The sequence below is a fragment of the Streptomyces sp. NPDC001970 genome (genome assembly GCF_053594115.1).
Genome location: NZ_JBSFDW010000030.1, coordinates 61,498 through 119,168, shown reverse-complemented (window position 1 = coordinate 119,168; position 57,671 = coordinate 61,498). Strand labels below are relative to the sequence as shown.

Sequence of the window (57,671 nt, the reverse complement as noted above, 5' to 3'; positions counted from 1 at the left end):
GCCCGTCCACCTCCTGGCCGTCGCCGCGGCACCGCCCGCGAAGGTCGCCGAGGCGGCCCTGCTCTGCGGGGTCCCGCTGAGGATCGCCCCGGCCGGCGGCTCGGCCAGCTATGTGGCGCTCGCGCCCGACGAGTCCCCCGGCAGGCGGGCCACGCTGATCGGCGGGGACCGGCTCACCGCGGCCGCCGACACGTTCACCACCGGCGAGAAGTGGCCCGCCCTCGTGCTGCGCCGGATCGGCGACCGCGCCGGCTTCACCCTGCTCCACAAGGGCAAGGAGGTCGTCACGCACGAGTGGGACCCGGCCGCGCCCGTCGGCGACCACGCCACCGCAGCCGCGACGGCCACCGCACTCGCCCGGATCTTCGAGGTCGAGGACACGCGGCCCCTGACCGGGCTGCTGCGCTCCTCCGACTCCCCCGCCCGCCGCCAGGCGGATCTCGTCGCCGCCCTCGGCCTCCCGCCGCTCCCGGACGGCTTCGGCGACCGCCCCGACGTGCTGGCGGACGTCCCCGGCACCCGGCTGCTCGAGCGCCGCGGGCTCCTCGCGGGCATGCGGGACACGATGGCCGACGACCCGGACCGGCTGCTGACCTCCGCGCCCGGCAGCGGCCCGGCCCCGCGCCCGAAGCGCTGGTGGCTGCTGCGCACCCTGGCCTTCGTCGTCTTCGGCGCGGCCGCGGTGTGGGCCTGGTGGTCGCCCGGGATCGGCGTCCTGCGCGCCGTCCTGGTCTCCCTGGTGACGCTGTACTTCGGCGCGCAGCTCGCCGGGGCCCGCAAGGAGCGGCAGCGCCACCGAGGCCCGGGCCGGGGCGGCGTATGCTCGCCGGGCGAAGCCAGACACCGGAAGGCAGAGAAGTGAACTACAGGGTCCAGCCCACCGCCCAGGTCGACGAGACCGCCCAGATCGGCGCCGGCAGCAGTGTGTGGGAGCTCGCCCAGATCCGCGAGGGCGCCCGTCTCGGCGAGGGCTGCGTGGTGGGCCGCGGTGCCTACGTCGGTACGGGTGTGCAGATCGGCGACAACTGCAAGCTGCAGAACTACGCGCTCGTCTACGAGCCGGCGGAGCTCGGTGACGGTGTCTTCATCGGTCCCGCCGTGGTCCTCACCAACGACCTCAACCCGCGCTCCGTGGACCCCGAGGGCAAGCAGAAGCGGGGCGGCGACTGGGAGGCCGTCGGTGTGAAGATCGCCGACGGTGCCTCGATCGGCGCGCGCTCGGTGTGTGTCGCCCCCGTCCGTATCGGCCGGTGGGCGATGGTCGCCGCGGGTGCCGTCGTGACGCGTGACGTACCCGACTTCGCCCTGGTCGTCGGCGTTCCGGCACGGCAGATCGGCTGGGTCGGCCGCGCGGGCGTGCGCCTGACCGAGCGCGAGGGCGAGCCGGGGGTGTGGGAGTGCCCGCAGACCGGTGCGCTGTTCGACGAGAAGGACGGGGTCCTGGCCGAGCGCGTCGCCTAGGGGCCGCCCCGGCTGATACGACAACGGCCCCGCACCACCCACGGGTGGTGCGGGGCCGCATGCTTGGGCGAAGCGCCGTCAGTCCTCGTGGAGGAGCAGCTTGTCGAACTCGACGCTCACGACCGACCAGTCCCACGTCGACAGCGACAGCTTCGCCGCACCGGCCGTGGCCTCGCGCCAGCGCTCCTCGGAGCCGGTCCACTCGAGGATCCGCTCGGCCGCCTCCGTGGGCGTCGTGACGATCCAGTCGGCCGGGTACAGCGTCCGGGCGCCGTTCTCCTTGCCCGCGAAGAAGGGCCAGTCGCGGACCACCGGGAGCGCCCCGCTGACCGCGCCCTCGACCAGGGCGCAGTGGAAGCTCTCCCGGACCGAGCTGCTGAGGATGACACCGATCCCGGTGAGCGCGCCCGGCACGTCCTCGGTGCGCCCGTACAGCTCGACCGCGCCCTCGGCCTCCAGCTCCTCGAGGTCCTCGCGCAGGAGGTCGTCGTAGCGGCGGGCGGCGGCGCTGGCCTTGGGGTCGAGGCCGTCGCCGACGATGACCATCCGGTAGCGGCTGTCGTGCCTGCGCAGCTCCCGCAGGACGTCGAGCGCCCAGCGGGGGTCCTTGGCGACGGCGCTGACGCCCACGAGGCCGAGCGTGAACCGGGCGTCCGCCTCGGCCTTCGGGAGCTGGTAGCGCTCCAGGTCCATCGCGTTGGCGATGACGTGCAGCTTCGGACCGCCGGGCTCACCCAGGTCGGGGAGTATGTCGACGGCCAGGTCGCGCAGGTGGTCACCGACGAACACCAGGTCGTCGATGCGGGAGCGGTCGACGAGGTGCGGCCAGAAGGTCCACGCCTCGTAGCTGTGCAGCCGTACGACGATCCGGGTCGTGCCCGGGTCGACCAGCGTGAACAGCGCCGCGGCGTTGGTGGCCCAGTCGACGAAGACGGTGTCGGCCCAGTCCAGGTGGGGCCGCAGCGCGTCCTCGACCTTGTTGCCGAAGCCACGCTGGCCGCCGAGCAGGTACTCCATCATCCGCTGGCCGCCCTTGGCGAGCGGGCGCAGCTCGTCGTCCGCCTTGAGGTCGAGGAAGCGGATCTCGACGCCGGGGTGATCGGCGTACCGATCCATGATCGGCTTCAGGAAGTTCGCGTTGGAGTACGTGGTGACCAGCAGCCGCAGCGGACGGTCCGCGGGCAGCCCGGTCGCGGCGGGCAGCTCGCGGCCGCGGGGCGCCGAGAGCGCGGCGAAGGCCTTGCTGGCGCGGAACGGCGCCATGTAGCCGTCGGTGTCGGAGCTGAGCGGCGACGACAGGTCGTCGAAGTGCAGGGCCCGGTGGAAGGCCAGCGTGAGCGCCGAGGACAGGGCGTGCGCGGCCTGCTTGGCGTCGTGGTTCGCGAAGCGCTGGTCGGCCAGGGTGAGCAGGGCCTTGATGGCCTGGGCGCGGGCCTTCGGGTCGTCGTGGCCGCGGGCGATGTCCTTGCGGGCGGCCTCGGCGAGCAGCTCCGCCTTGAGCGCGCCGTCGGCGATCCGGGCGGCGGCGGAGTTCAGCACCATCGAGGCGCCGGCCTTGCGGCCGCCCTTGGACATGCTGTGGCTGACCCGGTGCGCCAGTTCGGCACGGGGGGAGTCGGGGACGCGGGGGGCGGACACGATGGCCCGCCAGGCCTTCGCGCCGACCGAGGTGCGCAGCACGCGCGGCGATGTCGCCTTCCGGTACACGCCGTTGGCGCCGCGGCGGGCCGTGCGCGTGACGGTGCGGGCTGCCACGGCGGGCGAGGGAAGGCTTCGGTAGACGCCCTGCAGCGCGTAGTGCCCGGGGCGCTCGCGGCGGTCGGCGACCGCCTTGAGGGCCGGGACGATGCCGAAGACCGCGTCGGCGCGGCGGTTGCGCTGGGAGAGCCGCCAGACCGTGTAGACCGCAGGCTGGTCGAGCGCGACGAGCACGTCCGCCCTGCGGGCCCGGGAGCGCACCCAGCGGTCCCGCTGGACGAACTTCCAGGTGCGGCTGAGCGCGGAGCCCTTCTCGGTGCCCTTGAGGAACTTCTCGCCGTGCACCGCGCCGGCTTCGGGCAGCGAGTGCAGGCCCGCGAGGTCGAGGCCGGCGTCGATGTCCGCGATGTCGAACAGCCCGGCGAGCCGGACGGTGGCGCCTGCCTCGCGGAACTTGTCCAGGGATGCCTTCAGGACCGCGGGCTGTGGCACGGTGCCCGCGATCAGGAGAACGTCGATCATGCGGGGAGGCCCTCCACGTCATTGGTCCGCACGGAAGGGGACGCCTGTCCTGATGTCACCAGTTCCGTCAGCTTGCGGACTGCAGGGCCCATCTGGGCCGCTCGTGCGTACTGAGCGGCGTGCGCCTTCGCCGCGGCCCGCTGCTCGTCCGTCGCCTCGAACGCGATGCGCGCGGCGGTGGAGTAGAGGTCGGCGAGCTTCTCGGGGTCGAAGCCGCAGGCGCCGGTCCACAGGGGGTGCCCGGTCATCACGGTCGTGGCGTCGTGCTCGACCTTGTGCGCGGACATCACGGGCAGGCCGGTGGCCATGTACTCGTACACCTTGCCCGAGGTCATGTACTTGCCACCCATGATCATCAGGAGGAGTACGTCCCAGGAGGCGAAGATCTCCGGCACCTCGGCCTTGGGGGCGGGGCCGCCGAAGGAGACGGCGTCGCCGGCGGACTGCCGGATCAGCTCCATGTGGGCGTTGGCCTCGCGGTGCGCGCCGGAGCCGATCTGGCCGCGGATCTCCAGGCTGGAGCGGGCCACGAGCGGGTCCCGCTCGCGGGCGATGCGCCAGCCGTCGAGCACGGACCTGAGGATCCTGGGCGGCGAGGTCACCACGCCGAGGTGGCCGAAGACCAGGCCCTTGTCCGGATCCGGGGTGCGGGTCGCTGCGGGGACGCTGGCCTCGTCGTACCCGTTGCGCACGACGTGGATCTTGTCGGCGAGGTCGGGGTAGCGCTCCCGGTACCAGTCGGCGATCGGGTCGTTGACCAGCCAGTGCGACACGGCGTGGGTGAGGACCTTGCGCTCCCACTTGCCGGACACCGAGTCGTGGGTGAAGGCCTCGCCGCCGTCGATGACGTCGACGGACCAGCCGTCGCGGAAGTCGATGGCGTACGGCACGCGCGCGGTCTCCCACAGCTTGAGCGCGGCGGCCATGTTCACGTACGGCACGCAGGTGGCGAGCACCAGGTCGGCCTTCTTCTCCCGGTGCAGCCGCTGGACGGCCTTCTCCAGGTCGTAGCGCCAGCCGCCGTAGATCGGCTCCGGGAAGGCCCTCATGCCCGCCTGGCGGTAGTCCTGCACCCACTTGCCGGGGTTCAGCGCACGGGACTCGGGGAACTTCCGGAGGTCCGTCTCGAGGTCCTCTCGCACGAGCGGCAGCTCGACGACGCGGACGCGCGGGTCGACGCGCTCGGAGAGGGTGTGGTCGAGACCGAAGTCACGCTCCCAGGACTCCTGCTGGATGGTCACCACGGTGACGTCCCAGCCCTGGGCGATGAACTGGTTTGCCGTCTCGGTCATCCGGTAGGCACAGCTTTTCGCGGCCGGCGGGAAGCCGATCGCAAGGTAGATCACATGCCTGCGTCCGCCGTCGTTCCGACGGACCTCTGTGCGCTGGGTAGCAGGGGTGGGAGACACCCCAGAACGCTAGCATGACGCAACCCTCAGCCCGGCTTTGGCCAGGGCCGCGGCGGCCCTGTCGGCCCCGCCCGGACACGCCTGCGGGCGCCCCCGGAGAGCCGGGGACGCCCACAGGTGTGAGGTGTTTCTCAGCCGCCGATGACGACGCGGCGGACGCCCTCCCAGCGGGCCGGGTCGGTGGTGCGGCGGCCGTCCACGAGGACGGTCACGTCCGGCAGGTCGGAGGCGGCCAGCTCGCGGTACTCGGCGTGGTCGGCCTGGAGGACCGCGGCGGTGACCTTCTCGCCCTGGTGCGGGGTGAGGCCGTGCGCGGCCAGCTCCTCGGCCGTGTACATCGGGTCCGAGACGAACGCCACAGCGCCGCGCGCCTTCAGCGACTCGACGACCCCGTAGACGCCGGAGAAGGCGGTCTCCTTGACGCCACCGCGGTAGGCGGCGCCCAGCACCAGCACGTTCACGTCCTGCAGGTCGCCGTAGGCGGCGGCCAGCAGGTCGACGGCGTACTCCGGCATGGCGGCGTTGGCCTCGCGGGCCGAGCGCACGACGGTCGCCTCCGGGTCGTTCCACAGGTACATCCGCGGGTAGATCGGGATGCAGTGGCCGCCGACGGCGATGCCGGGCTGGTGGATGTGGCTGTACGGCTGCGAGTTGCAGGCCTCGATGACCTTCTTGACGTCGATGCCGTTCTTGTCGGCGAAGCGCGCGAACTGGTTCGCCAGGCCGATGTTGACATCGCGGTACGTGGTCTCGGCGAGCTTGGCGAGCTCGGAGGCCTCGGCGGTGCCCAGGTCCCACACGCCGTTGGGCTGCGGCAGGTCGGTGCGCTCGTCGAAGTCGAGGACCTGCTCGTAGAACTCCACACCGCGCTGCGTCGAGGCCTCGTCGATGCCACCGACGAGCTTCGGGTAGCGGCGCAGGTCGGCGAAGACACGGCCGGTGAGGACGCGCTCCGGCGAGAAGACCAGGTGGAAGTCCTCGCCGGCGGTCAGGCCGGAGCCCTGCTCCAGCATCGGCGCCCAGCGGGTGCGGGTGGTACCGACCGGCAGAGTCGTCTCGTACGAGACGAGGGTGCCGGGCTTGAGGCCCTTGACGATGGCCTGGGTGGCGGCGTCCATCCAGCCGAAGTCCGGGGTGCCCTCGGCGTCCACGAACAGCGGGACGACGACCACGACGGCCTCGGACTGCGCGACGGCCGTGGCGGTGTCGGTGGTGGCGGACAGCAGCCCGGCGTCGACGGCCTGCTTCAGCTTGACGTCCAGGTCGTGCTCGCCGGGGAAGGGCTCGGTGCCGGCGTTGACCAGCTCGACGACCTTCTCGTTGACGTCGGCGCCGATGACCTTGTGGCCCTTGGCGGCGAACTGCACGGCGAGCGGAAGCCCGATCTTGCCGAGCGCGACTACACAGATATTCATCGGGTCAGTTTCCTCTTCACACGGGACATCAAGTGGCGCAGCCGGCCGCCCTCGCCGGACGAGGACTCCCAGAGCGGAGCGGTGGTGATCACCAGCCGTCCCTTGGCGTTCGCGTTGGCGGAGACACGGTACGGGACCGCCTCGCGCCAGCGCCGTGCCAGGGGCAGCGGCAGGCCCAGGGTCTTCACCGGGACCTCGTACGTCGAGCCTGCCACGTCCAGATAGGCGCGGACGCCGAGCTTGGCCCGCACGGGCTTGACCGGGATCCGGGCACTCAGCACCGTCCCCATGCCGTCGGCGGTCGCGGTACGGCTCAACTCCCCGGCCGAGGAAGGGAGTTCGGTGCCGACGGGCAGCCGGCGGGCACCCGGCTTGTCGGCACTCTTCGGCATGGCCTTGGCGGCCAGCCTGATGACGGCGGAGTCCGTCTCTCCGGCGACCGGGACGCGGACCGCGAGGGCCAGCGACAGGTCCTGGCCGGACTGCTGCCACTCGGCGGAGACCAGTCCGGTGCCGTCGGCGAGCTGCTTGGGCACGGACTCGCCGATGACCTCGAAGAGCCGGTCGGGCAGGCCCAGGGCGGGGTCGCGGAAGCCGGGGTAGCGGACATACGCGCGGCCGTCCTCCAGCAGCATCGGGGGCGCTCCTCCCCCTACGCCCTGCGGCCGTGGGGGGACCCCCACGGCCTCGTCACTGATGGCACGGACGAGCTCGCCGACGGCGCCGCGCTGGGCCAGCGCGATCCGTACCCGCCGCTTGACGTCCATCGAGTCGCGCAGCGGCTCGGTGAAGTACTCGTCGGCGAGGGCCGCGATCCCGGCGCAGACCTCGACCTGGGTCTGCCGGTCGAGGGCCGGGAAGTCGTCCTGGACCAGCTTGGCGAGCTCCCAGGTGAAGTGGCGCTTGAACACCGCGTCTCGCTGCGGGCCCGCCTCGATGAGACCGGCCGTGAACTTCATGATCTCGGCGGTGCAGCGCAGCCGTGCCAGATGGTTGGCGCGGTACGTGATGTTGCTCGCGTCACCGCGCTTCACCGCGTAGTAGTACGTGTAGTCGGCGAGGACCGAGATCTTCTTCGCCCGGACGCACGCCTCGATGGTGAACGGCTGGTCGCTGCCGACCGGCAGGTCCTCGGGGAAGCGCAGCCTGTGCCGCTCCACGAGCTCCCGCCGGAACAGCTTCGTGTTGGCCAGCGTGAACGGCAGCGCCGAGTCGTACAGGCTGATGTCCGGGTCGCTCTGCCGGTAGAGCGCCTGGTGGACGTAGCGGCCGTTCGTGCCGACCATCTTGCCGACGACGACGTCGGAGCCGTGTTCGTCGGCGCAGGCCACCATCCGCTCCAGCGCCTCCTCGCCGAGGTAGTCGTCGGAGCCGATGAAGTACACGTAACGGCCGGTGGCCAGTTCCAGGGCCCGGTTGCTGGGTGCGGCCGGGCCGCCGGAATTGGCCTGGTGGAGCACCTTCACGGTGCCGGGGTAGCGCTCGGCGAAGCGGTCGAGCTCCCGGCCGCTGTCGTCGGTCGAGCCGTCGTCGACGGCCACGACCTCCAGCCGGTCCACCCCGATGCTCTGCCCCACCAGCGAGTTCAGGCAGTCGGTGAGGTACGGCATCGTGTTGTAGACGGCGACGACGACGGTGACGTCAGGGGTTCTGGTCATCCCCCGCCCCCTGCAGAAGTCTCGTGTAGACGCCGTCGAGAACCTTGGCCTGGGCCTCCCAGGTCCAGCCTTCGAGCAGGCCTTCCTTCTCGTACGCCTTGGTGTACTTCTTCGGGTCGGCGAGCACGGCCTCTACCGCGCGGACGTAGTCGTCGGTGTCCTGTGCGGTGAACACCTCGCCCTGACCGGTCTCGCGGGTGACCTCCGCCATCGTCTTCACATCGCTCACCACGAGCGGCAGGCCCGCGTGCGAGTACTCGAAGAACTTGGTGATCAGCGCGATCTCGTGGTTCGGCCAGTGGTGGATCGGGATGACGCCGACATCGGCGCCCGACAGGAACGGCACGACCTGCCAGTGCGGCACGTACGGCACGGCGTGGACGCGGTCGCCCACACCGAGCTCTTCGGCGCGCTTCAGCAGTCCGCGGACGTACGCGGCCTGCGGGTCCCCGCAGACGAACACCGCGTGGGCGTCCGGGATCTGCGGAAGGCCCTCGACCATGATGCCGAGGCCGCGCTGGGCGGCGGCCAGGCCGCTGTAGACGAGAAGCGGGACGTCGGGACCGATGCCGCACAGCTCACGGATGTCCGGCACCGGCTCGTCGACGACCTTCTGGGTGGCCTCTGCGTCCGGTGCGTTGAGGACGACGGCCGGGCGCTCGGCCAGTCCGTGCGTCTTCTGCAGCAGGTCGGCGAGTCCGCCGGAGACGGTCATGACCGCATCCGCGTACTTGGCGTGCTCACGCTCGTACCCCACCATCGCGGGGAGCTTGCGCTGGTTCGCCCAGGAGCGCACGCCGGGCAGGAACTCGTGGGCGTCCCAGACCAGCTCGGTCTTCCGGCCCGCGGCGCGGGCGCGCAGCGTGGCGCGCGCGCCGACGCCGAGCATCCGGAAGTCGTTGGCGTGGATCAGGTCGGGCTTCAGCGCGTCGATCACGGGGCCGAAGTTCAGCTCGAAGTCCCACACGCCCGGGTCGAGACGCCGCCAGGCCCGGTCGCCCATGGTGGTGAGCCAGAACCGGGTGGTGAGCTTGTCGAGCGGCGCGGAGCGGGTCCGCCTGATCTTCGCGAGCCTCTTGGTCTCGCGGCCGCGCAGCGTCACCCACTTGGAGGTGGCCCTGGAGGCGGCCTTGGGGACCGTCAGCCAGCCCTTGGTGAGCGTGGCGCCGAGCCCGGCACTGCCCGTCGCCTTCAGCTCGTCGGTGCGCACCCGCAGATCCGCGCGCCAGGCCTTGACCTGCTGCACCCGGAAGGCGTGGATCCGGTCCGAGGAGTACGCGAGCGGCCGCCGCAGCGGCGCACCCCGCAGGTCCTTCGGCTTGACGGACAGCTTGGCGTTCATCCGGATCAACCGGACCTCGGCGTCACCGAGCTTCCAGGTGTCCTCGCCCTTGCCCGAGTACTTGCCGAGCAGGATCACGTCCCAGCCGGCCGCGGCGGCGGACGCCGCGGCCTTCTGGACCCGAGAGTCACCGTGGACGCTGTTGTCGACGAGCATCACGATCCGCCCGCGGGTACCGCGGCCGGGCCATGCGGTGTGGTCGGCGGTCATGAGCTCGCGCGGTCCCCGCTCTCGAGCTTCACCGTGAGGCCGGTGTTGGCGGAGTCGATGACGGCCGCGGCGACCTCGACGGTGCGCAGACCCTGGCGCAGCGTGCAGATGTCCTGCGACTTGCCGAGAACGGCGTCGCGGAACAGCTCGTGCTCGACGAGGAGCGGCTCGCGCTTCGGGATGGCGTACCGGATCATGTCGCCCTCGGCGACACCGCGGAACGCGCTCAGCGCCTCCCACTCCGTGGTCACGGCCGCGTTCGAGTAGAACGTCAGGTCGGCGGTGAGGGTGTCGGCGATGAAGCAGCCGCGCTCGCCGGTGACGGAGGTGAAGCGCTCCTTGAGCGGGCTCAGCCAGTTGACGAGGTGGCTGACCATCGTGCCGTCGCTGAGCTTGCCGACGGCGGAGACCATGTCCTCGTGCGGGCGGCCGGACTTGGAGACCGTGTGCGCAGCGATCGAGGTGTACTCGCGGCCGGTGACCCAGGCCGTGAGGTCGATGTCGTGGGTGGCGAGGTCCTTGACCACGCCGACATCGGCGATGCGGTGCGGGAAGGGGCCCTGGCGGCGGGTGACGACCTGGTAGACGTCACCGAGCTCGCCCGATTCCAGCCGTGCGCGCAGGGAGCGCAGCGCCGGGTTGCAGCGCTCGATGTGGCCGACGCCGGCGACCAGGCCGCGCGACTCGAAGGCCTCGACGAGACGGCGGGCACCGTCGACGGTGTCCGCGACCGGCTTCTCGACGAGCGCGCCGACCCCGGCCTCGGCCAGCTTGAGGCCGACTTCCTCGTGCAGACCGGTGGGGGTGGCCACGACGGCGTAGTCGATGCCGAGGGCGATCAGCTCCTCGACGGTGGACAGCACGGGGGCGCCCTGCGCCCAGCCGTTCTTGTCCCCCATCGGGTCGACGACGGCGACCAGCTCGACACCGTCGAGACCGGCCAGGACGCGCGCGTGGTGGCGTCCCATGGAGCCGAGGCCGATCAGCCCGGCTCGCAGTGCAGCGGCAGTCACAGATTCTCTCCCAGCGCGTTCACAGCGGTGACGATGCGCTCAAGGTCGTTCTCGGACAGCGAGGGGTGGACGGGGAGCGAGACGACCTCGGCGGCCGCACGCTCGGTCTCGGGCAGGTCCCAGTTGCGGCCGGCCTTCTGGTCCGGCTCCCAGTACGGCCTCAGCCGGTGGATCGGGGTCGGGTAGTAGACGGCGTTGCCGACGCCCGCCTCGGTGAGCCCGGCCATGACGGCGTCGCGGTCACCGCGGACCCGGACCGTGTACTGGTGGTAGATGTGGCGGGCACCCTCGGCGACGACCGGCGTCACGATGTTCGGCGTCGTGATGTTCTCCGAGAGGTACGCGGCGTTCGCGATGCGCTGCTCGGTCCAGCCGCCCAGCTTCGACAGCTGGACACGGCCGACGGCCGCGGCGACGTCCGTCATGCGCATGTTGGCGCCGACGATCTCGTTCGCGTACCGCTGCTCCATGCCCTGGTTGCGCAGCAGGCGGAGGGTCCGGGCGATCTCGGCGTCGGCCGTCGAGATCATGCCGCCCTCGAGGCTGTGCATGTTCTTGGTCGGGTAGAAGCTGAACGTGCCGCCGGAGCCGAAGGCGCCGACCGGGGTTCCGTTGAGCGCGGCCGCGTGCGCCTGGCAGGCGTCCTCGACGACGGCCAGCTTGTGCTTGTCGGCGATGGCCATGATCTTGTCCATCGCGGCCGGGTGGCCGTACAGGTGCACCGGCATGATCGCGGCGGTGCGCGGGGTGATGGCGGCCTCGACGGCGGCCGGGTCGAGACAGTACGTGTCCGCCTCGATGTCGGCGAAGACGACGTCGGCGCCGACCAGACGCACGGCGTTGGCCGAGGCGGCGAACGAGAACGACGGGACGATCACCTCGTCACCCGGACCGATACCCAAAGCCATCAGAAGGAGGTGCAGCGCGGAGGTACCGGAGTTGACCGCCACACAGTGTCGGCCCTCCACGAGCTCCGAGAAGCCCTCCTCGAACGCGGCCACCTCGGGGCCCTGCACGACCCGGCCGCTGCGCAGAACGCGTACGGCGGCTTCGATCTCTTCTTCACCGATGACCGGGCGGGCAGCGGGGATGGGCTGCTCGTTGCTGCTCGGCATTGGACGTCCTCCTTGAACACCGCAAGAGCTCTATGTGGCAGAGGTCAGGGGCTGCGGGGCGTCCTGTGGGCCGCGCGTACCCCTCCGGCGCAAAGGCCGACGCCCTACCGAGGAATTGCTGGGACCGGTCTGTCCCGTTAACCGGGCCGGTCACCGACCGTAGTCTCCGGGCGGGGCCCCGACACGGCAGCGACCGCCGTCACATTATCAGGAATTTCGTAGTCAATTTCTGGGGCGTTAACGGGGCCAGGCATCGATTGCGCTACAAACGCCGCGTCCCGTCCCTCAATCATGAGGGACGGGACGCGAACGTTCAGACACCGGCCACCGATTGTTCAGCTCTCGACGGCCGGGGGCGCGGCCGCCGTCACGGAGGGCAGCGTCTGCTGCTCCGCGGCGGCGGTCTTCTTGGCGGCCGCCTTGGTGGCCTTCTTGGCGGTCGTCTTCTTCGCCGCGGTCTTCTTGGCCGCCGTCTTCTTGGTGGCGGCCTTCTTCGCCGTGGCCTTCTTGGCGGTCGTGCGGGTCGCCTTCTTGACCGGCGCCCCCGCGACGTCCGCCGCGGCGTCCGCGGCCGTCTCCGATGCCTGCGGCGCGGTGGCGACCACGACGACCGCGGCCTCGTCCGCGCCCGACGGCGAACCGGCCGGGGCGGTGACCTTGCGGGTCACCCGCCGGCGGGCGCGCGGCGGAGCGGCGACGGCCGCCTCCCCCTCGGCGGACGGGGCCTCGGCCACGGGGGCCTCGGGCTCGGGCGCCTGCACCTCGGCAACGAGCGCCGGCGCCTCGGCCACGATCTCGACGGGGGCCTCGGTCCCTTTCGGCGAGCCGGCCGGGGCCGTCACCTTGCGGGTGGCACGGCGGCGGGTACGGCCTGTGGGGGCCGGCTCCTCCTCGACCGGGCGGACGGGCTCGGCGGCGGGGGCCTCGACGGCCTCCTGCACCGGCTCCGGCTGCGTCGGCTCGGCCTCCTTCGGCGCGCCCGCCGGAGCGGTCGCCTTGCGGGTCGCCCGGCGGCGGCCACGGCCCCGGGTCGCCGCCGCCTCGGCCTCGGCGGCGCTGCCGTACAGCTCCTCGTCCGGGGCGAAGGCGGGCTCGGGCAGCGCGACCGGCGCCGCGACCTCCGCCGCGACCTCGGCCTCGGTCTCGATCTCCTCGTCTGCGGGAGGAGCCTCGCCACCCGGCGCCTCGAGAACGACCTCGTGCTCGTGGACGTGCTCGGCGCCGCCGCGGCCGCGCTTCCTCGCACGCTTGCCGCCGCCCCCGCCACCGGCGGTGGTCGGCTGCTCCATGTGCACGATCACGCCGCGGCCGTTGCAGTGGACGCAGGTCTCCGAGAACGACTCCAGCAGACCCTGGCCGACCCGCTTACGGGTCATCTGGACCAGGCCCAGCGACGTGACCTCGGCGACCTGGTGCTTCGTACGGTCGCGGCCCAGGCACTCCAGCAGGCGCCGCAGCACCAGGTCCCGGTTGGACTCCAGCACCATGTCGATGAAGTCGATGACGACGATGCCGCCCAGGTCGCGCAGCCGCAGCTGACGCACGATCTCCTCGGCCGCCTCCAGGTTGTTCCTGGTGACGGTCTCCTCGAGGTTGCCGCCCTGGCCGGTGAACTTGCCGGTGTTGACGTCGACGACGACCATCGCCTCGGTCTTGTCGATCACCAGCGAGCCGCCGGACGGCAGCCAGACCTTGCGGTCCAGTGCCTTCATCAGCTGCTCGTCGATCCGGTACGTCGCGAAGACGTCGACCTCGGAGGTCCAGCGGTTCAGCCGGTCCGTGAGGTCGGGTGCGACATGCACGACGTAGCCGTGGATGGTCTCCCACGCCTCGTCACCGCTGACGATGACCTTGGAGAAGTCCTCGTTGAAGATGTCGCGGACGACACGGACGGTCATGTCCGGCTCGCCGTAGAGAAGGGTCGGAGCGTTGCCGTTCTTCGCCTTCTTCTGGATCTCCTCCCACTGCGCCTGAAGCCGCTCGACATCGCGGGCCAGCTCATCCTCGCTGGCGCCCTCCGCGGCGGTACGGACGATGACGCCGGCGTCCTCGGGAACGATCTTCTTGAGGATGGTCTTCAGCCGGGCGCGCTCGGTGTCGGGCAGCTTGCGGCTGATGCCGGTCATCGAGCCCTCGGGCACATAGACCAGGTAGCGGCCGGGCAGGGAGACCTGGCTGGTGAGCCGGGCGCCCTTGTGACCGATCGGGTCCTTGGTGACCTGGACGAGGACGGACTGGCCGGACTTGAGCGCGGACTCGATACGGCGCGGGCCGTTGGCGAGCCCGAGCGCCTCGAAGTTGACCTCACCCGCGTACAGGACGGCGTTGCGGCCCTTGCCGATGTCGACGAAGGCGGCCTCCATGGACGGCAGGACGTTCTGCACCTTGCCCAGGTAGACGTTGCCGACGTACGAGCTCGACTGCTCCTTGTTGACGTAGTGCTCGACGAGCACGTTGTCCTCGAGAACGCCGATCTGGGTGCGGTCGCCGTTCTGGCGGACGACCATCACGCGCTCGACGGCCTCGCGGCGCGCCAGGAACTCCGCCTCGGTGATGATCGGGACGCGGCGGCGGCCCTGCTCGCGGCCCTCGCGGCGGCGCTGCTTCTTCGCCTCGAGACGGGTCGAGCCCTTGATGGACTGCACCTCGTCGGACGGCTCGGCCTTGGCACGGGGCTCACGGATCTTGACGACCGTGCGCTCCGGCTCGTCGGTGCCCGGCTCGACCTCGGCCGGCTCACCGCTGCGACGACGACGGCGACGACGACGACGGCTGCTGCTGGTGCCGGCGGCGGACGGCGTGAGGCCCTCGGACTCGTCCTCGTCCTCGTCCTCGGTCTCCTCCTCCGCCTCTTCCTCGGCCTGCTCGGCCTCGTCGGCGGCCTCGGGGCCCTCTGCCTCCACGGCCTCGCCACGGCGCCGGCGCCGGCCACCGCGGCGGCGGCGGCGCGAAGGCCGGTCCTCGTACTCGTCGGCCTCCTCGGGCTCCTCGGCCTCCTCGGCCTCAGCCTCGGCCTCGGCCTCAGCCTCGGCCTCCGGCTCCTCGACGGCCTCGGTCTCGGGCTCCTCGGCGACCTCGGCGACCTCGACGGACTCGCCACGGCGGCGACGGCGACGGCGCGAGGCGGTCTCGGCGACCGGGGCGGGCTCGACGGCCTCTTCCTCCTCGGCCACCTCGGCGGCCTCGGCGGCGGCCGCGGCAGCGGCGGTCTCCGGCGTCTGGAACATCGGCTCGGTGAACACCGGGGCCTGGAACACGGCCACGGCGGGCCGCGCGGCACGGCGCCCGCGCGCGGGCTCCTCGGCCTTCTCCGGCTCGGGGGTGGCGGTGAACTTCGGCGCGGCGGCACGACGCTGCGTACGTCCGCGCGAAGCGGCCCGCTCGGCCGCCTCGACCTCGGCCTCGTCGGCGGCGATCTGCGCGACGGTGTCCGCGGGCAGGCCCTCGCCTCCGGCCGCGGCCTCGTCCTCCTGGACGGCCGCGCCGACCCGGCGGGTGGCACGGCGACGCGTGCGGCCGCTCGGAGCCTCCTCGGCTTCCTCGGCCCCGGGCTCGGTCTCTACGGCCTCAGGCACAGCGCCTTCCGCCGTCTCCGGCGCACCGGCCGGGGCGGTCGCCCGGCGGCCGGCACGCCGGCGCGTGCGGCCACGCGGGGCTTCCTCGGCCCCGGGCTCGGTCTCGGTCTCCACGGCCTCGGGGGCAGCGGCTTCCGCCGCCTCCGGCGCACCGGCCGGGGCGGTCGCCCGGCGGCGGGTGCGGCGCGCGGGCGCCTTCGCGGCGCCCTCGGTCTCCGCGGCGTTCTCGCTCACGGCACCTTCCTCAATGTCTTCGACGGCGCCGGCGGCCACGGCCGCCTCCACCGGGGCGGGCGAGCCAGCGGGGGCGGCCGTCCTGCGCGTGGCCCGACGGCGGGTACGCGGCTCGGGCGCCTCGGCGGCGGGCTCGGCGGCGGCAGGCGCCGCAGTGGGCTCGGCAACGATCTCGGCGGCGGCAGGCGCGGTCGCCTCGCGCGTCGCACGGCGCCGCGTACGCGGCGCGGTCGCCTCAGCAGCGGGCTCGGCAGCGGCAGGTGCCTCCGCGGCAGGTTCCGACGCGGCCGTGGGCTCGACGACGGCCTCGGCAGCCGCGGGCGCGTCGGCCGGAGCGGTCGCCTTACGGGTCGCACGGCGACGCGTGCCGGCAGGCGCCGGGGCGGTCTCCTCGGCAGCGGCGGCCTCGGATGCGGCGGCGGCCTCGAGGGCGCCGGTCGCAGCGGCGGTTTCGGCAACGGCCTCGCCGGTGGCGGGCGCACCCTCGGGCGCGGTCGCCTTGCGCGTGGCCCTACGGCGCGTACGCGGCTCCGCCGCCTCGGCGGCGGGCTCGGCGGCGGGCGCCTCCGTGGACGGTGCAGGTATGGGTGCCGAGACGGACGCGGTCACGTCCGTCACCGTCTGCACCGCGGCTGCCGTCGGCGGACCCGCCGGGCGGGACGCCGCACGGCGACGGCGGCGCGGGGGCAGCGTGTCGCTGGGTGTGGAGTTCTCGTTGTCCTGGGTGTTGTCGTCCCCGGTCACGCCGGGGTCGTTCGGCTCGAGCATGCGGGCGGTTCTCCCGTCACGCTCCCGGGCGCCGCGTCTGGTTCCGGTCCGGCGGCACGTCCGCGTGATGAGCGCGAAAGCCGCTGTCCGGGGCGCGGGCGCCGCACGGGAGCTGTATGTCTGGCTCGCCGGTTCCGTACGCGATGTACGCACGGCCTGGCGAAAGTCTCCTGGTCTGTGCGCTGCCCGACCCAGGTGGCTCCCGAGTACGAGGGCGGCGCTACGACGACTGCCCTTGCGCGGGACCGGCACCTTCCGGCGCCGTCGTCGGAGCCCCAGCGGAGCTAGGGGGAGGCGAGCCCGGCGGCCATGGGTGGGGCGGCCGTGACTGCCTCGCGATCGGGCGCGAGCGGGTCGGTCACCGTGCCGGACTCCTCGTCGAAGAGCCCCTGCGCCAGCCTGGTCACCGCTGCGGGGACCGGCGGCGCCAGGTCGGCCACAGCTCGGAGACCGGACAGGACGTCGTCGGGTCGCACGGCAGGTGTCACGTGCCGCACAACCAGCCGCAGTATCGCACAGGGCCCCTCTCCGGGCCTATCAGGCTGTGGAGAGTCCACCTGCAGCCCGGCCACGGCAGCGCGTGCGTCGAAGGTCCGCATGCCGTTCTTCGTCCGGCGCTGGACCTCCACGGTCTCGGCCGCGAGGAAGGCATCGACGGCCTTCTGCGCGTCCTCGACCGTGACGCCGTCGAGCCGCAGCTCCCACACGGACGCGGTCAGCCGGTCCGCCAGACCCGACGTGCGCGCCTCGACCGCGTCCGTGATGTCGAGCCCGTCCGGCAGCGACTCGTCGAGCAGGACCCGCAGCCTCTCGGGGTCCCTGACCTCGGTGAGCGCGATCTCCAGGTACTCGGCCTCGGAGCCCGTGCCGGTGGGCGCGGCGTTCGCGTACGACACCTTCGGGTGCGGAGTGAAGCCCGCCGAGTACGCCATCGGCACCTCGGCGCGGCGCAGCGCACGCTCGAAGGCGCGCTGGAAGTCGCGGTGGCTCGTGAACCGGAGGCGGCCGCGCTTGGTGTAGCGCAGTCGGATGCGCTGCACCGCGGGTGCGGGCGGCGGGCCTTCGGGCTGTCGCTTGCCCAGTGGATCTTCTCCTCGGTGCGGGGCGGGCGCGTTCGTGCGCCGCCCTGTGTGGCCTGCGGTTCCCCCCGGAGGACGTCCCGCCCGGCTCACGCCCGCTTGTGCAGGGAGATCCCGGGTCCGGGCGCCACGCCGGGGACAGTCGGTATGTGTTGTGTCCCCTCCAGGTTACGCGCCCGGGCCGGTACCGGTTCCACGGCCCGCGGCTCGCGCGGCCCGCCGACGAGCGCGCGCCAGGCGTCCCGGCGCGCCTGCCGCACGGTCTCCCGGGCCGAGGCGAGCGCACCTCGGACGGCCCGTCCGGCCTCGACGGACGCCTGCCTGACCGGGGCCCAGACCTGGTCGCGGACGAAGTGCCCCACCGGGGTGCAGACGGTGCGGTAGAACCAGCTCGCCGGTCGCCCGAGCAGATTCCACGCCAGCCACTTCAGTGCGCGCCCGACGGCACGGGACACGTAGCCGGCGACACGCCAGGCGACCACGAACGCGTCGCCGATCTCCCGCCCGACGACGGCGAGGGCGCGGCCGACGGGCGTCAGGAGCCGGCGGTACACGAAGACGGCGGGCGCGACGACCAGCACGCCGATCAGCCGGACGACGGCGGTCCACAGGCCGCGGCCGGCCGGGGCGAGGACGTGCGCGCACAGCCAGATCACGCCGTGGCCCAACGGGGTCAGCACCCAGTGGTACAGCGCGGTCCACGGTCGGACGAGGACCGCCCACAGGAGCCACCCGATGCCGTGGCCGAGCGGAGTCAGCAGACGGGCGTACACCCAGGCCAGTCCGTGACCGACCGGAGTCAGGACGGCCCGGTACAGCCAGGACAGCGGAGCCACGACGCCGAGGGCGACGACCGGCACGATCACGTACCGCCACAGTCCCAGCCACGGCCGGTAGAAGACGGCCCTGGCCAGCCACCATGCCCCCATGGCGACCGCTGCGGCGATCCAGGCGGTCCCTCGGCCCAACGGGGCGAGCACCGTCTCGTACAGCCATTCCAGCGCGCGGCCGGCCGGGTGCAGCAGCACCCGGTACAGCGCCCGGCCGCACACGACGAGAGCGTCCCAGACCATGCGTACGGGCACGACGACGAGAAGCACCACGATCCGTACGGGGATCCTGATGGCCTCCGCCAGACAGCCCTCGGGCGAAGGCGACTGCTCCCGCTTCTCCAGGTCCATGATCGGGGAGACGCGACGGCCCGGCGCGGGGTTCCCCCCGGGCCGGGCCGTCGCAGGAGTGTTACGTGACGACCGTCACTTCACGACCGTCAGCGGAAGCAGCTTCTTGCCCGTGGGCCCGATCTGGATGTCCAGATCGAGCTGAGGGCAGACACCGCAGTCGAAGCACGGCGTCCAGCGGCAGTCCTCGACCTCGGTCTCGTCGAGCGCGTCCTGCCAGTCCTCCCAGAGCCACTCCTTGTCGAGGCCGGAGTCCAGGTGGTCCCAGGGCAGGACCTCCTCGTACGTACGCTCACGGGTCGTGTACCAGTCGACGTCCACGCCGACCTCGGGCAGCGTCTTCTCCGCGCACGCCATCCACCGGTCGTACGAGAAGTGCTCACGCCAGCCGTCGAAGCGGCCGCCGTCCTCGTAGACGGCGCGGATGACGGCGCCGATGCGGCGGTCACCGCGGGAGAGCAGGCCCTCGACGATGCCGGGCTTGCCGTCGTGGTAGCGGAAGCCGATGGAGCGGCCGTACTTCTTGTCGCCGCGGATCTTGTCGCGGAGCTTCTCGAGACGGGCGTCGGTGCCCTCGGCGGAGAGCTGCGGGGCCCACTGGAAGGGAGTGTGCGGCTTGGGCACGAAGCCGCCGATCGACACCGTGCAGCGGATGTCGTTCGAGCCGGAGACCTCGCGGCCCTTCTGGATCACCTTGGTCGCCATGTCGGCGATCTGCAGCACGTCGTCGTCGGTCTCGGTCGGCAGGCCGCACATGAAGTACAGCTTCACCTGACGCCAGCCGTTGCCGTATGCGGTGGCGACGGTCCGGATCAGGTCCTCCTCCGAGACCATCTTGTTGATGACCTTGCGGATGCGCTCGGATCCGCCCTCGGGGGCGAAGGTGAGACCGGAGCGGCGGCCGTTGCGGGTCAGCTCGTTCGCCAGGTCGATGTTGAACGCGTCGACGCGGGTGGACGGGAGGGACAGGCCGATCTTGTCCTCCTCGTACCGGTCGGCGAGACCCTTGGCGATGTCGCCGATCTCGCTGTGGTCCGCTGAGGACAGCGACAGCAGGCCGACCTCCTCGAAGCCGGTCGCCTTGAGGCCCTTGTCGACCATCTCGCCGATGCCGGTGATGCTGCGCTCCCGCACGGGGCGCGTGATCATGCCGGCCTGGCAGAAGCGGCAGCCGCGGGTGCAGCCGCGGAAGATCTCGACGGACATGCGCTCGTGGACGGTCTCGGCGAGCGGGACGAGGGGCTGCTTGGGGTAGGGCCACTCGTCGAGGTCCATGACGGTGTGCTTGGACACGCGCCACGGCACACCGGACTTGTTCGGTACGACGCGGCCGATGCGGCCGTCGGGCAGGTACTCGACGTCGTAGAAGCGCGGAACGTACACGCCGCCGGTCTTCGCGAGGCGGAAGAGCAGCTCCTCGCGGCCGCCGGGGCGGTCCTCGGCCTTCCAGGCGCGGATGATCTCGGTGATCTCCAGGACGGCCTGCTCGCCGTCACCGATGACCGCGCAGTCGATGAAGTCCGCGATCGGCTCGGGGTTGAAGGCCGCGTGGCCGCCGGCGAGGACGACCGGGTCGTCGACGGTGCGGTCCTTGGCCTCCAGCGGGATGCCGGCGAGGTCGAGGGCCGTGAGCATGTTGGTGTACCCGAGCTCCGTGGAGAAGCTCAGGCCCAGCACGTCGAAGGCCTTGACGGGGCGGTGGCTGTCCACGGTGAACTGCGGCACGCCGTGCTCGCGCATCAGCTCCTCGAGGTCCGGCCACACGCTGTACGTGCGCTCGGCGAGGACGCCCTCGCGCTCGTTCAGTACCTCGTAGAGGATCATGACGCCCTGGTTGGGCAGTCCGACCTCGTACGCGTCCGGGTACATGAGCGCCCAGCGCACGTCGCAGCTCTCCCACGGCTTGACCGTGGAGTTCAGTTCACCACCGACGTACTGGATGGGCTTCTGCACATGCGGGAGCAGAGCTTCGAGCTGTGGGAAGACCGACTCGGCAGACATCAGGAAACCTTCGTGGGCTGGCAAAGGGCGATTCTCAAGCGTAACCCGATCGAGAGGTGCCCTTTGCCCGCCCCTGAGGCACGGAAGCACCTGGGTCAGCTCGCCAGTGCCACGCGCAGCCGGGGCCGGGACGCCTTGTGCCATACGGCGGGGAGCTCGCGCTCCCGTTCGGCGGCCGAGGCCTCTTCGTGGCCGTGGAGAAGTCCCCAGGTGAACGTCGATTCGCCGGCGGCGTGGGCCTGGATCGCGAGGTCGCGGAGGGTGTCGCGGGCGACGACGCTGTCCTGGTGGTCACCGAGGACGGTCTGGACCGCCTTCATACGCGTGGCGAACTTCCTGGCCGGCTTGCCGAGTGCGGGCGTGGCGGCCTCCGCGGCGTAGCGGGCGCGCTTGGCCGCCTTGCGCGCCTCGTGCATGGCGAGGTCGCGGTCCTGGCCGGCGGGGAGGCAGAGGGCGTGTGCGACCCGGTCGGCCAGGCGGCCGTAGTCCTTGATCACGGCCTTGGGGAGGGCGTCGGTGGGCTTCGCGGTGGCCGCTTCGAGGAGGGGCGGCTCGTCGAGGAGCGCGTCGAGGGCGTCCAGGAGGGCGAGGTACCGCTGGGTGTCGAGTACGGCGACGGAACGGCGCCGCGAGTCCGCGCGGTGCGCGTTCCCCCAGATCCGCAGCCGCCCCCGGACGGGGCCGAGCAGCAGCGTCCTCGGCAGCGCGTCGATCCGGTCGCGGAACCGTTCGGCGAGCACTTCCTGGTCGCGGGCGGCGCCCAGCTCTCCGGCGAGCCACTGGAGTTCGTCGCCGAGCGGGTCGGTCACCTCCCGGTCGACGATCTTCCGGTACGTCTTGAAAGCGCTGCGCATCCGGCGTGTGGCGACCCGCATCTGGTGCACGGCGTCGGGGAGGTCCCGCCGCACGGCGGGGTCGAGCGCGACGATGGCGTCCCGCTGCTCCCGTAGATAGGCGAGGACGAACTCTCCGGCGTCCTTGGGGCCGAGCCGCGCCCCGCGGTCCCTGACGGCCTTGGCGGCCTTCGGGGCCTTCGGGGCCTTGGTCTTCTTGCCGGGGCGCGCCGAGGCGTCGGCCTCGCCCGGCGCGGCGGCGGCCCCGGCGGCGGTCTCGGCTTCGGCGGAGCCGGGCGCGGTCTCCTCCAGCGCCCGCGCCAGCTTCGACGTCGCCGGTGACGGGAGGACACCCGCCGTACGGAGCCGCTTCTCGACCGCGTCCAGCAGCGTGGGGTCGGCGTCGTCGGCCAGTTCGACCTCGATCTCGGCCCAGGACGTCGCGCCGCCGCCCTCCGTGAGGCGTTCCGCGCGCACGGAGTCGACGGACAGCTCGGCGAGGAGTTCGCCCTGGTCGTCGGCCAGGTGGCGGACGTCCCTCGATGAGCGCAGCCGGACGACGGGAACGAGTTCGACGTCGCGCGTACGCGAGCGGACGAGGCCCGCGAGCGCGCCCGGCAGCGTGTCCGCGAGGGGAGCGCGGATCTCGTCGCGGATGCCGACGGAGACGGGGAACTTCAGGTGCCAGCCCTCGTCGTCGCCGCCCGTGCGCCGCCGCAGCGTGATCCCGTCCGCGACGAGGCGGAGCTCCGGGGTGTCGTAGTAGACGGCGTCGAGTTCGGTCACGCCTTGGTCGACGACGGCCGTCACCCCGGCGACGCCGGTCAGGTCCGGGAGCTCGGCCCCGGCACTGGCTTCGTACTTGCGCTCGATTTCCCGCTTCGTGTCCGCCATGAACAAAATCTAGTCGCCCTGGCGCCCCCGCGTCAGTACGAACCGAGCCGTTCTCGGTCCGGGGCGTGCTGCTCCTAGGCCGTTATCGGCCGCTGGACACGGATCGACTGGAGCAGTCCGACGGCCACCCACACGGCGAACATGGACGAGCCGCCGTACGACACGAACGGCAGCGGGAGCCCGGCGACCGGCATGATGCCGAGCGTCATCCCGATGTTCTCGAAGGACTGGAAGGCGAACCAGGCGATGATCCCGGCAGCGACGATCGTGCCGTACAGCTCGGTCGTCTCGCGGGCGATCCGGCAGGCCCGCCAGAGCACCACGGCCAGCAGGAAGAGGATGAAGCCCGCTCCCAGGAAGCCGAGTTCCTCGCCCGCCACCGTGAAGACGAAGTCGGTCTGCTGCTCGGGCACGAACTGGCCCGTCGTCTGCGAGCCCTTGAAGAGCCCGGTGCCGACCAGTCCGCCGGAGCCGATCGCGATGCGCGCCTGGTTGGTGTTGTAGCCGACGCCCGCCGGGTCGAGCTCGGGGTTGGCGAAGGCGGCGAAGCGGTTGATCTGGTACTCGTCCAGCAGGCCGAGCGCGGTGACCAGCACGCCGCCCGCCACGCCCGCGCCGATCAGCCCGAGGACCCAGCGGTTGGAGGCGCCGGAGGCGAGCAGCACGCCGAGCACGATCACGACCATCACCATGACCGAGCCGAGGTCCGGCATCATCATGACGATCGCCATGGGGACGGCCGCCAGGCCGAGGCACTTGGCGACGGTGCCGTGGTCGGGGTGGACCTGGTCGCCCGCGTCGACCTGGCCCGCCAGCAGCATCGCCATGCCCAGGATGATCGTGATCTTCACGAACTCGGAGGGCTGCAGGGAGAATCCGCCGCCGACCTGGATCCAGGCGTGCGCGCCGTTGATCGTCGCGCCGAGCGGTGTGAGCACGAGCAGGACCAGCAGCACGGAGATCCCGTACAGCACCGGAACGGCACCGCGCAGCGTCCGGTGCCCGAGCCAGATCGTGCCGACCATCAGGGTGATGCCGATGCCGGTGTTCAGCAGATGACGGAAGAAGAAGTAGTACTGGTCGCCCTGGTTGAGCTCGGTGCGGTTGCGGGTGGCCGACCACACGAGCAGCGAGCCGATGAGCGAGAGCGCGATCGCGGACAGCAGCATCGGCCAGTCGAGCCGCCGCAGCATCGAGTCCCGGGCGGTGAGCCGGGCCCAGGGCCCGCGTTCGGGGGCGTACCGGGCGACCGAGAAGCCGTGGGTACCGGCCATGGGTCAGTCCCTCCGCCCGGTCGCGGCCGGCGGGCCCGCCAGCGTGCTGTCCTCTTCCGGCTTCGGCTTCTGCGGCGCGTACGGCTTGATCTGCGGGGCGTCGATCGTGCCGTCGGGGTTGATCTTCGGCAGGGTCTTCTGAGGCTGCGGCAGGAGGGCCTTCTTGAGGTCCTGGTTGCCTTCCATGTCCAGCCCGTAGAGCGCGTTGTAGATGTTGCGCACGGCGGGGCCCGAGGCACCGGAGCCCGTACCACCCTGAGAGATCGTCATCACGATCGAGTAGTCCTTGGTGTACGTGGCGAACCATGAGGTCGTCTGCTTACCGTGGACCTCGGCCGTGCCGGTCTTGGCGTGCATCGGGATCTTGTCCTGCGGCCAGCCGCCGAATCGCCAGGCGGCCGTACCGCGGGTGGCGACGCCCGCCAGGGCTTCGTTCATCAGGTTGCGTGTCTTGGCGTCCATCGGCAGCTTGCCGTGGGACGTGGGCTTGATCTCCCGCACGCTCTTGCCGTCCGGGCTGAGGACCGCCTTGCCGACCGTGGGGTCGTAGAGGGTGCCGCCGTTGGAGATGGCGGCGTAGATGGTGGCCATCTGGATAGGGGTGACGAGCGTGTCGCCCTGCCCGATGGAGTAGTTGACGGAGTCACCGGCGCGCATCAGATTGCCTTCGAGGCAGTTCTCGTACGAGAGCTGCTGGACGTAGGTGCCGCCCTTCTTCCCGATCTTGCACCAGTAGTCCTTGTTCGCCTCCCAGAACTTCTGCTTCCAGCGGCGGTCGGGGACCCGGCCGGTCTCCTCGTTGGGCAGGTCGATCCCGGTCTCGGCGCCGAGGCCGAACTGGTGGGCGGTCTTGTAGAACCAGTCCGCCGCGTTCTTCTTCGGCTTGAGGCCGCCGTCCTTGAGCCACTGCTGGTGGGCGAGGGCGTAGTAGACCGTGTCGCAGGAGACCTCGAGGGCCTGGCCGAGGGTGATGCTGCCGTGGCCCTGGGACTCGAAGTTCTTGAAGACCTGGTTGCCGATGGAGTACGAGCTGGGGCAGGCGTAGCGGCCCTTGAAGTCGTAGCCGGCGTTGACCGCCGCGGTGGTCGGGACGACCTTGAAGATCGAGCCGGGTGCGGCCTGTCCCTGGATGGCCCGGTTCAGCAGCGGGAAGTTGGACTTCTTGCCGGTGAGCTTGGCGTAGTCCTTGGCGGAGATGCCGCCGACCCAGGCGTTGGGGTCATAGGTGGGCAGCGAGGCCATCGCCACCACACGGCCGGTCTTCGCCTCCATGACGACGACGGCGCCCGAGTCCGCCTTGTAGTTGCGGTTGGTGTTGTCGTCGAAGACCTTGCGGGCTTCCTTCATCGCGTTGTTGAGCTCCCACTCGGCGACCGCCTGGACGCGGGCGTCGATGGAAGTGACGACATTGGCGCCGGGCTCGGCCTTGTCGGCCTTCGCCTGACCCATGACGCGGCCGAGGTTGTCGACCTCGTAGCGGGTGACGCCGGCTTTGCCGCGCAGCTCCTTGTCGTACGTACGCTCGAGCCCGGAGCGGCCGACCTGGTCCGAACGGAGGAACGGCGAGTCCGTGTCCTTGGCCTTCTCGATCTCCTGGTCGGTGACGGGCGAGAGATAGCCGAGGACCTGCGAGGTGTTGGCCTTGCCGGGGGCGGGGTAGCGGCGTACGGCGGTGGGCTCGGCGGTGATGCCGGGGAAGTCCTCGGCGCGCTCGCGGATCTGGAGGGCCTGCTGGGTGGTGGCCTCGTCGGTGACCGGGATCGGCTGGTACGGGGAACCGTTCCAGCAGGGCTGCGGGGTCTCGGCGTCGCAGAGCCGGACCTTGTCCATGACGTCCTTCGGCGTCATGCCGAGGACCCCGGCCAGCCGGGTGAGGACGCCCTTGCCGTCGTCCTTCATCTTCATGAGGTCGGTGCGCGACGCGGAGACCACGAGGCGGGTCTCGTTGTCGGCGAGCGGCACCCCACGGGCGTCGAGGATCGCGCCGCGGACGGCGGGCTGGACGACCTGCTGGACGCCGTTGCCCGAGGCCTCCCTGGCGTACTCCTCGCCGTCGCGGATCTGGACGAACCAGAGGCGTCCGCCGAGGGTGGCGAAGAGGGAGAAGACGAGGACCTGGATGACGACGAGCCGGATCTGGACGCGAGGAGTCCGCCCGGTCTCGGGAATGTTGCTCACGCTGCCGTTGCCCCCTCGATCACAGTCGCTTGATTCCCTTGATGCGCCCGGCACGGGACGCCCGCGTCCTGGCCGCCTTCACACGCAGTCCACCGCTGCGCTGGCTGCCGATCCGCAGTCCGGTGCCGAAGGACGTCCAGGCGTTGGACACGTCGGACGCGCCGGCCTGGCCGTCGGCGAGCGGATCGTTCTCGGCGCGTCTGGCGAGCGCCATGATCAGCGGCACGGTGAACGGCGCGAGCAGCAGGTCGTACACGGCTGCGGTGAACAGCAGCGAACCCAGGCCGACATGGCGGGCGGCCGTGTCTCCGACGAGGGCGCCGACGCCCGCGTACAGCAGGGTGGAGCCGACGGCGGCGGCGACGACCACGAGCATCGGTCCCGTAGCCGAGGTGAGCCGGCGGGTCTCCGGCCTCACCAGGCCCGCGAGATAGCCGATGACGCACAGCACGAGCGCGTAGCGTCCCGCGGCGTGGTCGGCGGGCGGGGCGAGGTCGGCGAGCAGGCCCGCACCGAAGCCGATGAGGGCGCCGCTGACGTGCCCGTACACGAGCGCCAGGGCGAGGACGACGAGCAGCAGCAGGTCGGGGACGGCTCCGGGGAGATGGAGGCGGGCGAGGACGGAGACCTGGACGACGAGGGCGACCACCACGAGCGTGGTGGAGAGCAGCATCCGGTTGAAGCGCATGGTATTCAACTCCTCCTGCTACTCGTCGTCCCGGCCGGTGTCCGTGCCCGGGCCGGTATCCGCCCCGGTGTCCGTACCGGTGCCGTTGTCCGCAGCGGTGTCCGTACCGGTGCCGTTGTCCGTGGCGTTGCCGTTGTCCTCGCCCTCACCCTCGCCCTGTCCCTGCCCGTTGGGCGACGGGGTGACCGTCACCGTGACCGTGGGTGTGGGAGTCGGCTTCGGCTTCGCCGGGAGGACCGTGTCGCGCGGGTCGGTGCGGGGCGCCTGGACGACGACTCCGACGATGTCGAGCTTGGAGAAGGAGGCGAACGGACGAACGAAGAGGGTCCGCGTGAGGTCGCCGCCGGAGGGGTCGACGCGGACGACCTCGCCGACGGGGACTCCGGGTACGAACGGCTTGTCGGCCTGCGAGCCGAAGGTGACCAGCCGGTCGCCCTTCTTCACCTTCGCCTTGCCGTTGAGGAGCTGCACGGACAGCGGCTGGTCGCCCTGACCGGTCGCGAAGCCGAGCTCGTCGCTGCCCTCCATCCGCGTACCGACCGTGAAGTCCGGGTCGTTGGCGAGGAGTACGGTCGCGGTGTCCGGACCGACGGTGGTGACGCGGCCGACGAGCCCGTCGCCGTTGAGCACGGTCATGTCGCGGAGGATGCCGTCCCGGGAACCGACGTCGATGGTGACGGTCCAGGAGAAGCCCTGGGCGGCTCCTATGGCGATGACCTCCGCGGCCTTGATGCCGTACTGCCCGTTGGCCGCCTTCTTCAGCATGTCGTCGAGCTGGCGGAGCCGGCTCTGGTTGCGGGCGTCGCTGCCGAGCCTCGCCTTGAGCGCCGCGTTCTCCCGCTCCAGCACGGCGATCCGGTTGTGGCGCTCCCCCGAGTCCCGGATCGCTCCTATGGCGTTGCCGACCGGATCGACGGCGGCTGCCACGCCGTTCTCGACCGGTCCGAACACCGCGGCTGCGGCCTGCCGGGCGCCGTCCACCGGGGACTCCTGGCCGCCGCGGATGTCCACCGTGATCAGTGCGAACGCGATGGCGATCAGCAGGACCAGGAGCAGCCGGCTCTCTTTCGTGTCCCTCACGTGCGGCGGCCGTGCCTTCCTCATAGGAATGTGTGTGCTGCGTGCCGTTGTGCTCTGTGATGTTGCTTTGTGCCGTTATACCAACGATCCGCCGTATGGGTCCGGCAGCGCCCGCACAAGGGTCCCCCGGGCCGGACGGGCGACCGGGGAAGGCTTCGGTTGTGTCCGCTACCTGCGCGGCTGGGCGTCCAGCACCTGCTGGAGCGCCTCGAACTCCTCGACGCACTTGCCGGAGCCGAGCGCGACCGAGTCCAGGGGGTCCTCGGCGATGTGGATGGGCATCCCGGTCTCCTGGCGCAGCCGCTCGTCGAGGCCGCGCAGCAGGGCGCCTCCGCCGGTGAGGACGATGCCGCGGTCCATGACGTCGCCGGACAGCTCCGGCGGGCACTTGTCGAGCGTGGTCTTCACGGCGTCGACGATCGCGTTGACCGGCTCCTCGATGGCCTTGCGGACTTCGGCGGCGGAGATGACCACGGTCTTCGGCAGGCCGGACACCAGGTCGCGGCCGCGGATCTCGGTGTGCTCCTCCTTGTCCATGGCGTACGCCGAGCCGATGGTGATCTTGATGTTCTCTGCGGTGCGCTCGCCGAGAAGGAGGCTGTACTCCTTCTTGATGTGCTGGATGATCGCGTTGTCCAACTCGTCACCGGCGACCCGGATGGACTGTGCCGTGACGATTCCTCCGAGGGAGATCACGGCGACCTCGGTGGTGCCGCCGCCGATGTCCACCACCATGTTGCCGGTGGCCTCGTGGACCGGAAGACCCGCTCCGATGGCGGCGGCCATCGGCTCCTCGATGATGTGCACCTGGCGGGCGCCGGCCTGCGTCGAGGCCTCGATGACGGCGCGGCGCTCGACTCCGGTGATGCCGGAGGGCACACAGACCACGATGCGCGGACGGGCCGCCCAGCGGCGCTTGTGGATCTTGAGGATGAAGTAGCGGAGCATCCGCTCGGTGATCTCGAAGTCGGCGATCACGCCGTCCTTCAGGGGGCGCACCGCGACGATGTTGCCCGGCGTGCGGCCGATCATCTTCTTGGCTTCGGCGCCGACCGCGAGGATGCCGCCGGTGTTCGTGTTGATGGCGACGACGGACGGCTCGTTGAGGACGATCCCACGACCCCTCACGTACACCAGCGTGTTGGCGGTCCCGAGGTCGACAGCCATGTCACGGCCGATGAACGACATTGAGTTCCCCTTGTTTCCCATGAGGATGCGTCGGGCCTTCCCAAATCGAGCTTTGATGGCTTTTCAGGTAGGCAGGAGGTGTTGCACGGGCGCTGTGGCGTGAAGGCTTCCATCGTAGTGCCGCCTGCACGGACACCGCGCGCTGGACCGCCTCAGTAAGGGTGACGACGATTCGGAGCGATGCGTTCCCGGTATCGGGATTCGTATGCCGAAGGGCGACCGAAATTCCTTCGGTCGCCCCAGGCCAGGGCCCTGGATGGCTGACGAGCAATCAGGAAGGACCCGGGGAGGAAGAGCCGTCAGACCGCCGGGAAGAAGAGCTTCAGCTCCCGGATGGCGGACTCCTCGGAGTCCGAGGCGTGGATGAGGTTCTCCCGGACGATCGTGCCGTAGTCGCCGCGGATGGAACCGGGGGCGGCCGCGATCGGGTCGGTCGGGCCCGTCAGGGTGCGGATGCCCTCGATGACGCGCTCGCCCTCGACGACGAGGGCGACGACCGGGCCGGACAGCATGAACTCGACGAGCGGCTCGTAGAACGGCCGGCCCACGTGCTCGGCGTAGTGCTGCTCCAGGGTCGCGCGGTCGAGCGTGCGCAGCTCCAGCGCGGTGATCTGCCAGCCGGCCTTGCTCTCGATACGGCCGATGATCTCGCCGATCAGGCCGCGGCGTACGGCGTCGGGCTTGAGCAGGACGAGCGTGCGCTGGCTCACTGTGCGGGCTCCTTCGAGTGCGGGTCTCAGGTGTCCCGAGTCTCGGATGTCGAGTCTCGGATGTCGAGTCCGGGAGTCGGTCTCGGGGTGAGGGGTGCTGGACAGGCCGGCATGCAGAGGCTACAGGGCGCCCGACGCCACCCGTTACGCAGCGTCAGGCTCTGACGAAGGACTGACGGCCTGCTGCGCGGCCCATGCCGCCTTCGCCTCGTCCACCTTCCGTCCGTAGTGGACCGAGGCCCACCACAGGGCGGCGAACACCACGCCGAGGATGAACATCACCGGGACCACGAAACCGCTCGCGATCAGGCCGATCTGCAGGACCCAGCCGAGCTGCACCCCGCCGGGGCGGGTGATCATCCCGCACAACAGGACGGACAGCAGCATCGCGATGCCGCAGACCGTCCAGACCAGCGTCATGGACAGCCCGTCGGTCTTCATCGCCACCAGACCGGCGAAGCCGATCACGAAGAACTCGCCGATCAGCGTGGACGCACAGAGCGTACGCATGGAACTCAGCCCCTCCCCAACAGCAGGCGGGCCTCGCCGACCGTGATCACGGAGCCGGTCACCAGGACGCCTGCGCCCGCGTACTCCGCCTCCTCCTCGGCGAGCGTCACCGCCGCCTCCAGCGCGTCGTCGAGGCGCGGCTCGACGACCACCCGCTCGTCGCCGAAGACCTCCACGGCGACCGCGGCCAGTTCGTCGGCGCTCATCGCGCGATGGCTGGAGTTCTGCGTGACGACGATCTCCGTGAAGACCGGCTCGAAGGCTTCGAGGACCGCTTTCACGTCCTTGTCGCTGCTGGTGCCGACGACACCGATGAGCCGCGAGAAGCCGAATGCCTCCGTGATGCCGTCGGCGGCCGCCTGCGCCCCCGCGGGGTTGTGCGCGGCGTCCAGGACGACGGTCGGACTGCGGCGCACGACTTCGAGACGGCCGGGCGAGACGACGGACGCGAACGCCGAGCGGACCGCGTCCATGTCGAGCGTGCGCGCGTGCTGCTCGCCGATGCCGAAGAAGGCCTCGACCGCGGCGAGCGCCACCGCCGCGTTGTGCGCCTGGTGGGCACCGTAGAGCGGGAGGAAGATCTCCTCGTACTCCCCGCCGAGCCCGCGCAGCGTCAGCAGCTGCCCGCCGACGGCGACCTCACGGGACACGACCCCGAACTCCATGCCCTCGCGGGCCACCGTCGCGTCCACCTCGACGGCCTTCTTCAGCATGACCTGCGCGGCCTCCACGGGCTGCTGCGCCAGGATCACCGTCGCGCCCTGCTTGATGACGCCGGCCTTCTCGCCCGCGATCTCGGCCGTCGTGTCACCCAGCCGGTCGGTGTGGTCCAGCGCGATCGGGGTGACGACGGCGACCGACCCGTCGATGACATTGGTCGCGTCCCAGCTGCCGCCCATGCCGACCTCGACGACGGCCACGTCGACGGGCGCGTCCGCGAACGCGGCGTACGCCATGCCGGTCAGCACCTCGAAGAAGGAGAGCCGGAACTCCTGGGCCGCGTCGACCATCTCCACGTACGGCTTGATGTCGTGGTACGTGGCGACGAAGCGCTCGGGGGCGATCGGCACACCGTCCAGGCTGATCCGCTCGGTGATCGACTGGACGTGGGGCGAGGTGTACCGCCCGGTGCGCAGCTCGAAGGCGCCGAGCAGGGCCTCGATCATGCGGGCCGTGGACGTCTTGCCGTTGGTGCCGGTGATGTGGATCGACGGGTACGCGCGCTGGGGCTCGCCCAGCACGTCCATCAGCGCGGAGATCCGGCTGACCGACGGCTCAAGCTTCGTCTCGCCCCAGCGGGTCGCGAGGTCCGCCTCGACCTCGCGCAGCGCCTTGTCCACCTCCGGATCGGCGGGCCGCGCGGGCATCTGGTCTCCCTGGGGCGGCCCGGCCTGGGTGCGCAGGGTGCGGCTGCCGGCCTCGATCACCGCCAGGTCGGGGTCACGGTCGGTCTCTGCGTCGACGATCTCGTCGAACACGTCGGGCTCGTGGACGTTGCCGACGCCGTCGCTGTCTTCGGCGTCGTCGAAGGGATCCGGCTGCTGCTGCTCACTCACGTTGCCAGTCTACGGAGGCCCACCGACACGACGGCCGAGGCCCGCCTGCCCGTGCCCTCACAAGCCCGACGGGAGCAGGGCCAGCACGTGGTACGAGCCGTCCCGCGGCCCCGCGGTGAGCGTGCCGCCCATGCTCCACCCGCTCGCGCATCGAGAAGGTGCCGGTCCCGCTCGGCACGGGCCGCTCGCGGGCCGGGTTCTCGGCCGCCGGCGGATTGCCGACGTGCAGCCAGCCCAGACAGCCGAGAGCGGCCAGGTACGGCACCCAAGGCGCCCGGCGCCGCAGCAGCGTCGCCGCGCCGGCCGCCAGGACGACGGTCGCGCTCACCCGGCCCAGGGAGTTGTCCGCCTTGGCCAGGCCCGGCACGTCCAGCAGCATCAGCGCGAAGCAGCTGAGCGCCGTGACGGCGTCGACGGCACGCGGTGAGACCGCCCAGCGGTCCGCGTACCGGCGCCCCGCCCCGACGGCGCTGCGCAGCGCGAGGGCGGCAGGCATGTGCGGCATGCCTCCATCATCCGAGGTGCGAGGTGCGGCGCACGCGAGCGAGTGCCGATCCGGGCTCGGGTGCGGCCGGCACCGCCCCTCGACCCTCGTGTCCGTTCCGGAACGCCGGACAGGCTCGAAGGGCGAGAGGCCCGGACAGGCTCCGGAGGAGCCCGCCCGGGCAGGCGAGGGCCCGGCAGGCGGAGGCCGGACCCCGCCTGTCAGACCTGCGGCAGGGCGGCCAGTTGAGCGGTGATGCGCGCGATGTCGTCGTCGGCCTTCGCGAGCCGGCCGCGGATCTTGTCGACGACACTGTCCGGGGCCTTGGCCAGGAACGCCTCGTTGCCGAGCTTCGCCGTGGCCTGGGCCCTCTCCTTCTCGGCCGCCGCGAGGTCCTTCGCGAGCCGCTTGCGCTCCGCGGCGATGTCGATCGCCCCGGACAGGTCCAGCGCGACCTCCGCGCCCGCGACCGGCAGCGTCGCCGTCGCATGGAAGGACTCGCCCTCCGGCTGGAGGCGGAGCAGCTGCCGGATCGCGCCCTCGTGCGGCGCGAGCGCGGTGCCGTCCAGCGTCAGCCTGGCCGGGACCTTCTGGCCGGGCTGCAGACCCTGGTCGGAGCGGAACCGGCGGACCTCGGTGACGACCCGCTGGACCAGCTCGATCTCCCGCTCGGCGGCCTCGTCGCGGAAGCCGCTGTCCTTGGGCCATTCGGCGATGACGACGGACTCGCCGCCCGTGAGCGTGGTCCACAGCGTCTCCGTGACGAAGGGGACCACGGGGTGCAGCAGCCGCAGCGTGACGTCGAGGACCTCGCCCAGGACACGGGCGGAGACCTTCGCGGCCTCGCCGCCGCCCATGAACGTGGTCTTGGACAGCTCGACGTACCAGTCGAAGACCTCGTCCCACGCGAAGTGGAAGAGCGTGTCGGACAGCTTCGCGAACTGGTAGTCCTCGTAGTACGCGTCGACCTCGGCGACGACCGAGTTCAGGCGCGAGAGGATCCAGCGGTCGGTCGCCGACATGGCGGACGGGTCGGGCATCGGGCCCTCGACCGTCGCGCCGTTCATCAGCGCGAAGCGCGTCGCGTTCCAGATCTTGTTGGCGAAGTTGCGCGAGCCCTGGACCCAGTCCTCGCCGATCGGGACGTCGACGCCCGGGTTGGCGCCGCGTGCCAGCGTGAAGCGCAGCGCGTCGGAGCCGTACTTGTCCATCCAGTCCAGCGGATTGACCGCGTTGCCGAAGGACTTCGACATCTTCTTGCCGAACTGGTCGCGGACCATGCCGTGCAGGGCGATGGTGTGGAACGGCGGGGTGCCGTCCATCGCGTACAGGCCGAACATCATCATCCGGGCGACCCAGAAGAAGAGGATGTCGTAGCCGGTGACCAGGACGGAGTTCGGGTAGAACTTCGCGAGGCTCTCGGTCTGCTCCGGCCAGCCGAGCGTGGAGAACGGCCACAGGCCGGACGAGAACCAGGTGTCGAGGACATCGGTCTCCTGGGTCCAGCCCTCACCGCTCGGCGGCTCCTCGTCCGGTCCGACGCAGACGATCTCGCCGTTCGGGCCGTACCAGACGGGGATGCGGTGACCCCACCACAGCTGGCGCGAGATGCACCAGTCGTGGAGGTTGTCGACCCAGTCGAAGTACCGCTTCTCCATCTCCTGCGGGTGGATCGCGACCTTGCCGTCGCGGACCGCGTCGCCCGCGGCCTTCGCCAGCGGACCGACCTTGACCCACCACTGCATCGACAGCCGCGGCTCGATCGTGGTCTTGCAGCGCGAGCAGTGGCCGACGGAGTGGACGTAGGGACGCTTCTCGGCGACGATCCGGCCGTCGGCGCGCAGGGCGCCGACGATGGCGCTGCGGGCCTCCAGCCGGTCCAGGCCCTGGAAGGGGCCGTGGACGGTGATGATCGCGTGCTCGTCCATGACGGCGAGGCTCGGCAGGTTGTGCCGCTGGCCGATCTCGAAGTCGTTCGGGTCATGCGCGGGCGTGACCTTGACGGCGCCCGTGCCGAACTCGGGGTCGACGTGCTCGTCGGCGACGACGGGGATACGGCGGCCGGTGAGCGGCAGCTCGATCTCGCGGCCGATGAGGTGCTGGTAGCGCTCGTCGTCGGGGTGGACGGCGACGGCCGTGTCGCCGAGCATCGTCTCGGCGCGGGTCGTCGCGACGACGATGGAGTCTGCTTCCCCATCGCCTCCGCCGTACCGGATGGAGACGAGCTCACCGTCGTCGTCCTGGTACTCGACCTCGATGTCCGAGATCGCGGTGAGGCAGCGCGGGCACCAGTTGATGATGCGCTCGGCGCGGTAGATCAGCTCGTCGTCGTAGAGCCTCTTGAAGATGGTCTGGACGGCCTTGGAGAGGCCTTCGTCCATCGTGAAGCGCTCGCGCGACCAGGCGACACCGTCGCCCAGACGCTTCATCTGCCCGGAGATCTGGCCGCCGGACTCCGCCTTCCACTGCCAGACGCGCTCGACGAACGCCTCACGGCCGAGGTCGTGACGGGACTTGCCCTCCTTGGCGAGCTCACGCTCGACGACGTTCTGCGTGGCGATACCGGCGTGGTCCATGCCGGGCTGCCACAGCGTCTCGTAGCCCTGCATCCGCTTGCGGCGGGTGAGGGCGTCGATCAACGTGTGCTCGAAGGCGTGGCCCAGGTGGAGGCTGCCCGTGACGTTCGGCGGCGGGATGACGACCGTGTACGGAGGCTTCTCGCTGTTCGCGTCGGCCTCGAAGTAACCGCGTTCTACCCAGCGCTCGTACAGCTTCCCCTCTACCTCGGCCGGCGCGTACTGGGTCGGCAGTTCGGGGTTGCTGGCTGGCTGCTGCTGAGTGTTCTCGGTCACGGGCCACAGTTTAGAGGTGTCACGGTCCGGTTCTGAAACGGGAATGTTCCGTAACGGTGTGCGCCCCCGCACCCCTGGACGGTGCCCATTCCGACAGGATGTTCGGAACGCATAAGCATGTGGAGGGGAACCCAGTAATGAGCTACAACCAGCCGGGCCCGTACGACGGTCAGCCCCAGCAGCCCGGTCCGTACGGCCAGCCGGGTCCTTACGGCCAGCCGCCGCAGGCCCCGCAGCCCGGTTACGGCTACCCGCAGCAGGCTCCTCAGCCCGGCTACGGGTACCCCCAGCAGGCCCCCCAGGGCGTCCCGCCGCAGCAGCAGGGCTGGGGCCAGCCCCCGCAGCCCGCCCCCTACGGCCAGCCTCCCCAGCAGCCCCCGTACGGCGCGGGCCCCGGCGCCTACCCGCCCCCGCCGCCGGCCCAGGGCGGCGGCAAGAAGACGGGCCTGATCATCGGCGCGGTCGCGGTGGTCGCGGCGATCGGCGTCGGCGCGTACTTCGTGTTCGGCGGCGGCAGCAGCATTGTCGGCGGTGGTCTGTCCGACGACGGCCCGCACAAGCTGACCACGCCCGTGAAGGTCCTCTCCGACTACAACCGGGTGTCCAAGGACGGCGAGGCCGGCTCCAAGGACTCCTCCGTCGTCGGGGAGATGGAGAAGAGCGGGATCAAGAACGGCACGTCCGTCGTGGGCCAGTACACGACTGCGGACATCAGCAACTACGACCCGTCCGACCCCAGTTCCATTCCTGACCTGGCCACCGCCAAGGGAATCACCTACTTCGGCGCCTACGGCAAGATCGATGACCCGAAGAAGGCCCTGGACACCTTCTTCGCGCAGATCAACAAGGACTCGACCGCCAACAGCAGTACCCAGACCGGCAAGCTGGTCGGGTCGCCCGAGGAGGTCAGCCCGGACGGCTTCGACAACGGCATCATGAAGTGCCAGGCCGCCGAGGGAAAGAACCCGGTGACCAAGCAGCAGAAGACCGACTGGTTCTGCGCCTGGGCGGACTACAGCACGATCGCGATGGTCTCCCCCGGCGACGCCACCAAGGGCATGGACAAGGAGACGGCGATCAAGCTCACCGTCGACCTCCGCAAGGAGATCCGCGTCAAGGCGTGACGCCTCAGAACGCAGGGGCGCCCGGCCGGTTCGACGAACCGGCCGGGCGCCTCGGTCTTCGTACGTGTGTCGAGCGCTACGCGCTCTTCTCGTGCCGCCCGTCGTTCTTCACGATCCTCGGCACCAGCGTCGGGTTCACGTTGTTGTGGACCACGTCCGCCGTGATGACGACACGCGCCACGTCCTTGCGCGACGGCACCTCGTACATCACGGACATCAGGACTTCCTCCATGATGGCGCGCAGGCCGCGCGCGCCCGTGCCGCGGAGGATCGCCTGGTCGGCGATGGCCTCGAGCGCCGGGCGGTCGAAGTCCAGCTCGACGCCGTCGAGTTCGAACAGCCGCTGGTACTGCTTGACCAGGGCGTTGCGCGGCTCGACCAGGATCTTCAGCAGCGCCTCGCGGTCCAGGTTGTGGACCGAGGTGATCACCGGGAGCCGGCCGATGAACTCGGGGATCATGCCGAACTTCACCAGGTCCTCGGGCATGACCTCCTGGAACTGGTCGCTCGCCTCGATCTCCCGCTTGGAGCGGATCGTGGCGCCGAAGCCGATGCCCTTCGCTCCCGCTCGCGACTCGATGATCTTCTCCAGGCCGGCGAAGGCGCCGCCCACGATGAAGAGCACGTTGGTCGTGTCGATCTGGATGAACTCCTGGTGGGGGTGCTTCCGGCCACCCTGCGGGGGCACGGAGGCGGTCGTGCCCTCCAGGATCTTCAGCAGCGCCTGCTGGACCCCTTCACCGCTCACATCCCGTGTGATCGACGGGTTCTCGCTCTTGCGGGCGACCTTGTCGATCTCGTCGATGTAGATGATCCCGGTCTCGGCCTTCTTGACGTCGTAGTCGGCGGCCTGGATCAGCTTGAGCAGGATGTTCTCGACGTCCTCGCCGACATAGCCCGCCTCCGTCAGCGCCGTCGCGTCGGCGATGGCGAACGGGACGTTGAGCATGCGGGCCAGCGTCTGGGCCAGCAGCGTCTTGCCGGAGCCGGTGGGGCCGAGCAGCAGGATGTTGGACTTGGCGAGCTCGATCGCGTCGTCCCGCCCCTGCGCGCCGCCGTTCTCGCCGGCCTGGACGCGCTTGTAGTGGTTGTACACCGCGACCGAGAGTGCCTTCTTCGCGGGCTCCTGCCCGACGACGTACCCCTCGAGGAACTCGTAGATCTCGCGCGGCTTGGGGAGTTCCTCCCACCGCACCTCGGAGGTCTCGGCGAGCTCCTCCTCGATGATCTCGTTGCAGAGGTCGATGCACTCGTCGCAGATGTACACCCCGGGGCCTGCGATGAGCTTCTTCACCTGCTTCTGGCTCTTTCCGCAGAACGAGCACTTGAGCAGATCGCCGCCATCACCAATGCGTGCCACGAGGTGCTTCCCCTTCGCCTGGGAGCGCTTGGTTCAGCGGCTCCTGGTGCCTCATATCCGACGGTACCTTGCCGGGCCCCTCGTTCGGGCCCCCCTTGGCGCGGTTCACATTGACGTGTACCGCGCCAAGAGAAGGTCGGGCGTCAGGCGGCCGCTGCGGCCGTGCTCTTGCGGGTCGAGACGATCTGGTCGACCAGGCCGTACGAGAGGGCCTCTTCGGCGGTCAGGATCTTGTCGCGCTCGATGTCGTCGCGGACCTTCTCGATCGGCGTCGACGAGTGCTTGGCGAGCATCTCCTCGAGCTGCTCACGCATGCGCAGGATCTCGTTGGCCGCGATCTCCAGGTCGGAGAGCTGCTCCCGGCCCGTCTGGGTCGAGGGCTGGTGGATCAGGACACGGGCGTGCGGCAGGGCCATCCGCTTGCCGGGGGTGCCTGCGGCGAGCAGGACGGCGGCGGCGGAGGCCGCCTGGCCCATGCAGACCGTCTGGATGTCCGGCTTCACGAACTGCATCGTGTCGTAGATGGCGGTCAGCGCGGTGAAGGAGCCACCGGGGCTGTTGATGTAGATCGAGATGTCGCGGTCCGGGTCCATCGACTCCAGGCACAGCAGCTGCGCCATGACGTCGTTGGCGGAGGCGTCGTCGATCTGGACGCCGAGGAAGATCACGCGCTCCTCGAAGAGCTTCGCGTACGGGTCGTACTCGCGCACACCCTGCGAGGTGCGCTCGACGAAGCGGGGAACGACGTAGCGGTTGTCCACCTGCGGGCCCGTGTAGAGGCCGCTCGCGGAGAGATTGTTCTGCATGTGCATGTCGGTGTTCACCATCCTGGTGGCGTTCGGCGGGCTGAGGGTCTGGGTGGGTGGGCGCGGAGTCCGGGGCCCGGTGCCGGGGATCAGGCCCCGGCGGCCCCGGTCCCGGGGATCAGGCCCCGGCGGCCCCGGTGCCGGGGATCAGGCCCCGGTGCCACCACCGCCCGGAACGCCCGAAGCGAGGGAGATGATCTCGTCGATGAGCCCGTAGTCCTTGGCTTCCCCGGCGGTGAACCAGCGGTCGCGGTCGCCGTCGCGGATGATCGTCTCGACGGTCTGGCCGGAGTGGTGGGCGGTGATCTCCGCCATGCGCTTCTTGGTGCGCAGCAGGTACTCGGCCTGGATCTTGATGTCCGATGCGGTGCCGCCGATACCGGCGGAGCCCTGGTGCATCAGGATGTCGGTGTGCGGGAGCGCGAAGCGCTTGCCCGCGGTGCCGCCGGTGAGCAGGAACTGGCCCATGGAAGCGGCCATGCCCATGCCGATGGTGACGACGTCGTTCGGGATGTACTGCATGGTGTCGTAGATCGCCATGCCGGCCGTCACCGAGCCACCGGGGCTGTTGATGTAGAGGTAGATGTCCTTCTCGGGGTCTGCGGCCAGAAGAAGGAGCTGCGCCGTGATCCTGTTGGCGATGTCGTCGTCGACCTGCTGACCCAGGAAGATGATGCGCTCGCCGAGCAGCCGGCTGTAGACCTGGTCGCCGAGGCCTCCACCGATGGACGGCTCACCGGCGGCGTTAGGCATCAGATTCGTCACGTAATCCACCTGCTCGTCTCTGACGGCTGCGGCCGTCTCAGCGTCTTCGTACTACCGGGGGCTGGAAGATCCCCTGGGCGGGTAGTCCCCTGCCCTCGTATTCATGGACCCTAACGCGCTGGTGGGCGGGCGCCATCCCGCTTCCCGAACTGTTCGCTGGGAGCGCAAGGTGCGGGGGCGTGCCGGCGTCGCGCACGCCCACGTCAGCGCCCCGCGTACGCCCACCTGAGCAGGCTCCGACGCGACCCGCGGCGATTCGGCCGGGAGGCCGGTGCGCGCGGCTCCGGTACGGCGACGGGCCCGGACGCGCACAGGGCGCGTCCGGGCCCGTCGTACGGGATCAGCGCGAGGCTCAGGCCTCGGTCTCGTCCTCGGCGTCCTTCGCGGCGGCGGCGTCGGCGTCGGCCCCACCGGTGGCCGCGGCGGCGACTCCGGCGGCCTCCTCGACCTCGTCCTCGTCGTCGCTCAGGTCGACGACCTCGCCGTTGGTGTCGGTGACCGTCGCGGCCTCGACGACCACGGCGAGCGCCTTGCCGCGGGCGACCTCGCCGACGAGCATCGGCACCTGGCCGCCCTCGACGACCGCCTGGGCGAACTGGTCGGGGGACATGCCGGAGGAGGCTGCGCGGCGCATGAGGTGCTCGGTGAGCTCCTCCTGGCTGACGTTCAGCTTCTCCTTGGAGACCAGCTCGTCGAGGACGAACTGGGTCTTGATGCCCTTGACCGCCTGCTCCTTGGTCTCGGTTTCGAACTCCTCGGCGGTCTTGCCCTGGATCTCCAGGTACTTGTCGAGGGTCAGACCCATCTGACCGAGCTGGTGGTGCTCCAGGTTGTGCTTGCGGGTGTTGATCTCCTCCTCGAGGAGCTTCTCGGGCATCGGGACCTCGACCAGCTCCAGGAGCTTGTCCAGGACGCGCTCCTGGGCCTGGGTGGCCTGGTCGTACTCCTTCATGCTCTCGAGGCGCTTGCGGCTGTCGGCCGTCAGCTCCTCGAGGGTGTCGAACTCGCTCGCCATCTGCGCGAACTCGTCGTCGAGCTCGGGGAGCTCACGGGCCGCGACCTGGGTGACCTTGACGGTGACCTCGGCGTCCTTGCCCTCGGCGGAGCCGCCCTTGAGCTGCGAGGTGAAGGTGCCCTCGCCGCCGGCCTCCAGGCCGGTCACGGCCTCGTCGATGCCGTCGAGGAGCTCACCGGAGCCGATCGTGTACTGCACGCCGTCCGCGACGCCGTCCGCGAGGACCTCGCCGTCGACCTTGGCCTCCAGGTCGATCGTCACGACGTCGCCCTCGGCGGCGGCGCGCTCGACCGGGGAGGTGGACGCGAAGCGCGAGCGCAGCTGCTCGACGGACTTCTCCACGTCCTCGTCGCTGACCTCGATGGCGTCGACCTCGACGGAGATGCCGGAGTAGTCCGGGATCTCGATCGTGGGGCGGATGTCCACCTCGGCGGTGAAGGCCAGCGTCTCGCCGTCCTTCAGCTCCGTGATGTCCACCTCGGGCTGGCCGAGGACGTTGACCTCGGCCTCGTTGACCGCCTGCGTGTAGAACTTCGGGAGGGCGTCGTTGACGGCCTCCTCCAGCACCGCACCGCGGCCGAACCGCTGGTCGATGACCCGGGCCGGGATCTTGCCCTTACGGAAGCCCTTGACCGTGACCTGCTGGTTGATCTTCTTGTACGCCGCGTCGAGGCTGTCCTTGAGCTCCTCGAAGGGCACCTCGACAGTGAGCCGAACCCGGGTCGGGTTCAGGGTCTCCACGGCGCTCTTCACGGTTCGGTCTCCTTGGTGGCTGAATTCAGGGGTTCTGCTGTGGTCACCGCGGAGTGATGTCCGGCGGCGGCTCAGCGGATCGGGCCCGGCTCTTCAGACACTCGTCAGACACACGGGCACACAGCTTGCATAGTAACCGCAAGCGGGATGAGCCCCACAACGCGATCTTGAGCTGTGATCAGGACTGGTGGTCGGGGTGGCGGGATTTGAACCCACGGCCTTCCGCTCCCAAAGCGGACGCGCTACCAAGCTGCGCCACACCCCGTCGGTGCGACACGTAGGGTACATGCCCGCAGCCAGTGCTCCTGCCCCTTTGTTTCGCATGTACGCGCCCGGTACGGAATGGGTGTGCGGCGAACGGCAGGGACCCGCTACGATGCTCTTCGTGCCGTGGCCTTCATGACCTGCGGCGCGATCCTCGCGGGCGTAGCTCAATGGTAGAGCCCTAGTCTTCCAAACTAGCTACGCGGGTTCGATTCCCGTCGCCCGCTCCATACGGCTCAGGGCCGGGCCGGAGGTTCGTCCTCCGGCCCGGCCCTGAACCGTTGTCGTACTGCGGTGCGCGCCGGCGTCAGAACTGGATCGCGTTGATCGAGTCGGCCAGCGAGTTCAGGAAGTTGTTGATCGACGGCGCCATGCCGGTCGACGCGAGGAAGAAGCCGAAAAGCGCCGCGACTATCGCGGGTCCGGCCTTGATCGACCCGCCGCGGATCATCACCACGAGGATGATCGCCAACAGCAGCACCACAGACAGCGAAATGGCCACAACTGATCACACCCTCGGTCGGTCCACCCTTGCCCGCCCGGGAGCATGCGGCCCAGCACACCCCCGTCATGTCCATCGTGCCACCAACCCCCGCATGCTGGCTGCCGGCTGACACATCGTCGGCGAATGGATCACGTCACACCGGGCCGGGCCGGCAGGCCCGGCAATGGCGCACCGACACACGGCACCTACCCGCCGGGCGCGAAATACACACAGCCCGGCCACAGGAAATTCAGGCAATAGCGGTGAGGAAATTCACCCTCGCATTCGGCGTGTCGATTTGCACCGTTTAAGCGGTATTAACTAGGGCATATTGCGCGTTTGACGGTAGTTTCAGTGGCGAATGGACGCGCCCTCCAGCGGGTTTTACGTAATCCATTCCGCAGGGCTAGGGTGCCTCGAATGTTCCACGCTCCGAATGGATTGCAGAGGGACCGACTCCCCGAGGCCTCCCGGGAGCCGGAGCCCGTCCCCGAGACGACGGCGAAGGCGAAGGAACCGGCGTCACCGGCACCGGCGGCACGCCCGCACGTGCCGCCCGCGGCGGCATCGGCCGGGAGACGCGACCCCTACTTCGACAACGCCAAGTACCTGGCCATCGTGCTGGTGGCGGTGGCGCACGCGTGGGAACCGGTGATGGAGGGCAGCCGCGCCACCCGAGCGCTGTACATGCTCGTCTACACCTTCCACATGCCGGCGTTCATCATCATCTCCGGCTACTTCTCGCGGAACTTCGACGCCCGGCCCGGCCAGCTGAAGCGGCTGGTGAGCGGGGTGGTCGTGCCGTACGTCGTCTTCGAGGTGGCGTACACGCTCCACAAGCGGTGGGGCGACGGCGACCCCGGACACCCGTTCAGCCTGACCGACCCCTTCTATCTCACCTGGTTCCTGCTGGCGTTGTTCGTCTGGCGGCTGTCCACTCCCCTGTGGCGCGCGATCCGATGGCCACTGCCGGTCGCGCTGGTCATCGCCGCGCTCGGCTCGCTCACGACGGGCATCGGCGGGGACCTCGAGCTGCAGCGCGTGATGCAGTTCCTGCCGTTCTTCGTGCTCGGGCTCTCGCTCAAGCCGGTCCACTTCCAGCTGGTGCGGCGGCGTGAGGTGCGGCTGCTGGCACTGCCGGTCGTCGCGGGCGCGGCGGTGTTCACCTACTGGATCGCGCCGGACCTGAGGATGGGCTGGTTCTACCGCTCGGCCGGGGCCGGGGACCTGGGCGCGCCCTGGTGGGCGGGGCCGCTCATGACGTTCGGGCTGTTCGCCTGCGCGCTCCTGCTCACGGCGGCCTTCCTGGCCTGGGTGCCACGCGGGCGGACCTGGTTCACCGTGCTGGGTGCGGGCACCATCTGCGGCTATCTGCTGCACGGCTTCCTGGTGAAGACCTTCGACTACATGGGCCTGGCGGCGGAGCATCCGTGGCTCGCCACACCGGGCGGGGAGCTCGTGGTGACGCTGACCATGGCCGCGGCGGTGACGCTGCTCTGCACGCCTCCGGTGCGGCGGGCGCTGCGCTTCGCGACGGAGCCGGAGCTGTCCTGGGCGTTCCGGCGGGACGTCACTCGGCTGTCGGACCCAGCAGTCGGCGCACCGTCGCGTACTTCGCGGTGAGCCGGGCCCGGGTCGCCTCGTCGAGAACGGCGAGGCGGTCCGGGTTTGCGTTGTGGGCGAGGTCGGACTCCTTGACGAGGAGTGCTCCGGGGGTGGCGAGGATGCGGCGGGTGTAGTCGGCGAGGTCCTCGCCCCTGCGCTTGGTCAGCGCGAGGACCATCTCCTTGACGGACTGCGGGAGTTCGGCGGCCTCCAGCCAGTCGCGGGAGAGGGCGTCGTCCTCGATGGCGTCGTGCAGCCATGCGGCGGCGATCTGCTCGTCGCTGCCGCCACGGGCGCGGACGCCGTCGGCGACGGCCTGCAGATGCTCGGTGTACGGGCGTCCCGCCTTGTCCGTCTGCGCCGCGTGGGCCTCGCGGGCGATGGCCTCGACTTCGGTCAGGGTGAGGAAGGGCATGGGGGGACTGTACGGGGCGCGGATCGACCCGGGTGTCCGTCCTCAGAACCCGGACGGGCTCATGTCACGGCTCGCGGCGGAGCAGAAGCAGGGCGCGGTCGTCGTTGACGTCCTTGGCCACGGCCTCGATGAGGTGCCAGGCCGCGCCCTCGAAGCCGGTCGCGACATAGCGGTCGGCCTCGCCGGTGAGGCGGTCCATGCCCTCGGCGATCTCGCGGTCGGACGCCTCCACCAGGCCGTCCGTGAAGAGCATCAGCACGTCGCCCGGCCGCAGCGTCCCCTTGACCGGGTCGAACTGGGCGCCGGCGTACACGCCGAGCAGTGGCCCCTCCGCGGACTTCTCCTCCCATCGGCCCGAGCCCGCGTGGAGCTGGAGGGCGGGGAGATGGCCGGCGGAGAGGAGTTCATAGTCGCCGGAGTCCAGGTCGAGGACGAGATGGATGGAGGTCGCGAAGCCCTCGTCCCAGTCCTGGCGCAGCAGATAGCCGTTGGCGGCGGGCAGGAAGCCGTGCGGCGGCAGCGAGCCGAGGAGTCCGCCGAACGCGCCCGACAGGAGCAGGGCGCGCGACCCCGCGTCCATGCCCTTGCCGGAGACGTCGGTCAGGACGGCTTCGAGTGTGCGACCGCCGTTGGTCCGGGCCGCGACCACGAAATCGCCGGAGAAGGACTGTCCGCCGGCCGGGCGCAGCGCCATCTCGCGGTGCCAGCCCCTGGGCAGCCGGGGCAGCGCGCTCTGCACCCGGAGGCGTTCGCGCAGGTCGAAGAGCATCGTGCCGCCGCGCCGCCAGGGCACGCCGACCCGGGCCCGGAACTGCGCGATGAGCAGTCCGAAGGAGCCGCAGGCCGCCACGACCAGCACCGTTCCGGGGGTGACCCGCGCCGGGCCCTCCATGTACGGGCCCAGCGTGAGCGACTCGACGATGAGCGCTGCGGCCGCCGCCGCGTACAGCCCGAGGAGACTGGCGGGCCGCAGCAGCAGACCGCCCGCCACGATCGGGAGGACGAGCGCCGCCGGCGAGAACCAGACGGGCAGGGCTATGGTGCCGCACGCGATCGCCGGGACGGTCAGCAGCAGTCCGGCCAGGGCGATCCAGTCCGAGCCGTCACCGCGGAAGTAGTCGACGCCGGACTTGCGCAGCGCGGTGCGGGCCCGGTGTGCGGACTTCCGCAGCCGGGCCGTGAGTGAGTCTGCTGCGCCACGTGCCATCGTCGTGGACCCTATCCACCCGCTCGGGTGGCGTGCAGGGCGACCCCTGTGACATTGCGTTCGAAATCGGGTCGCGACGGGTCGGACACCCCTGGTAGGGATGGCACATGACGACTGAACTGCGGGTGCTCCAGCGGGCACAGTGGGACGAGTGGTACGGAAAGCTGGAGCGCGCCTTCGGCGGAGTGCCCGAGGCCCCGGAGGAGCGCGAGTTGTTTCGCACGCTGACCGAGTTCGACCGTTCGATCGCCGCGTGGGACGGCGACGAGTGCGTCGGTACGGCCGGGGCGTTCAGTTACCAGGTGTCGGTGCCCGGCGGCGCGTTCGTCCCCGCCGCCGGCGTGACGATGGTGAGCGTCGCGGCGACGCACCGGCGGCGCGGAGTGCTGACCTCGATGATGCGGCGTCAGCTGGACGACGTACACATGTGGGGAGAACCGCTCGCCGTGCTGACGGCGTCCGAGCCGGAGATCTACGGACGGTTCGGGTACGGCGTCGGGACGCATCAGCTGAATCTGGAGATCGACACGTCCCGGGTGCGGATCGTCGCGCCGCCCGGGACGGACGACGTACGGCTGCGCTTCGTTCCGGTCGCGGAGGCGGCCGAGGCGTGCGAGGCCGTGTATACGCGCACGATCGGCTCGCGGCCCGGCATGATCGCCCGGACGCCCGGCTGGGAGCGGCTGCCGCTGCTCGACCCCCCGGGCGAGCGGGAGGGCGCGTCTCCCATGCAGTGCGTGCTCGCCGAGCGGGACGACGAAGTGGTGGGATATGTCCGCTTCCACAACAAGCCGGAGTGGCAGGCGTCGGGAGCGAAAGGCTCGATCATGCTCCGGCACATCGACGCGCTGGACCCGGCGGCGTACGCGGCGCTGTGGCGGTTCCTCTTCGACATCGACCTGACCTCGACGGTCCGTGCGCGGATGCGGCCCGTGGACGACCCGCTGCTGCAGCTGGTGACCGACATCCGCCGGTGCGGTGTTCTCGTGCGCGACTCGATGCACGTACGGCTGGTGGATCTGGGCGCGGCGCTGGCGGCACGGACCTACCAGGCGCCGGTGGACGTGGTGTTCGAGGTCGAGGACGCCTTCTGCCCCTGGAACGAGGGTCGCTGGCGGCTCACCGGTGACATGAAGGGCGCGTCCTGCGAACGCACCGCGGACGAGGCCGATCTGGCGCTGTCCGCAAGGGAATTGGGCTCGGCGTACCTGGGCGGGGTGACGCTCTCATCGCTGGCGGGCGCGGGGCGGGTGCGCGAACTGCGCGGCGGGGCGCTGGCCGAGGCGTCGCTCGCCTTCGGCTCGGACCTCGCGCCGTGGCTGCCGCACGGGTTCTAGCGTGCGTGAGGCGTCCTCACGTCCCGGACGGGCCCGGCCTCTGACAGGTCGGACACCAGAAGAGGTTGCGGGCGGCGAGATCGGCGGTGCGGATCTCGCCGCCACAGATGTGGCAGGGCCGGCCGGCCCGGCGGTAGACGTAGACCTCGCCGCCGTGGTCGTCGACGCGCGGCGGGCGGCCCATGGCCTCGGGGGTGTGCTCGGGTCGGACGGTGTCGATGCGGTTGTTCCGCACGCCTTCACGCATGAGCGCGACCAGGTCCGCCCAGACGGCGTGCCACTCGCGCTCGGTGAGGTCCTTCCCCAGGCGGTACGGATCGATGCCATGGCGGAAGAGGACTTCCGCGCGGTAGACGTTGCCGACGCCCGCGACGACCTTCTGGTCCATGAGCAGGGCCGCGACGGTCGTACGGGAGCGGGAGATCCGGGCCCAGGCGCGCTCGAAGCCGTCGTCCGGGCGGAGTGGATCGGGGCCGAGGCGCTCGTGTATCGCGCGCTTCTCGGGGTCCGTGATCAGGGCACACGTGGTGGGGCCGCGCAGGTCGACGTACGCCCGCGCGTCGGCGAGCCGCAGCCGCACGGTGTCGGTGGGCGGGGGCGCCGGGGCGTCGCCGAAGTTCACCTTGCCGAACAGGCCGAGGTGGATGTGGACCCATTCCTCGCCGCCGAAGCCGAGGAAGAGGTGCTTGCCGTGAGCCTCGGTGCGCTCCAGCACCGTGCCGTCGAGCAGCGCCGCGGAGTCGGCGAACTTCCCCTGCGGGCTCGTCACCCTCACGGACCGGCCGCCGAACCGTTCCCGGTAGTCGGCGGCCAGTCGGTGGATCGTGTGCCCCTCGGGCATCAGGCGGTGGGCTCCTGCGGGTGGTGGGCCGGGATCGGGGGGAGCTCGCCGGTGGTCTCGTACGCCGAGAGCATCTCGATGCGGCGGGTGTGACGCTCCTCACCCGAGTAGGGCGTCTTCAGGAAGACCTCGACGAAGGTCGTCGCCTCGTCGGTGGTGTGCATGCGGGCGCCGACGGCCACGACATTGGCGTTGTTGTGCTCACGGCCCAGCGTGGCCGTCTGCACGCTCCAGGCCAGTGCCGCGCGCACGCCCTCGACCTTGTTCGCGGCGATCTGCTCGCCATTGCCGGAGCCGCCGATGACGACGCCGAGGCTGTCCGGGTCCGCGGCGGTCCGCTCGGCGGCACGCAGGCAGAACGGCGGGTAGTCGTCCTGGGCGTCGTAGATGTGGGGGCCGCAGTCGACGGGCTCGTGGCCGTGGGCCGTGAGCCACTCGACGAGGTGGTTCTTGAGTTCGAAGCCGGCATGGTCGGAGCCGAGGTACACGCGCATGATCCGAGTGTGGCACGCGGGAGGCCGGGTAGCGGTCAGCGGGGTCGGTACGGGTTTCGGTCGCACGACCGGACGAAGGGTGCGCAATATCACGAATCGGGATCAGGCCTTCCGTACCGGCGAGTCACCGGTTTGAATGCACGGGCTCGTAACCCGAGCGAACCGCACACGTAAGGAATCGTCCATGACCTCGCAGTCGACCCTTACGAAGGCAGGCGGAAGCACCGGAGAACCCGGCATTCCCCAGCCTTCGGACGGTCTCAAGGCCGGACTGAAGAACCGCCATCTTTCCATGATCGCCATCGGCGGCGTCATCGGCGCCGGCCTGTTCGTCGGCTCCTCCGGCGGTATCGCCGCGGCCGGTCCGGCCATCCTCGTGTCGTACCTCCTCGTCGGCGCGATGGTGGTCTTCGTCATGCGGATGCTGGGTGAGATGGCGGCCGCGAGCCCGAACTCCGGCTCCTTCTCCGCGTACGCCGACCGCGCGCTCGGCCGCTGGGCGGGCTTCTCCATCGGCTGGCTGTACTGGTTCTTCTGGGTCGTGGTGCTGGCGGTCGAGGCGACCGCGGGTGCCGTGATCCTCGAGGGCTGGATCCCGGCCCTGCCGCAGTGGGCCTGGGCGCTGATCGTCATGGTCGTGCTGACCGCGACCAACCTCGCCTCGGTGTCGTCGTACGGCGAGTTCGAGTTCTGGTTCGCCGGCATCAAGGTCGTCGCCATCGGCGCGTTCGTGGTCATCGGCCTGCTGGCCGTCTTCGGCATCCTGCCGGGCTCCGACAACCCGGGCGCGGGCTTCGCGCACCTGACCGACGCCGGCGGCTTCCTGCCCAACGGCGCGGGCGCCATCCTCACCGGTGTGCTGATGGTCGTCTTCTCCTTCATGGGCAGCGAGATCGTCACGCTGGCCGCAGGTGAGTCCGAGGACCCGCGCCGCGCGGTCACCAAGGCCACCAACAGCGTGATCTGGCGGATCGGCGTCTTCTACCTGGGCTCGATCTTCGTGGTCCTGACGCTGCTGCCGTGGAACGACAAGTCGATCGTCGAGAAGGGCTCGTACGTCGCGGCCCTGGACTCCATCGGCATCCCGGCCGCCGGCCAGATCATGAACGTCATCGTCCTGACTGCCGTGCTGTCCTGCCTGAACTCCGGCCTGTACACCGCCTCCCGCATGGCGTTCTCGCTGGGCGAGCGCGGTGACGCCCCCAAGGCCTTCGCCAAGGTCAACGCCAACGGCGTGCCGATGTGGGCGATCCTGGGCTCCGTGGTCTTCGGCTTCCTCGCCGTCTACTTCAACTACGCGTTCAAGGACACGGTCTTCCTGTTCCTGCTGAACTCGTCGGGTGCCGTCGCGCTCTTCGTCTGGCTGGTGATCTGCTTCACCCAGCTGCGGATGCGCGGGATCCTGATGCGTGAGGCCCCGGAGAAGGTGACGGTGAAGATGTGGCTCTTCCCGTACCTGACCTGGGCGACCGCCGCGATGATCGTCCTCGTGCTGGGCTACATGCTCTTCGACGACGCCAACCGCGAGGTCGTGCTGCTGTCGCTGGCGGTCGCGGCCGTCGTGCTGATCATCGGTTTCGTGCTCCAGTCCAAGGACAGGAGCAGGCGCAAGGCCGAGGTCGACGCCTAGTCCGCCCCGGTCAGCCGCGCACGTATGCGAAAGCCCCGGTCCGCCGTCGAGCGGACCGGGGCTTTCGCATACGTGTCAGCCGCGGCGGCCGAGCAGCTTCCAGGCGGCCGGCAGCACGCCCATCGCCAGCGCGGCCTTGAGCGCGTCACCGATGAGGAACGGGGTGAGGCCCGCGGCCACGGCCTGGGAAAGCGTCATGCCGGTGGCGAGGGCCAGGTACGGCACGCCGACCGCGTAGATGATCGCGGAGCCGAGCGCCATGCTGCCGGCGGTGCGCAGGACGGAGCGGTCCGCGCCACGGCGGGCGAGGGCTCCGACCACGGTCGCGGCGAGCAGCATGCCGAGGATGTAGCCGAACGACGGCATCGCGTACCCGGAGGACGCCTCGGCGAACCACGGCATGCCCGCCACACCGGCGAGTGCGTACAGCGCGAGAGCGAGGAAGCCACGGCGGGCGCCGAGCGCCGTGCCGACGAGGAGCGCGGCGAAGGTCTGGCCCGTGACCGGCACCGGGGAGCCGGGGACCGGGACAGCGATCTGGGCCGCGATGCCGGTGAGCGCGGCGCCGCCGACGACCAGGGCCGCGTCCACCGCGGACTTCGTACGGCTGGTGGGCAGCAGGTCGGCGAGAACCAGTCCGGATCGGACAGGGGCGGCAGCAGTGCTCATCGGGACTCCGCGAGGGTGTGGAGAGTGGGTACTCACATCGGTGTGGACATGGCGACGTTAACCCAGGAGTGAACGACCGATCACCGTCAGCCGATGACAAAGGGCCGGTCGACGCGTTGGTGGGTTCCTCACAAAGAGCACAGGGCAACCGCACGGGGTGCGTGACACTCGTCACTGAGGTGGCGGGCCAAGGAGCCCGTTTTGGTGATCGGTGCAGGACTCGGGGAGACTGTGGATTCTTGCCAAATTCCCGAGAGTGACGAGCACCATGCACGACGCACCGCCCAACCCGTTGGCCACCGAGGCCGAGCCTCTCTCGCACGGGCTGAAGCAGCGTCATCTCACGATGCTCGGCCTCGGCGGGGTGATCGGAGCCGGTCTCTTCGTCGGCTCCGGAGCCGGGATCGCGGTCGCCGGGCCCGGGATCGTCGTGTCGTATCTGCTCGCCGGCACGCTGGCGATGCTCGTGATGCGGATGCTCGGCGAGATGTCGTCGGCGATGCCCGCCTCCGGTGCGTTCTCGGTGCACGCGGAGCGGGCGCTCGGCCGCTGGGCCGGTTTCAGCGTGGGCTGGTTGTACTGGTTCCTGCTGGTGGTCGTGCTCGCAGTGGAGGCGACCGGGGCGGCGACCATCGCCAACGGCTGGGTGCCGGGCGTGCCGCAGTGGGCCTGGGTGCTGATCTTCATGGTGGTCTTCACCGCCGCCAATCTCGCGGCCGTCAGGAACTTCGGCGAGTTCGAGTTCTGGTTCGCCGCGCTGAAGGTCGGCGCGATCGTGCTGTTCCTGCTGCTGGGCACGCTGGCGATCTTCGGTGTCCTGCCCGACACGAAGCCGGTCGGGCTCGGCAATCTGACCGGGCAGGGCGGTTTCCTGCCGAACGGCTGGGAGGGCGTCGTCTCCGGAGTCCTCGCGGTCGTCTTCGCCTTCGGCGGTCTGGAGGTCGTCACGATCGCGGCCGCCGAGTCCGAGGACCCGGCCCGCGCGGTCGGGCGCGCTGTGCGCAGCGCGGTGTGGCGCATCCTCCTCTTCTACGTCGGCTCGATGCTGGTCATCGTGACCGTGCTGCCGTGGACCGCGATGAAGCCGGGACAGAGCCCGTACGTCGCCGTACTCGACGCGATCGGCGTGCCGGCGGCCGGGCAGATCATGAACATCGTGGTGTTCGTGGCGCTGCTGTCCGCCCTCAACGCCAATCTGTACGGCTCCTCGCGGATGGTCTTCTCGCTCGCCGAGCGCGGCGAGGCGCCCGCCGGCCTGCTGAAGGTCTCCGGGGGCGGGGTGCCCCGGCGGGCCGTGTTCGCCTCGGTGGCCTTCGGCTTCGTCTCCGTCCTGCTCAACCTGAAGTGGCCGGACTCCGTCTTCCTCTACATGCTCAACGCCGTCGGCGCGGTGCTGCTGTTCGTGTGGGCCCTGATCGCGGTGTCGCAGCTGCGGCTGCGGCGGCGCATCGAGCGGGAGGCACCGGAGAAGCTGGTCCTGAAGATGTGGGGCTTCCCGTGGCTGACCTGGGTGGCGCTGGCGGGGATGGCGGCCGTGGTGGTGCTGATGCTGTTCGACGACGGTGCGCGGCCGCAGGTGCTCTGGTCGGCGGCGGCGACGGCTGCGGTGCTGGTCGTGGCGGGCGTACGGGAGTGGCGCGAGGCTCGGGCCGACCGTTTCTGACCCTTCACATTGTGTGAGCATCTTGTCCGTATAGCGGTCATCCGAGCCCTGTGAGCGGGACGGGCCTCAGACTGTGGGCCAATCCCCTCGTCCCCCACGAACAGGGCATGCCCATGTCTCGGACCTCGGCGCCCGCGCCCGTCGACCACAAGGTCGACTCCGCGCTCGCGCACGGCCTCAAGCAGCGCCATCTCTCGATGATCGCCCTCGGCGGGGTGATCGGAGCCGGTCTCTTCGTCGGCTCCGGAGCCGGTATCGCCGCCGCCGGACCGTCGATCGTCGTCGCCTATGCGATATCCGGCCTGCTCGTCATGCTGGTGATGCGCATGCTCGGTGAGATGTCGGCCGCGAATCCGGCCTCCGGCTCGTTCTCGGTCCACGCCGAGCGGGCGATCGGACCCTGGGCGGGCTTCACGGCCGGCTGGTCCTTCTGGGTGCTGCTGTCCGTCGCCGTCGGCCTGGAGGGCATCGGCGCGGCGAAGATCGTCAGTGGCTGGCTGCCCGGCACGCCCGAGTGGGCCTGGGTCGCTCTGTTCATGCTGGTGTTCTGCGGGACGAACCTCGCGGCCGTGAAGAACTTCGGCGAGTTCGAGTTCTGGTTCGCCGCCCTCAAGGTCGGCGCGATCACGCTGTTCCTGATCCTCGGCGGCCTCGCGATCCTCGGCTTCCTGCCCGGCACGGAGGCCCCCGGCACCGCCAACCTCACCGGCGACGGCGGCTTCCTGCCGAACGGCTCGGAGGGCCTCGTCATCGGTCTGCTGGCGTCCGTCTTCGCGTACGGCGGCCTGGAGACGGTCACCATCGCGGCCGCCGAGTCCGAGCACCCCGTCCAGGGCGTCGCCAAGGCCGTGCGTACGGCGATGTGGCGCATCGCGGTGTTCTACATCGGCTCGATGGCGGTCATCGTCACGCTGGTGCCGTGGGACGACCCGGACGTCGCCAACCCCGACAAGGGCCCGTACGTCACCGCCCTGAACCACCTCGACATCCCGGGCGCCGGCACCGTGATGCAGATCGTGGTGCTGGTCGCCCTGCTCTCCGCGATGAACGCCAACATCTACGGCGCCTCGCGCATGGCGTACTCGCTGGTCGCCCGGGGCCAGGGCCCGAAGGCGATCGGCCGGATCTCCGGGGGTGTGCCGCGGATCGCCGTACTGGTCTCCTCCGTCTTCGGCTTCCTGTGCGTGCTGCTCAGCCACTGGCGTCCTGACGACGTCTTCCCCTGGCTGCTGAACATGATCGGCGCGGTGATCCTCGTCGTCTGGCTCTTCATCGCCGTCTCCCAGCTGGTGCTGCGGCGACGGGTGGAGCGCGAGGCTCCGGAGAAGCTCGTGGTGCGGATGTGGCTGTTCCCGGTGCTCACCTGGGTCGCGATCGCGGGCATGCTCGGGATCTTCGTGCTGATGCTCCGCCAGCCCGACACCCGCGACCAGCTCCTCGCGACCGGCCTGATGACGCTGGCGCTGGCCGCCTGCGGCCTCTTCCTGCAGCAGCGCCGCGCGTCGGCGGAGCCGACGAAGCAGACCTCGACGGACTGACGGCGCCGGCAGCCGCTGCGCACACGGGACCCCCGGGCCGAGGACGGCCCGGGGGTCCTTCGCGTGTCCGGCTACGGCCCTGCCCGCGTGGCCGGGCCGTCGCGCCGAGCGCCGCCACCCGGTACGCCCTCGGCGTCGACGCCATGGTCACCGACTTCCCCGGTCTCGCCGCGATCGCCCGCGACGCCTTGTCCCAGGACGAAGGGCTGATCAACTTCCCGGCCTTCCTGCTGCTAACCTGCAGTTGCGAATGACTTGCAAGAAGCAGCTCGGAGGGCTCGGACATGGCCATGTACACGCTTCCTGAACTTCCGTACGACTACGCGGCGCTGGAGCCGGTGATCAATCCGGAGATCATCGAGCTGCACCACGACAAGCACCACGCCGCGTACGTCAAGGGCGCCAACGACACGCTGGAGCAGCTGGAGGAAGCCCGCGACAAGGAGCAGTGGGGAGCGATCAACGGGCTGGAGAAGAATCTCGCGTTCCATCTGTCCGGGCACATCCTGCACAGCATCTACTGGCACAACATGACCGGCGACGGTGGCGGTGAGCCGCTGGCCGCGGACGGTGTGGGCGAGCTCGCGGACGCGATCGCCGAGTCGTTCGGCTCCTTCCAGAAGTTCAGGACGCAGCTCTCCAAGGCCGCCGCGACCACGCAGGGCTCGGGCTGGGGTGTCCTCGCGTACGAGCCGGTCAGCGGGCGGCTCATCGTCGAGCAGGTGTACGACCATCAGGGCAATGTCGGCCAGGGGTCGGTGCCGATCCTGGTCTTCGACGCCTGGGAGCACGCGTTCTACCTTCAGTACAAGAACCAGAAGGTGGACTTCATCGACGCCATGTGGCAGGTCGTCAACTGGCAGGACGTGGCGAAGCGTTACGCCGAGGCCAAGGAGCGCACCCCGCTCATCACCCCGTGACGGGGCGAGCACAGTCGTCCTGCTCGTGATCGTCTTCTCAACCTTCACCTGCAGGCGGAATGAAGAAGGGCCCCCGCGAGTGGGGCACCTCCCAGGTGCAGCTCTGGGGGAGTGACTCGCGGGGGCCCTTCCGTGCGGGGCACGGGCGGGACGATCAGAGGTTGGAGAAGTCGGGACCGTTCGTGCGCGTCCGCTTGATCTCGTAGAAGCCCGGGACCGACGCCACCAGCAGCGTGCCGTCCCACAGCTTTGCCGCCTCCTCGCCCTTGGGCGCCGGGGTGACGACCGGGCCGAAGAAGGCGATCTGCTCGCCGTCCGCGCCCGGCACCGCGATGACCGGCGTGCCGACGTCCTGGCCGACCTTGGAGATGCCCTCCTTGTGGGAGGCGCGCAGCTCGACGTCGTACGCGTCCGACTCGGCGTACTCCGCGAGCTCGGCGGGGAGGCCCACCGCGGCCAGGGCCTCCAGGATCACCTCGGGGGTCGCTCCGCGGCCGTCGTTGTGGATGCGGGTGCCGAGCTCGGTGTAGAGCGGGCCGACGACGTCGTCACCGTGCTTCTGCTGGGCGGCGATGACGACACGGACCGGGCCCCAGCCCGTCCTGAGCAGCTCGCGGTACTGCTCGGGCAGCTCGTCCAGCCTGTCCTCGTTGAGCACGGCCAGGCTCATGACGTGCCAGCGGACGTCCACCGGCCGGACCTTCTCCACCTCGAGCATCCAGCGGGAGGTCATCCAGGCCCAGGGGCACAGGGGGTCGAACCAGAAGTCGGCAGGGGTCCTGCTCTCGGACATGTCTCTCCTCGTGTGGGATGCACAGCTCGCCGGTGCAACACCGCCGGTTGCCGTGGGCATTCCCCGATATCGGCGGTCAGGCGCACATGCGAGGATCGGTGCTGTTCAAACGAGACACGAAGGAGTGGACGTGCCCGGAGAGAATCTGTCCCGCGACGAGGCCCGCGAGCGGGCCGCACTGCTGGCCGTCGACGGGTACGAGGTCTTCCTCGATCTGCGGTCCGCGATCGCGGAGGGCGGTCCGGAGCCGCGGACGTTCCGCTCCGTGACGACGATCCGCTTCCGTGCGGCCGAACCGGGCGCCGGCACCTTCGCCGATCTGGTCGCCCCGTCCGTGACCGCCGTCACCCTCAACGGGGAGGAGCTGGACCCGGCCGCCGTCTTCGACGGCTCCCGGATCGCGCTCCCCACGCTCCGCGCCGAGAACGTCCTGGTCGTCGACGCGCAGTGCGCGTACAGCCGGACCGGCGAGGGCCTGCACCGGTTCGTCGACCCGGAGGACGGCGAGGTCTACGTCTACACGCAGTACGAGCCGGCCGACGCCCGCCGTGTCTTCGCGAACTTCGAGCAGCCCGACCTCAAGGCCCCCTTCCGATTCGAGGTGGCCGCGCCCGAGGGCTGGACGGTCTGGAGCAACGGGGCCGAGGAGTCGCGGGACGGCGGGACCTGGCGCTTCGCGGAGACCAAGCCGATCTCCACCTACATCACGGCCGTCGTCGCCGGTCCGTACCACTACGAGACCGATCTCTACACGCGCACCTTCGACGACGGCACGACGCTGGAGATCCCGCTCGGCGCGATGTGCCGCAAGGGGCTGGCCAAGCACTTCGACGCGGACGACATCTTCCTGGTCACCAAGCAGGGTCTGGACTTCTTCCACGACCACTTCGACTGTCCGTACCCGTTCGGGAAGTACGACCAGGCCTTCGTGCCCGAGTACAACATCGGCGCGATGGAGAACCCGGGGTGTGTGACCTTCCGGGAGGAGTTCGTCTTCCGGGGGAAGGTGACGCAGGCGTCGTACGAGCGGCGGGCGAACGTCATCCTGCACGAGATGGCGCACATGTGGTTCGGCGACCTGGTCACCATGCAGTGGTGGGACGACCTGTGGCTGAAGGAGTCCTTCGCGGACTTCATGGGGTCCCTCTCGATGGTGGAGGCGACCCGCTTCCGCAACGGGTGGGTGACCTTCGCGAACAACCGCAAGGCGTGGGCGTACCGCGCGGACCAGCTGCCGTCGACGCACCCGATCACGGCCGACATCCGTGACCTGGAGGACGCGAAGCTCAACTTCGACGGGATCACGTACGCCAAGGGCGCGTCGGTGCTGAAGCAGCTCGTCGCGTACGCGGGGCGGGACGCGTTCCTGGAGGGCGCGCGGCGCTACTTCAAGCGGCACGCGTACGGGAACACGCAGCTCGGCGACCTGCTGTCCGTCCTGGAGGAGACGTCCGGGCGGGACATGGCGGCGTGGTCGCGGTCCTGGCTGGAGACGGCGGGCGTCAACTCCCTCACCCCCGTCGTGACGTACGACGCCGGGGACCGCATCACCGAGCTGGCCGTGGTCCAGGACGGCGACCACCTGAGGCCGCACCTGGTGGCGGTCGGACTGTACCGGCACGAGGGCACGGACCTGGTGCGCTACGCGCGCGCCGAGGTGGACGTCGTCGGGGCACGGACGGTGGTCGGGGAGCTGACGGGCGCGGAGAGGCCGGCGCTGGTCCTGGTCAACGACGACGACCTGACCTACTGCAAGATCCGCTTCGACGAGGGCTCGCTGGAGACGCTGCGGTCGCACCTGGGTGCCGTGACGGATCCGCTCGCGCGGGCGCTGTGCTGGTCGGCGCTGTGGAACCTGACGCGGGACGCGCTGATGCCGGCACGGGACTTCGTGGCGCTGGTCCTCGACTTCGCCGGCCGCGAGTCGGACATCGGTGTGCTGCAGATGGTGCACGCGTGGGCGCGTACGGCCCTCGTCCACTACGCGGCGCCCGAGTGGCGCGAGGAGGGTGCGCGGCTGCTGTCCGCGTGCGCGCTGCGGGAGCTCCGGCAGGCGGAGCCGGGGAGCCAGCACCAGCTGACGTGGGCGCGGTTCTTCGCGTCGGCGGCGACGACGGACGCGGATCTGCAGTTGCTGCAGGGGCTGCTGGACGGTACGGCGAAGATCGACGGCCTGGACGTCGACCAGGAGCTGCGCTGGGCCTTCCTGGAGCCGCTCGCCTCGCACGGGGTCGCCGACGAGGCGGCGATCGGCGCGGAACTGGCACGGGACGACACCGCGTCCGGCAAGCGCTACCAGGTGCGGTGCCTTGCCGCGCGGCCGTCCGCGGCGGTCAAGGACCAGGCGTGGGCTCAGGTCGTGGAGTCCGACGCGCTCTCCAACGCGCTGGTGACGGCGACGATCTCGGGGTTTGTGCAGGCCTCGCAGCGGGAGCTCATCGCGCCGTACGCGGAGAAGTACTTCGAGGCGATCGAGCGGGTGTGGGCCGAACGGTCGATCCAGATCGGGATGGACGTGGTGCAGGGGCTGTTCCCCGGGCTCCAGGACAACGAGGCGACGCTCGCGGCGGCCGATGCGTGGCTGGCCGCGCACGCCTCCGCCGCGCCGGCCCTCCGGCGCCTCGTCCTCGAGTCCCGCGACGACCTCGCCCGCGCGTTGCGCGCGCAGGCGCGGGACGCGGCGCGGACTGCCTGAGGGGGGAGGGGGCGCCGGCCCCCTCCCCCGGCGTCCCGCCCGCGGCAAGGCTGCCCCGCGCCTGACCGGCGGGGTCCGCGGGCCCGACCACGCCCGGACCGCGCGGTGGGCCCGGGTGTCCGTCCTCGAACCCCGGACAGGCTCGGCACACGCCCGGACCGCGCAGCAGACCCGCATCTCCGCCCTCGAACCCCGGACAGGCCTGGTCCGCGCCCGGACCGCGCAGCAGACCCGCATCTCCGTCCCCGAACCCCGGACAGGCCTGGTCCGCGCCCGGACCGCGCAGCAGACCCGCATCTCCGTCCCCGAACCCCGGACAGGCTCGGCACACGCCCGGACCGCGCAGCAGACCCGCATCTCCGTCC

Annotated in this window: 44 protein-coding genes and 2 tRNA genes (1 of these 46 running past the window's edge); 12 read left to right on the top strand and 34 right to left on the bottom strand. The window is 70.6% G+C overall.

The window, feature by feature from the left end:
* Both ACWCP0_RS30285 and ACWCP0_RS30280 read left to right on the top strand, forming a co-directional pair.
* Nucleotides 1–862: the 3' portion of a hypothetical protein gene (locus tag ACWCP0_RS30285; protein WP_451081944.1), read on the top strand. Its footprint begins 1,073 nt before the window's first position; only the last 862 of its 1,935 coding nucleotides appear in the window; the start codon falls outside the window, past its left edge; the stop codon is at nt 860–862.
* Nucleotides 859–1,461, top strand: a complete 603-nt coding sequence (locus tag ACWCP0_RS30280; protein WP_451081943.1) for an acyltransferase — start codon at nt 859–861, stop codon at nt 1,459–1,461. Before ACWCP0_RS30285 ends, ACWCP0_RS30280 begins: the two co-directional genes overlap by 4 nt.
* Before the next feature lie 78 nt (nt 1,462–1,539).
* Here ACWCP0_RS30280 and ACWCP0_RS30275 read toward each other — a convergent pair whose 3' ends face one another.
* The 22 genes from ACWCP0_RS30275 to ACWCP0_RS30170 form a co-directional block, all read right to left on the bottom strand.
* Nucleotides 1,540–3,681 (bottom strand): glycosyltransferase, encoded by a 2,142-nt coding sequence (locus ACWCP0_RS30275; protein WP_451081942.1) that lies wholly within the window; start codon nt 3,679–3,681, stop codon nt 1,540–1,542.
* Nucleotides 3,678–4,973 carry a glycosyltransferase gene (locus ACWCP0_RS30270; protein ID WP_451081941.1) on the bottom strand — a complete coding sequence of 432 codons (1,296 nt, stop codon included), beginning with the start codon at nt 4,971–4,973 and terminating at the stop codon, nt 3,678–3,680. Before ACWCP0_RS30270 ends, ACWCP0_RS30275 begins: the two co-directional genes overlap by 4 nt.
* 248 nt (nt 4,974–5,221) lie before the next feature.
* On the bottom strand, nt 5,222–6,505 hold the full coding sequence (locus tag ACWCP0_RS30265; protein WP_451081940.1) for a nucleotide sugar dehydrogenase: 1,284 nt from the start codon (nt 6,503–6,505) through the stop codon (nt 5,222–5,224).
* Nucleotides 6,502–8,163, bottom strand: a complete 1,662-nt coding sequence (locus ACWCP0_RS30260; protein WP_451081939.1) for a glycosyltransferase family 2 protein — start codon at nt 8,161–8,163, stop codon at nt 6,502–6,504. The genes ACWCP0_RS30265 and ACWCP0_RS30260 overlap by 4 nt, the downstream gene beginning before the upstream one ends.
* Complete coding sequence (locus ACWCP0_RS30255; RefSeq protein WP_451081938.1) at nt 8,147–9,715, bottom strand: glycosyltransferase family 4 protein; 1,569 nt, start codon at nt 9,713–9,715, stop codon at nt 8,147–8,149. The genes ACWCP0_RS30260 and ACWCP0_RS30255 overlap by 17 nt, the downstream gene beginning before the upstream one ends.
* Nucleotides 9,712–10,728 (bottom strand): Gfo/Idh/MocA family protein, encoded by a 1,017-nt coding sequence (locus tag ACWCP0_RS30250; protein WP_451081937.1) that lies wholly within the window; start codon nt 10,726–10,728, stop codon nt 9,712–9,714. Before ACWCP0_RS30250 ends, ACWCP0_RS30255 begins: the two co-directional genes overlap by 4 nt.
* Complete coding sequence (locus tag ACWCP0_RS30245) at nt 10,725–11,843, bottom strand: DegT/DnrJ/EryC1/StrS family aminotransferase (protein ID WP_451081936.1); 1,119 nt, start codon at nt 11,841–11,843, stop codon at nt 10,725–10,727. Before ACWCP0_RS30245 ends, ACWCP0_RS30250 begins: the two co-directional genes overlap by 4 nt.
* A gap of 335 nt (nt 11,844–12,178) precedes the next feature.
* The gene (locus ACWCP0_RS30240) at nt 12,179–16,420 is read right to left on the bottom strand and encodes an Rne/Rng family ribonuclease (protein WP_451081935.1); all 4,242 of its coding nucleotides are present in this window, start codon (nt 16,418–16,420) and stop codon (nt 12,179–12,181) included.
* Between the two features lie 284 nt (nt 16,421–16,704).
* On the bottom strand, nt 16,705–17,460 hold the full coding sequence (locus ACWCP0_RS30235; protein ID WP_451081934.1) for a TIGR03936 family radical SAM-associated protein: 756 nt from the start codon (nt 17,458–17,460) through the stop codon (nt 16,705–16,707).
* Nucleotides 17,461–17,588: 128 nt separating this feature from the next.
* Complete coding sequence (locus ACWCP0_RS30230) at nt 17,589–18,680, bottom strand: hypothetical protein (protein ID WP_451081933.1); 1,092 nt, start codon at nt 18,678–18,680, stop codon at nt 17,589–17,591.
* 75 nt (nt 18,681–18,755) lie between these two features.
* Entirely contained in the window at nt 18,756–20,681 is a 1,926-nt protein-coding gene (locus ACWCP0_RS30225; protein ID WP_451081932.1) for a TIGR03960 family B12-binding radical SAM protein, read from the bottom strand.
* A gap of 95 nt (nt 20,682–20,776) precedes the next feature.
* Entirely contained in the window at nt 20,777–22,408 is a 1,632-nt protein-coding gene (locus ACWCP0_RS30220) for a CYTH and CHAD domain-containing protein (RefSeq protein WP_451081931.1), read from the bottom strand.
* A gap of 74 nt (nt 22,409–22,482) precedes the next feature.
* Complete coding sequence (rodA, locus tag ACWCP0_RS30215) at nt 22,483–23,682, bottom strand: rod shape-determining protein RodA (protein ID WP_451081930.1); 1,200 nt, start codon at nt 23,680–23,682, stop codon at nt 22,483–22,485.
* Between the two features lie 3 nt (nt 23,683–23,685).
* Complete coding sequence (mrdA, locus tag ACWCP0_RS30210) at nt 23,686–25,860, bottom strand: penicillin-binding protein 2 (protein ID WP_451081929.1); 2,175 nt, start codon at nt 25,858–25,860, stop codon at nt 23,686–23,688.
* Nucleotides 25,861–25,879: 19 nt separating this feature from the next.
* Complete coding sequence (gene mreD / locus ACWCP0_RS30205) at nt 25,880–26,548, bottom strand: rod shape-determining protein MreD (RefSeq protein WP_451081928.1); 669 nt, start codon at nt 26,546–26,548, stop codon at nt 25,880–25,882.
* 18 nt (nt 26,549–26,566) lie between these two features.
* Nucleotides 26,567–27,628 carry a rod shape-determining protein MreC gene (mreC, locus tag ACWCP0_RS30200; RefSeq protein ID WP_451081927.1) on the bottom strand — a complete coding sequence of 354 codons (1,062 nt, stop codon included), beginning with the start codon at nt 27,626–27,628 and terminating at the stop codon, nt 26,567–26,569.
* 168 nt (nt 27,629–27,796) lie between these two features.
* Complete coding sequence (locus tag ACWCP0_RS30195; protein WP_351227578.1) at nt 27,797–28,816, bottom strand: rod shape-determining protein; 1,020 nt, start codon at nt 28,814–28,816, stop codon at nt 27,797–27,799.
* A gap of 299 nt (nt 28,817–29,115) precedes the next feature.
* Entirely contained in the window at nt 29,116–29,526 is a 411-nt protein-coding gene (ndk, locus tag ACWCP0_RS30190; RefSeq protein ID WP_451081926.1) for a nucleoside-diphosphate kinase, read from the bottom strand.
* Between the two features lie 144 nt (nt 29,527–29,670).
* Nucleotides 29,671–30,036, bottom strand: a complete 366-nt coding sequence (locus ACWCP0_RS30185) for a DUF4233 domain-containing protein (RefSeq protein WP_451081925.1) — start codon at nt 30,034–30,036, stop codon at nt 29,671–29,673.
* 5 nt (nt 30,037–30,041) lie between these two features.
* Nucleotides 30,042–31,592 (bottom strand): bifunctional tetrahydrofolate synthase/dihydrofolate synthase, encoded by a 1,551-nt coding sequence (folC, locus tag ACWCP0_RS30180; RefSeq protein ID WP_451081924.1) that lies wholly within the window; start codon nt 31,590–31,592, stop codon nt 30,042–30,044.
* Complete coding sequence (locus tag ACWCP0_RS30175) at nt 31,585–32,097, bottom strand: hypothetical protein (protein ID WP_451081923.1); 513 nt, start codon at nt 32,095–32,097, stop codon at nt 31,585–31,587. The genes folC and ACWCP0_RS30175 overlap by 8 nt, the downstream gene beginning before the upstream one ends.
* Before the next feature lie 200 nt (nt 32,098–32,297).
* Complete coding sequence (locus ACWCP0_RS30170; RefSeq protein WP_451081922.1) at nt 32,298–34,928, bottom strand: valine--tRNA ligase; 2,631 nt, start codon at nt 34,926–34,928, stop codon at nt 32,298–32,300.
* Nucleotides 34,929–35,065: 137 nt separating this feature from the next.
* Between ACWCP0_RS30170 and ACWCP0_RS30165 the strand changes: the two genes are divergently transcribed.
* Nucleotides 35,066–36,052, top strand: a complete 987-nt coding sequence (locus ACWCP0_RS30165; RefSeq protein ID WP_451081921.1) for a hypothetical protein — start codon at nt 35,066–35,068, stop codon at nt 36,050–36,052.
* Between the two features lie 76 nt (nt 36,053–36,128).
* On the opposite strand, the gene clpX is transcribed toward ACWCP0_RS30165, so the two are convergent.
* From clpX to ACWCP0_RS30140, 5 genes are all read right to left on the bottom strand, one after another.
* A complete protein-coding gene (clpX, locus tag ACWCP0_RS30160; RefSeq protein WP_318106826.1) occupies nt 36,129–37,412 on the bottom strand; it encodes an ATP-dependent Clp protease ATP-binding subunit ClpX in 1,284 nt (427 codons plus the stop codon).
* 143 nt (nt 37,413–37,555) lie between these two features.
* Entirely contained in the window at nt 37,556–38,239 is a 684-nt protein-coding gene (locus ACWCP0_RS30155) for an ATP-dependent Clp protease proteolytic subunit (RefSeq protein WP_351227596.1), read from the bottom strand.
* A 126-nt stretch (nt 38,240–38,365) separates the two neighbouring features.
* Entirely contained in the window at nt 38,366–38,971 is a 606-nt protein-coding gene (locus tag ACWCP0_RS30150) for an ATP-dependent Clp protease proteolytic subunit (protein ID WP_351227712.1), read from the bottom strand.
* Nucleotides 38,972–39,335: 364 nt separating this feature from the next.
* A complete protein-coding gene (gene tig / locus ACWCP0_RS30145) occupies nt 39,336–40,751 on the bottom strand; it encodes a trigger factor (RefSeq protein WP_451081920.1) in 1,416 nt (471 codons plus the stop codon).
* A 188-nt stretch (nt 40,752–40,939) separates the two neighbouring features.
* A tRNA-Pro gene (locus ACWCP0_RS30140) sits at nt 40,940–41,016 on the bottom strand.
* A 155-nt stretch (nt 41,017–41,171) separates the two neighbouring features.
* Between ACWCP0_RS30140 and ACWCP0_RS30135 the strand changes: the two genes are divergently transcribed.
* Nucleotides 41,172–41,245 (top strand) — tRNA-Gly (locus tag ACWCP0_RS30135).
* Nucleotides 41,246–41,322: 77 nt separating this feature from the next.
* Here ACWCP0_RS30135 and ACWCP0_RS30130 read toward each other — a convergent pair.
* Complete coding sequence (locus ACWCP0_RS30130; protein WP_385416065.1) at nt 41,323–41,517, bottom strand: hypothetical protein; 195 nt, start codon at nt 41,515–41,517, stop codon at nt 41,323–41,325.
* Between the two features lie 402 nt (nt 41,518–41,919).
* Between ACWCP0_RS30130 and ACWCP0_RS30125 the strand changes: the two genes are divergently transcribed.
* Nucleotides 41,920–43,122 (top strand): acyltransferase family protein, encoded by a 1,203-nt coding sequence (locus ACWCP0_RS30125; RefSeq protein ID WP_451081919.1) that lies wholly within the window; start codon nt 41,920–41,922, stop codon nt 43,120–43,122.
* Here ACWCP0_RS30125 and ACWCP0_RS30120 read toward each other — a convergent pair.
* Together ACWCP0_RS30120 and ACWCP0_RS30115 are read right to left on the bottom strand one after the other, a co-directional pair.
* Nucleotides 43,070–43,519: an HD domain-containing protein gene (locus ACWCP0_RS30120; protein ID WP_451081918.1), complete on the bottom strand. Its 450-nt coding sequence runs from the start codon at nt 43,517–43,519 to the stop codon at nt 43,070–43,072. The two genes, ACWCP0_RS30125 and ACWCP0_RS30120, sit on opposite strands and share 53 nt — an antisense overlap.
* 64 nt (nt 43,520–43,583) lie before the next feature.
* Nucleotides 43,584–44,726 (bottom strand): PP2C family protein-serine/threonine phosphatase, encoded by a 1,143-nt coding sequence (locus tag ACWCP0_RS30115; RefSeq protein ID WP_451081917.1) that lies wholly within the window; start codon nt 44,724–44,726, stop codon nt 43,584–43,586.
* A 107-nt stretch (nt 44,727–44,833) separates the two neighbouring features.
* Between ACWCP0_RS30115 and ACWCP0_RS30110 the strand changes: the two genes are divergently transcribed.
* The gene (locus tag ACWCP0_RS30110) at nt 44,834–46,063 is read left to right on the top strand and encodes a GNAT family N-acetyltransferase (protein ID WP_451081916.1); all 1,230 of its coding nucleotides are present in this window, start codon (nt 44,834–44,836) and stop codon (nt 46,061–46,063) included.
* Between the two features lie 16 nt (nt 46,064–46,079).
* Here the strand turns inward: ACWCP0_RS30110 and ACWCP0_RS30105 are convergent, their stop codons facing one another.
* Nucleotides 46,080–46,904 carry an Fpg/Nei family DNA glycosylase gene (locus tag ACWCP0_RS30105; protein WP_451081915.1) on the bottom strand — a complete coding sequence of 275 codons (825 nt, stop codon included), beginning with the start codon at nt 46,902–46,904 and terminating at the stop codon, nt 46,080–46,082.
* Nucleotides 46,904–47,398: a ribose-5-phosphate isomerase gene (locus tag ACWCP0_RS30100; protein ID WP_451081914.1), complete on the bottom strand. Its 495-nt coding sequence runs from the start codon at nt 47,396–47,398 to the stop codon at nt 46,904–46,906. Before ACWCP0_RS30100 ends, ACWCP0_RS30105 begins: the two co-directional genes overlap by 1 nt.
* A gap of 184 nt (nt 47,399–47,582) precedes the next feature.
* Between ACWCP0_RS30100 and ACWCP0_RS30095 the strand changes: the two genes are divergently transcribed.
* Complete coding sequence (locus tag ACWCP0_RS30095) at nt 47,583–49,028, top strand: amino acid permease (protein WP_451081913.1); 1,446 nt, start codon at nt 47,583–47,585, stop codon at nt 49,026–49,028.
* A 75-nt stretch (nt 49,029–49,103) separates the two neighbouring features.
* On the opposite strand, the gene ACWCP0_RS30090 is transcribed toward ACWCP0_RS30095, so the two are convergent.
* On the bottom strand, nt 49,104–49,697 hold the full coding sequence (locus tag ACWCP0_RS30090; RefSeq protein WP_451081912.1) for a biotin transporter BioY: 594 nt from the start codon (nt 49,695–49,697) through the stop codon (nt 49,104–49,106).
* A gap of 268 nt (nt 49,698–49,965) precedes the next feature.
* Between ACWCP0_RS30090 and ACWCP0_RS30085 the strand changes: the two genes are divergently transcribed.
* The 3 genes from ACWCP0_RS30085 (at nt 49,966) to ACWCP0_RS30075 (ending at nt 53,818) form a co-directional block, all read left to right on the top strand.
* Nucleotides 49,966–51,360 (top strand): amino acid permease, encoded by a 1,395-nt coding sequence (locus tag ACWCP0_RS30085; protein WP_451081952.1) that lies wholly within the window; start codon nt 49,966–49,968, stop codon nt 51,358–51,360.
* Nucleotides 51,361–51,473: 113 nt separating this feature from the next.
* Nucleotides 51,474–52,898 (top strand): amino acid permease, encoded by a 1,425-nt coding sequence (locus tag ACWCP0_RS30080; RefSeq protein WP_451081951.1) that lies wholly within the window; start codon nt 51,474–51,476, stop codon nt 52,896–52,898.
* Nucleotides 52,899–53,182: 284 nt separating this feature from the next.
* The gene (locus ACWCP0_RS30075) at nt 53,183–53,818 is read left to right on the top strand and encodes a superoxide dismutase (protein WP_451081911.1); all 636 of its coding nucleotides are present in this window, start codon (nt 53,183–53,185) and stop codon (nt 53,816–53,818) included.
* Nucleotides 53,819–53,972: 154 nt separating this feature from the next.
* Here the strand turns inward: ACWCP0_RS30075 and ACWCP0_RS30070 are convergent, their stop codons facing one another.
* A complete protein-coding gene (locus ACWCP0_RS30070) occupies nt 53,973–54,611 on the bottom strand; it encodes a mycothiol-dependent nitroreductase Rv2466c family protein (RefSeq protein WP_451081910.1) in 639 nt (212 codons plus the stop codon).
* Nucleotides 54,612–54,741: 130 nt separating this feature from the next.
* Here ACWCP0_RS30070 and pepN point away from each other — a divergent pair, with 130 nt between their 5' ends.
* Nucleotides 54,742–57,306, top strand: coding sequence for an aminopeptidase N (gene pepN / locus ACWCP0_RS30065; RefSeq protein ID WP_451081909.1), 2,565 nt, complete (start codon nt 54,742–54,744; stop codon nt 57,304–57,306).
* Nucleotides 57,307–57,421: 115 nt separating this feature from the next.
* Nucleotides 57,422–57,671 (top strand): hypothetical protein (locus ACWCP0_RS30060; RefSeq protein ID WP_451081908.1); only part of this gene is annotated, 250 nt, incomplete at its 3' end.

Excerpts from the sequence above, each read along its gene's own strand:
- ACWCP0_RS30275 (WP_451081942.1), bottom strand. The coding sequence starts at position 3,681 with ATGATCGACGTTCTCCTGATCGCGGGCACCGTGCCACAGCCCGCGGTC.
- ACWCP0_RS30270 (WP_451081941.1), bottom strand. The coding sequence starts at position 4,973 with ATGACCGAGACGGCAAACCAGTTCATCGCCCAGGGCTGGGACGTCACC.
- ACWCP0_RS30265 (WP_451081940.1), bottom strand. The coding sequence starts at position 6,505 with ATGAATATCTGTGTAGTCGCGCTCGGCAAGATCGGGCTTCCGCTCGCC.
- ACWCP0_RS30260 (WP_451081939.1), bottom strand. The coding sequence starts at position 8,163 with ATGACCAGAACCCCTGACGTCACCGTCGTCGTCGCCGTCTACAACACG.
- ACWCP0_RS30255 (WP_451081938.1), bottom strand. The coding sequence starts at position 9,715 with ATGACCGCCGACCACACCGCATGGCCCGGCCGCGGTACCCGCGGGCGG.
- ACWCP0_RS30245 (WP_451081936.1), bottom strand. The coding sequence starts at position 11,843 with ATGCCGAGCAGCAACGAGCAGCCCATCCCCGCTGCCCGCCCGGTCATC.
- ACWCP0_RS30240 (WP_451081935.1), bottom strand. The coding sequence starts at position 16,420 with ATGCTCGAGCCGAACGACCCCGGCGTGACCGGGGACGACAACACCCAG.
- ACWCP0_RS30230 (WP_451081933.1), bottom strand. The coding sequence starts at position 18,680 with ATGGACCTGGAGAAGCGGGAGCAGTCGCCTTCGCCCGAGGGCTGTCTG.
- ACWCP0_RS30225 (WP_451081932.1), bottom strand. The coding sequence starts at position 20,681 with ATGTCTGCCGAGTCGGTCTTCCCACAGCTCGAAGCTCTGCTCCCGCAT.
- ACWCP0_RS30220 (WP_451081931.1), bottom strand. The coding sequence starts at position 22,408 with ATGGCGGACACGAAGCGGGAAATCGAGCGCAAGTACGAAGCCAGTGCC.
- rodA (WP_451081930.1), bottom strand. The coding sequence starts at position 23,682 with ATGGCCGGTACCCACGGCTTCTCGGTCGCCCGGTACGCCCCCGAACGC.
- mreD (WP_451081928.1), bottom strand. The coding sequence starts at position 26,548 with ATGCGCTTCAACCGGATGCTGCTCTCCACCACGCTCGTGGTGGTCGCC.
- ACWCP0_RS30195 (WP_351227578.1), bottom strand. The coding sequence starts at position 28,816 with ATGTCGTTCATCGGCCGTGACATGGCTGTCGACCTCGGGACCGCCAAC.
- ACWCP0_RS30185 (WP_451081925.1), bottom strand. The coding sequence starts at position 30,036 with ATGCGTACGCTCTGTGCGTCCACGCTGATCGGCGAGTTCTTCGTGATC.
- ACWCP0_RS30175 (WP_451081923.1), bottom strand. The coding sequence starts at position 32,097 with ATGCCGCACATGCCTGCCGCCCTCGCGCTGCGCAGCGCCGTCGGGGCG.
- ACWCP0_RS30165 (WP_451081921.1), top strand. The coding sequence starts at position 35,066 with ATGAGCTACAACCAGCCGGGCCCGTACGACGGTCAGCCCCAGCAGCCC.
- ACWCP0_RS30155 (WP_351227596.1), bottom strand. The coding sequence starts at position 38,239 with ATGGTGAACACCGACATGCACATGCAGAACAATCTCTCCGCGAGCGGC.
- ACWCP0_RS30150 (WP_351227712.1), bottom strand. The coding sequence starts at position 38,971 with ATGCCTAACGCCGCCGGTGAGCCGTCCATCGGTGGAGGCCTCGGCGAC.
- ACWCP0_RS30125 (WP_451081919.1), top strand. The coding sequence starts at position 41,920 with ATGTTCCACGCTCCGAATGGATTGCAGAGGGACCGACTCCCCGAGGCC.
- ACWCP0_RS30120 (WP_451081918.1), bottom strand. The coding sequence starts at position 43,519 with ATGCCCTTCCTCACCCTGACCGAAGTCGAGGCCATCGCCCGCGAGGCC.
- ACWCP0_RS30115 (WP_451081917.1), bottom strand. The coding sequence starts at position 44,726 with ATGGCACGTGGCGCAGCAGACTCACTCACGGCCCGGCTGCGGAAGTCC.
- ACWCP0_RS30110 (WP_451081916.1), top strand. The coding sequence starts at position 44,834 with ATGACGACTGAACTGCGGGTGCTCCAGCGGGCACAGTGGGACGAGTGG.
- ACWCP0_RS30105 (WP_451081915.1), bottom strand. The coding sequence starts at position 46,904 with ATGCCCGAGGGGCACACGATCCACCGACTGGCCGCCGACTACCGGGAA.
- ACWCP0_RS30100 (WP_451081914.1), bottom strand. The coding sequence starts at position 47,398 with ATGCGCGTGTACCTCGGCTCCGACCATGCCGGCTTCGAACTCAAGAAC.
- ACWCP0_RS30095 (WP_451081913.1), top strand. The coding sequence starts at position 47,583 with ATGACCTCGCAGTCGACCCTTACGAAGGCAGGCGGAAGCACCGGAGAA.
- ACWCP0_RS30090 (WP_451081912.1), bottom strand. The coding sequence starts at position 49,697 with ATGAGCACTGCTGCCGCCCCTGTCCGATCCGGACTGGTTCTCGCCGAC.
- ACWCP0_RS30085 (WP_451081952.1), top strand. The coding sequence starts at position 49,966 with ATGCACGACGCACCGCCCAACCCGTTGGCCACCGAGGCCGAGCCTCTC.
- ACWCP0_RS30080 (WP_451081951.1), top strand. The coding sequence starts at position 51,474 with ATGTCTCGGACCTCGGCGCCCGCGCCCGTCGACCACAAGGTCGACTCC.
- ACWCP0_RS30075 (WP_451081911.1), top strand. The coding sequence starts at position 53,183 with ATGGCCATGTACACGCTTCCTGAACTTCCGTACGACTACGCGGCGCTG.
- ACWCP0_RS30070 (WP_451081910.1), bottom strand. The coding sequence starts at position 54,611 with ATGTCCGAGAGCAGGACCCCTGCCGACTTCTGGTTCGACCCCCTGTGC.